The 57,671-nt window shown below is 55.6% G+C and carries 52 protein-coding genes and 1 other RNA gene (2 of these 53 only partly in view); 24 read left to right on the top strand and 29 right to left on the bottom strand.

Going from position 1 to position 57,671, the window contains the following annotated elements; genetic code table 11:
- Positions 1–3,369 carry the 5' portion of a glutamate synthase large subunit gene (gene gltB, locus KGP26_RS25000; RefSeq protein WP_021806947.1) on the bottom strand. It extends 1,092 nt beyond the left edge of the window, so only the first 3,369 of its 4,461 coding nucleotides appear in the window; it begins with the start codon at positions 3,367–3,369; its stop codon lies beyond the left edge, outside the window.
- A 695-nt stretch (positions 3,370–4,064) separates the two neighbouring features.
- Here gltB and KGP26_RS24995 point away from each other — a divergent pair.
- The 4 genes from KGP26_RS24995 to mtgA all read left to right on the top strand — a co-directional run bounded on the left by KGP26_RS24995 (position 4,065) and on the right by mtgA (position 9,064).
- Positions 4,065–4,991: a TIGR01212 family radical SAM protein gene (locus KGP26_RS24995; protein ID WP_021806946.1), complete on the top strand. Its 927-nt coding sequence runs from the start codon at positions 4,065–4,067 to the stop codon at positions 4,989–4,991.
- A gap of 114 nt (positions 4,992–5,105) precedes the next feature.
- A complete protein-coding gene (gene arcB, locus KGP26_RS24990) occupies positions 5,106–7,445 on the top strand; it encodes an aerobic respiration two-component sensor histidine kinase ArcB (protein ID WP_021806945.1) in 2,340 nt (779 codons plus the stop codon).
- Between the two features lie 237 nt (positions 7,446–7,682).
- Positions 7,683–8,336, top strand: a complete 654-nt coding sequence (gene elbB / locus KGP26_RS24985; protein ID WP_021806944.1) for an isoprenoid biosynthesis glyoxalase ElbB — start codon at positions 7,683–7,685, stop codon at positions 8,334–8,336.
- On the top strand, positions 8,333–9,064 hold the full coding sequence (gene mtgA, locus KGP26_RS24980) for a monofunctional biosynthetic peptidoglycan transglycosylase (RefSeq protein ID WP_059198977.1): 732 nt from the start codon (positions 8,333–8,335) through the stop codon (positions 9,062–9,064). The genes elbB and mtgA overlap by 4 nt, the downstream gene beginning before the upstream one ends.
- A gap of 55 nt (positions 9,065–9,119) precedes the next feature.
- Here the strand turns inward: mtgA and dolP are convergent, their stop codons facing one another.
- From dolP to KGP26_RS24960, 4 genes are read right to left on the bottom strand one after another with little or no spacing between them, the layout of a single operon-like run.
- The gene (dolP, locus tag KGP26_RS24975; RefSeq protein ID WP_021180667.1) at positions 9,120–9,695 is read right to left on the bottom strand and encodes a division/outer membrane stress-associated lipid-binding lipoprotein; all 576 of its coding nucleotides are present in this window, start codon (positions 9,693–9,695) and stop codon (positions 9,120–9,122) included.
- 10 nt (positions 9,696–9,705) lie between these two features.
- Complete coding sequence (diaA, locus tag KGP26_RS24970; protein ID WP_021806942.1) at positions 9,706–10,296, bottom strand: DnaA initiator-associating protein DiaA; 591 nt, start codon at positions 10,294–10,296, stop codon at positions 9,706–9,708.
- Between the two features lie 51 nt (positions 10,297–10,347).
- Positions 10,348–10,701: a YraN family protein gene (locus tag KGP26_RS24965; RefSeq protein WP_172414006.1), complete on the bottom strand. Its 354-nt coding sequence runs from the start codon at positions 10,699–10,701 to the stop codon at positions 10,348–10,350.
- Entirely contained in the window at positions 10,698–12,710 is a 2,013-nt protein-coding gene (locus tag KGP26_RS24960) for a penicillin-binding protein activator (protein ID WP_059198976.1), read from the bottom strand. The genes KGP26_RS24965 and KGP26_RS24960 overlap by 4 nt, the downstream gene beginning before the upstream one ends.
- A gap of 62 nt (positions 12,711–12,772) precedes the next feature.
- Between KGP26_RS24960 and rsmI the strand changes: the two genes are divergently transcribed.
- Positions 12,773–13,636, top strand: coding sequence for a 16S rRNA (cytidine(1402)-2'-O)-methyltransferase (gene rsmI / locus KGP26_RS24955; RefSeq protein ID WP_021180663.1), 864 nt, complete (start codon positions 12,773–12,775; stop codon positions 13,634–13,636).
- Positions 13,637–13,677: 41 nt separating this feature from the next.
- Positions 13,678–14,056: RNase P RNA component class A (gene rnpB / locus KGP26_RS24950), an RNA gene on the top strand.
- A 54-nt stretch (positions 14,057–14,110) separates the two neighbouring features.
- Here rnpB and KGP26_RS24945 read toward each other — a convergent pair.
- Positions 14,111–14,812: a pirin family protein gene (locus KGP26_RS24945; RefSeq protein WP_059198975.1), complete on the bottom strand. Its 702-nt coding sequence runs from the start codon at positions 14,810–14,812 to the stop codon at positions 14,111–14,113.
- A gap of 107 nt (positions 14,813–14,919) precedes the next feature.
- On the opposite strand from KGP26_RS24945, the gene KGP26_RS24940 reads away from it, so the two are divergent.
- Positions 14,920–15,825 carry a LysR family transcriptional regulator gene (locus KGP26_RS24940; RefSeq protein ID WP_021180661.1) on the top strand — a complete coding sequence of 302 codons (906 nt, stop codon included), beginning with the start codon at positions 14,920–14,922 and terminating at the stop codon, positions 15,823–15,825.
- 198 nt (positions 15,826–16,023) lie between these two features.
- Here the strand turns inward: KGP26_RS24940 and KGP26_RS24935 are convergent, their stop codons facing one another.
- The 12 genes from KGP26_RS24935 to KGP26_RS24880 all read right to left on the bottom strand — a co-directional run bounded on the left by KGP26_RS24935 (position 16,024) and on the right by KGP26_RS24880 (position 24,767).
- Positions 16,024–16,983 carry an IS110 family transposase gene (locus KGP26_RS24935; RefSeq protein WP_059199085.1) on the bottom strand — a complete coding sequence of 320 codons (960 nt, stop codon included), beginning with the start codon at positions 16,981–16,983 and terminating at the stop codon, positions 16,024–16,026.
- Positions 16,984–17,268: 285 nt separating this feature from the next.
- Entirely contained in the window at positions 17,269–18,255 is a 987-nt protein-coding gene (locus tag KGP26_RS24930; protein WP_223664719.1) for a glutathione S-transferase family protein, read from the bottom strand.
- A gap of 76 nt (positions 18,256–18,331) precedes the next feature.
- A complete protein-coding gene (locus tag KGP26_RS24925; protein ID WP_024528174.1) occupies positions 18,332–18,727 on the bottom strand; it encodes a DoxX family protein in 396 nt (131 codons plus the stop codon).
- Between the two features lie 278 nt (positions 18,728–19,005).
- Entirely contained in the window at positions 19,006–19,293 is a 288-nt protein-coding gene (locus KGP26_RS24920) for a YqjK-like family protein (protein WP_021180658.1), read from the bottom strand.
- Positions 19,271–19,690, bottom strand: coding sequence for a phage holin family protein (locus KGP26_RS24915; RefSeq protein ID WP_021180657.1), 420 nt, complete (start codon positions 19,688–19,690; stop codon positions 19,271–19,273). Before KGP26_RS24915 ends, KGP26_RS24920 begins: the two co-directional genes overlap by 23 nt.
- Before the next feature lie 2 nt (positions 19,691–19,692).
- Entirely contained in the window at positions 19,693–19,998 is a 306-nt protein-coding gene (locus KGP26_RS24910) for a YqjD family protein (protein ID WP_021180656.1), read from the bottom strand.
- Between the two features lie 164 nt (positions 19,999–20,162).
- Complete coding sequence (locus tag KGP26_RS24905; protein WP_021806937.1) at positions 20,163–20,534, bottom strand: DUF1090 domain-containing protein; 372 nt, start codon at positions 20,532–20,534, stop codon at positions 20,163–20,165.
- A gap of 227 nt (positions 20,535–20,761) precedes the next feature.
- Complete coding sequence (gene mzrA, locus KGP26_RS24900; protein ID WP_037376329.1) at positions 20,762–21,133, bottom strand: EnvZ/OmpR regulon moderator MzrA; 372 nt, start codon at positions 21,131–21,133, stop codon at positions 20,762–20,764.
- Positions 21,133–21,807: a DedA family protein gene (locus KGP26_RS24895; RefSeq protein ID WP_021180653.1), complete on the bottom strand. Its 675-nt coding sequence runs from the start codon at positions 21,805–21,807 to the stop codon at positions 21,133–21,135. Before KGP26_RS24895 ends, mzrA begins: the two co-directional genes overlap by 1 nt.
- Positions 21,808–21,937: 130 nt before the next feature.
- Positions 21,938–22,387, bottom strand: a complete 450-nt coding sequence (locus tag KGP26_RS24890) for a hypothetical protein (RefSeq protein ID WP_223664718.1) — start codon at positions 22,385–22,387, stop codon at positions 21,938–21,940.
- Positions 22,388–22,574: 187 nt separating this feature from the next.
- A complete protein-coding gene (gene exuR, locus KGP26_RS24885; protein WP_021806934.1) occupies positions 22,575–23,351 on the bottom strand; it encodes a transcriptional regulator ExuR in 777 nt (258 codons plus the stop codon).
- Between the two features lie 117 nt (positions 23,352–23,468).
- Positions 23,469–24,767 (bottom strand): MFS transporter, encoded by a 1,299-nt coding sequence (locus KGP26_RS24880; protein WP_021180651.1) that lies wholly within the window; start codon positions 24,765–24,767, stop codon positions 23,469–23,471.
- 399 nt (positions 24,768–25,166) lie between these two features.
- Here KGP26_RS24880 and uxaC point away from each other — a divergent pair, with 399 nt between their 5' ends.
- The 3 genes from uxaC to KGP26_RS24865 all read left to right on the top strand — a co-directional run bounded on the left by uxaC (position 25,167) and on the right by KGP26_RS24865 (position 28,775).
- Entirely contained in the window at positions 25,167–26,579 is a 1,413-nt protein-coding gene (gene uxaC, locus KGP26_RS24875) for a glucuronate isomerase (RefSeq protein ID WP_223664717.1), read from the top strand.
- Positions 26,580–26,599: 20 nt separating this feature from the next.
- Positions 26,600–28,090, top strand: a complete 1,491-nt coding sequence (locus KGP26_RS24870; RefSeq protein ID WP_223664716.1) for a UxaA family hydrolase — start codon at positions 26,600–26,602, stop codon at positions 28,088–28,090.
- Between the two features lie 76 nt (positions 28,091–28,166).
- Positions 28,167–28,775, top strand: coding sequence for a YgjV family protein (locus KGP26_RS24865; protein WP_223664715.1), 609 nt, complete (start codon positions 28,167–28,169; stop codon positions 28,773–28,775).
- Between the two features lie 111 nt (positions 28,776–28,886).
- Here the strand turns inward: KGP26_RS24865 and sstT are convergent, their stop codons facing one another.
- The 4 genes from sstT to KGP26_RS24845 all read right to left on the bottom strand — a co-directional run bounded on the left by sstT (position 28,887) and on the right by KGP26_RS24845 (position 32,731).
- Positions 28,887–30,122, bottom strand: a complete 1,236-nt coding sequence (sstT, locus tag KGP26_RS24860; protein ID WP_021806931.1) for a serine/threonine transporter SstT — start codon at positions 30,120–30,122, stop codon at positions 28,887–28,889.
- Positions 30,123–30,415: 293 nt separating this feature from the next.
- Positions 30,416–31,153: a glutamine amidotransferase gene (locus KGP26_RS24855; protein WP_209529531.1), complete on the bottom strand. Its 738-nt coding sequence runs from the start codon at positions 31,151–31,153 to the stop codon at positions 30,416–30,418.
- Between the two features lies 1 nt (position 31,154).
- Entirely contained in the window at positions 31,155–32,135 is a 981-nt protein-coding gene (locus tag KGP26_RS24850; RefSeq protein ID WP_021806930.1) for a Gfo/Idh/MocA family protein, read from the bottom strand.
- 89 nt (positions 32,136–32,224) lie between these two features.
- On the bottom strand, positions 32,225–32,731 hold the full coding sequence (locus KGP26_RS24845) for a M48 family metallopeptidase (protein WP_021806929.1): 507 nt from the start codon (positions 32,729–32,731) through the stop codon (positions 32,225–32,227).
- 149 nt (positions 32,732–32,880) lie between these two features.
- Between KGP26_RS24845 and rlmG the strand changes: the two genes are divergently transcribed.
- A complete protein-coding gene (rlmG, locus tag KGP26_RS24840) occupies positions 32,881–34,020 on the top strand; it encodes a 23S rRNA (guanine(1835)-N(2))-methyltransferase RlmG (RefSeq protein ID WP_179252920.1) in 1,140 nt (379 codons plus the stop codon).
- Positions 34,021–34,062: 42 nt separating this feature from the next.
- On the opposite strand, the gene KGP26_RS24835 is transcribed toward rlmG, so the two are convergent.
- Positions 34,063–36,084, bottom strand: coding sequence for an NADPH-dependent 2,4-dienoyl-CoA reductase (locus tag KGP26_RS24835; protein ID WP_223664714.1), 2,022 nt, complete (start codon positions 36,082–36,084; stop codon positions 34,063–34,065).
- Positions 36,085–36,369: 285 nt separating this feature from the next.
- Here KGP26_RS24835 and KGP26_RS24830 point away from each other — a divergent pair, with 285 nt between their 5' ends.
- The 3 genes from KGP26_RS24830 to KGP26_RS24820 all read left to right on the top strand — a co-directional run bounded on the left by KGP26_RS24830 (position 36,370) and on the right by KGP26_RS24820 (position 41,415).
- On the top strand, positions 36,370–37,989 hold the full coding sequence (locus KGP26_RS24830) for an ABC-F family ATP-binding cassette domain-containing protein (RefSeq protein ID WP_209523667.1): 1,620 nt from the start codon (positions 36,370–36,372) through the stop codon (positions 37,987–37,989).
- 74 nt (positions 37,990–38,063) lie between these two features.
- Positions 38,064–39,770, top strand: a complete 1,707-nt coding sequence (locus tag KGP26_RS24825; RefSeq protein ID WP_223665690.1) for an amidohydrolase — start codon at positions 38,064–38,066, stop codon at positions 39,768–39,770.
- 304 nt (positions 39,771–40,074) lie between these two features.
- Positions 40,075–41,415, top strand: a complete 1,341-nt coding sequence (locus KGP26_RS24820; protein ID WP_021806924.1) for an APC family permease — start codon at positions 40,075–40,077, stop codon at positions 41,413–41,415.
- 217 nt (positions 41,416–41,632) lie between these two features.
- Here the strand turns inward: KGP26_RS24820 and KGP26_RS24815 are convergent, their stop codons facing one another.
- Both KGP26_RS24815 and KGP26_RS24810 read right to left on the bottom strand, forming a co-directional pair.
- The gene (locus KGP26_RS24815) at positions 41,633–42,787 is read right to left on the bottom strand and encodes an IS481 family transposase (protein WP_371824926.1); all 1,155 of its coding nucleotides are present in this window, start codon (positions 42,785–42,787) and stop codon (positions 41,633–41,635) included.
- A gap of 31 nt (positions 42,788–42,818) precedes the next feature.
- Complete coding sequence (locus tag KGP26_RS24810; RefSeq protein ID WP_223664713.1) at positions 42,819–44,348, bottom strand: PLP-dependent aminotransferase family protein; 1,530 nt, start codon at positions 44,346–44,348, stop codon at positions 42,819–42,821.
- Positions 44,349–44,468: 120 nt separating this feature from the next.
- On the opposite strand from KGP26_RS24810, the gene KGP26_RS24805 reads away from it, so the two are divergent.
- Positions 44,469–45,734 carry a 4-aminobutyrate--2-oxoglutarate transaminase gene (locus KGP26_RS24805; protein WP_223664712.1) on the top strand — a complete coding sequence of 422 codons (1,266 nt, stop codon included), beginning with the start codon at positions 44,469–44,471 and terminating at the stop codon, positions 45,732–45,734.
- A gap of 12 nt (positions 45,735–45,746) precedes the next feature.
- The gene (locus KGP26_RS24800) at positions 45,747–47,201 is read left to right on the top strand and encodes an NAD-dependent succinate-semialdehyde dehydrogenase (protein WP_021180637.1); all 1,455 of its coding nucleotides are present in this window, start codon (positions 45,747–45,749) and stop codon (positions 47,199–47,201) included.
- A 110-nt stretch (positions 47,202–47,311) separates the two neighbouring features.
- Here the strand turns inward: KGP26_RS24800 and yfcF are convergent, their stop codons facing one another.
- The 4 genes from yfcF to KGP26_RS24780 form a co-directional block, all read right to left on the bottom strand.
- A complete protein-coding gene (gene yfcF / locus KGP26_RS24795) occupies positions 47,312–47,947 on the bottom strand; it encodes a glutathione transferase (protein ID WP_218520259.1) in 636 nt (211 codons plus the stop codon).
- Between the two features lie 168 nt (positions 47,948–48,115).
- On the bottom strand, positions 48,116–48,397 hold the full coding sequence (locus tag KGP26_RS24790; RefSeq protein WP_021806920.1) for a type II toxin-antitoxin system RelE/ParE family toxin: 282 nt from the start codon (positions 48,395–48,397) through the stop codon (positions 48,116–48,118).
- Positions 48,387–48,638, bottom strand: a complete 252-nt coding sequence (locus KGP26_RS24785) for a type II toxin-antitoxin system Phd/YefM family antitoxin (protein ID WP_021806919.1) — start codon at positions 48,636–48,638, stop codon at positions 48,387–48,389. Before KGP26_RS24785 ends, KGP26_RS24790 begins: the two co-directional genes overlap by 11 nt.
- A 64-nt stretch (positions 48,639–48,702) precedes the next feature.
- Positions 48,703–49,356, bottom strand: a complete 654-nt coding sequence (locus KGP26_RS24780) for a Qnr family pentapeptide repeat protein (protein WP_021806918.1) — start codon at positions 49,354–49,356, stop codon at positions 48,703–48,705.
- 193 nt (positions 49,357–49,549) lie between these two features.
- Here KGP26_RS24780 and KGP26_RS24775 point away from each other — a divergent pair, with 193 nt between their 5' ends.
- The 8 genes from KGP26_RS24775 to KGP26_RS24740 all read left to right on the top strand — a co-directional run.
- Positions 49,550–50,194: a thermostable hemolysin gene (locus tag KGP26_RS24775; RefSeq protein WP_021806917.1), complete on the top strand. Its 645-nt coding sequence runs from the start codon at positions 49,550–49,552 to the stop codon at positions 50,192–50,194.
- Positions 50,191–51,630 (top strand): AMP-dependent synthetase/ligase, encoded by a 1,440-nt coding sequence (locus tag KGP26_RS24770; RefSeq protein ID WP_094983167.1) that lies wholly within the window; start codon positions 50,191–50,193, stop codon positions 51,628–51,630. The genes KGP26_RS24775 and KGP26_RS24770 overlap by 4 nt, the downstream gene beginning before the upstream one ends.
- Positions 51,627–52,283, top strand: a complete 657-nt coding sequence (locus tag KGP26_RS24765) for a TenA family transcriptional regulator (protein WP_021180630.1) — start codon at positions 51,627–51,629, stop codon at positions 52,281–52,283. The genes KGP26_RS24770 and KGP26_RS24765 overlap by 4 nt, the downstream gene beginning before the upstream one ends.
- A complete protein-coding gene (locus KGP26_RS24760; RefSeq protein WP_059201891.1) occupies positions 52,280–53,089 on the top strand; it encodes an SDR family oxidoreductase in 810 nt (269 codons plus the stop codon). The genes KGP26_RS24765 and KGP26_RS24760 overlap by 4 nt, the downstream gene beginning before the upstream one ends.
- Complete coding sequence (locus KGP26_RS24755; RefSeq protein ID WP_021180628.1) at positions 53,086–53,697, top strand: hypothetical protein; 612 nt, start codon at positions 53,086–53,088, stop codon at positions 53,695–53,697. Before KGP26_RS24760 ends, KGP26_RS24755 begins: the two co-directional genes overlap by 4 nt.
- A gap of 27 nt (positions 53,698–53,724) precedes the next feature.
- Positions 53,725–54,414, top strand: coding sequence for a VIT family protein (locus KGP26_RS24750; RefSeq protein WP_037376223.1), 690 nt, complete (start codon positions 53,725–53,727; stop codon positions 54,412–54,414).
- 140 nt (positions 54,415–54,554) lie between these two features.
- A complete protein-coding gene (locus tag KGP26_RS24745) occupies positions 54,555–56,012 on the top strand; it encodes an EmmdR/YeeO family multidrug/toxin efflux MATE transporter (RefSeq protein WP_021806913.1) in 1,458 nt (485 codons plus the stop codon).
- 103 nt (positions 56,013–56,115) lie between these two features.
- Positions 56,116–57,671 carry the 5' portion of a DUF2339 domain-containing protein gene (locus tag KGP26_RS24740; RefSeq protein WP_223664711.1) on the top strand. The gene runs 1,216 nt beyond the window's last position, so 1,556 of the gene's 2,772 nt are visible here — the first part of the coding sequence; it begins with the start codon at positions 56,116–56,118; its stop codon lies beyond the right edge, outside the window.

Genomic DNA, 57,671 nt, shown 5'->3' with positions numbered 1-57,671 from the left:
CAGTTTTTCATCTTGAGTTGCTACGCCGGTCGCGCAGTTGTTCAAGTGGCAGATACGCAGGTATTTACAGCCCAGCGCCACCATCGGGCCGGTGCCGAAGCCAAAGCTCTCTGCACCCAGAATGGCTGCTTTGACAATGTCCACGCCGGTTTTCAGGCCACCATCCACCTGCAGGCGGATCTTGTGGCGCAGGCCGTTGGCCACCAGTGCCTGCTGGGTTTCTACCAGGCCAAGCTCCCATGGGCAGCCAGCATATTTAACTGAAGATAACGGGCTTGCACCGGTGCCACCGTCGTAACCGGCAATGGTGATCAGATCGGCATAGGCTTTCGCTACGCCGGTGGCAATGGTGCCCACGCCCGGCTCGGAAACCAGCTTCACCGAAATCATTGCCTTCGGGTTCACCTGTTTCAGATCGAAAATCAGCTGTGCCAAATCTTCAATCGAATAGATATCGTGATGCGGCGGAGGTGAGATCAGGGTCACGCCCGGCACCGAATAACGCAGTTTGGCGATATACGGTGTGACCTTATCGCCAGGCAACTGACCGCCTTCACCCGGCTTGGCACCTTGGGCGACCTTAATCTGGATCACGTCGGCGTTCACCAGATAGGCTGGCGTCACGCCGAAGCGGCCAGAGGCCACCTGCTTGATCCGGGACACCTTGTTGGTGCCGTAGCGCGCCGGATCTTCACCGCCTTCACCGGAGTTGGAGAAACCGCCCAGGCTGTTCATGGCAATCGCCAGCGACTCATGAGCCTCCGGGCTGAGTGCCCCGATGGACATGGCGGCGGTATCGAAGCGTTTGAACAGTGATTCGGCGGGCTCAACCTGATCGACCGGGATCGGCGCGCCTTTCGGGGTGATCGCCAGCAGGTCGCGCAATGTAGCAATCGGGCGCTCGTTCACCAGCTTGGCATAAGCCTGGTAATCGCTGTATTCACCGCTGTGCACCGCTTTTTGCAGCGAGTTCACCACGTCTGGGTTATACGCATGGTACTCGCCGTTGTGGACGAACTTCAGCAGGCCACCTTGATCCAGCGGCTTGCGTTTCAGCCAGGCGCGTTTGGACAGGTTTTGCAGATCCTGCTGGAAGTCGCTGAAGCTGGCACCGCCGATGCGGCTGACCACGCCCTGGAAGCAGAGATCGGACAGGTCACGGTGCAGGCCAACGGCTTCAAACAGTTTGGAACAGCGGTAAGAGGCGATAGTCGAGATGCCCATTTTGGACATGATCTTGTACAGCCCTTTATTGATGCCGTTACGGTAGTTCAGCATCACGTCGCGGTATTTCTTGTCGATCGCCTGGCTGTCGACCAGCTTGGCCAGCGTTTCGTAGGCCAGATACGGGTAGATGGCGGTGGCACCAAAGCCCAGCAACACGGCGAAGTGATGCGGGTCGCGGGCGCTGGCGGTTTCAACGATGATGTTGGCATCACAGCGCAGGTTTTTGTCCACCAGGCGGGTCTGGATTGCCCCCACCGCCATTGGCGCCGGCACCGGCAGGCGCTGGTTGCTGATGGCACGATCGGACAGTACCAGCAACACTGCGCCGTCACGGACTTTACGTTCCGCTTCGTTGCACAGGGCATGGATGGTCTGTTCCAGATCCTGCTCCGCCGGATCGAAGGTCAGATCGAGCGTGTCGGCACGATAATATTCGCCTTCCAGCGTAGTGAGCTGCTTGAAGTCTGAATACAGCAGGATCGGCGATTTGAAGCTCAGACGATGCGCCTGGCCTTCGGCTTCGCAGAATACGTTCATCTCGCGGCCGATGCTGGTGGCCAGAGACATGACGTGGGCTTCACGCAGCGGATCGATCGGCGGGTTGGTGACCTGAGCGAACTGCTGGCGGAAGTAGTCATAAATGATGCGTGGACGGCTGGAAAGCACGGCGAACGGGGTATCGTCACCCATCGAACCGGTGGCTTCCTGGCCGATCTCGCCCAGTACGCGGATCACCTGGTCCAGCTCTTCGCTACTGTAGCCGAACTGCTTCTGGTAGGTTTCCAGCGTGGCGTCATCCAGCTCGCGGCTGCCCACCTGATCTTCTGGCAGGTCTTCGAACGGTACCAGACGTTTGACGTTCTTCTCCATCCACTCTTTATACGGATGGCGACTTTTCAGATCGTTGTCGGTTTCGGCTGAGTGTAGGATCTTGCCGCTGCGGGTGTCGATCACCATCAGCTCGCCTGGCCCGACGCGGCCTTTTTCGATGACTTCATCCGGCTGGTAATCCCAGATGCCGACTTCTGAGGCACAGGTGATCAGCTTGTCTTTGGTGATGACGTAGCGCGCCGGACGCAGACCGTTACGGTCCAGGTTACAGGCGGCGTAGCGGCCATCGGACATCACGATGCCCGCCGGGCCGTCCCACGGCTCCATGTGCATCGAGTTGAAGTCAAAGAAAGCGCGCAGATCGGTGTCCATATCCGGGTTGTTCTGCCAGGCCGGTGGCACCAGCAAACGCATGGCACGGATCAGATCCATACCGCCTGCCAGCAACAGTTCCAGCATATTATCCAGTGAGCTGGAGTCGGAGCCGGTTTCGTTAACGAAAGGCGCAGCTGCTTGCAAATCCGGGATCAACGGGGTCTGGAACTTGTAGGTACGGGCACGTGCCCACTGGCGGTTACCGGTGATGGTATTGATCTCACCGTTGTGCGCCAGATAGCGGAACGGCTGTGCCAAAGGCCAGCGCGGCACGGTATTGGTTGAGAAGCGCTGGTGGAACAGGCAGATGGCCGATTCCAGCCGCAGGTCGGCCAGATCCAGATAGAAGCGTGGCAGATCGGCTGGCATGCACAGACCTTTGTAGATCGTCACCAGGTTGGAGAAACTGCACACATAGAAGCTGTCGTCCTGGACGCGCTTCTCGATACGGCGACGGGCTACAAACAGGCGGCGTTCCATATCACGTGGACGCCAGCCCGCAGGGGCGTTTACGAAAATCTGTTCAATACGCGGCAGGGAAGAGAGGGCGATCTCACCCAGAACGTCCGGGTTGGTAGGAACTTCGCGCCAGCCGACGATCGACAGCGTTTCGTTCTGCAGCTCTTCTTCAACAATGCGGCGGCTGGCACGGGCTTCCTCTTCGTTCTGGCTGAGGAACATCATGCCAACGGCGTAGTTCTTGGCTAAACGCCAGCCGCGCTCTTCCGCCACCATGCGGAAAAAGCGATCGGGCTTTTGCAATAACAGGCCGCAACCGTCGCCAGTCTTGCCGTCAGCAAGAATTGCACCACGGTGTTGCATGCGGGCCAGTGCGTGAATAGCGGTCCTCACCACTTTGTGGCTAGGTTCGCCTTCTATGTGGGCGATCAGGCCGAAACCACAGTTGTCCCTCTCATGGGATTTATCGTACAGCATATCAGTGAACCTCCCCAGGCTCTGTGTGACTCTTACAACCCACTGCGAAGGGCCTGCTCAATTTCAGGCAGAAGTCCAATCAGCAAGGTTAATATCGCCAATCTGCTTTTCCGCCCTCCATCAATGGCCTCTCGTGACGGTTCTCACAAGTGGTAAATGACTTGTTTTAAGAGGGAGTCTTAAATTACTGCATAATTATGACGAGACGTTTGCCCGTCCAGAAAGCTTCCAGCGGACCTCCAACTTAGCGAGAAAGAATACGCAGGTCAAATATGGGCTTAACAGGGATTTTGATGGCTTGCATGAGGTTTATGATGATGAAAAATAAGTTTTTTCAGACGGTTTTGGCTCGATGGAAAGGCAGGGGGAGTGCCGCAAAAATGTGAGCTGTCTCACTATAGTGCAATGCCTGAATCTCTGCACCATGCTAGTGCTGGCGGCAATGCCAGAGTTTTATTCTGGTAAATTTATATTTATTGTTGTTTATAACTATTTTTCACCGCTTTGTCATAAAGCTGTTAACAGTGCGCTGAGGATTAGAAACTTTCATCGAGATAAAAATGATTTTATTTGCACTAATAATGAATAGTTATGCCTACGGCGGCCTTTGGGGAAAAGCGTTGATCCCTGTCATCGCGGGAAAAGCCGTTTCTTATTAGCATAACGGCCTTCAAACACAGAGAGACACCAAGATTATGCAGTTGCCGCAATTAGTCAATATGTTTGGTAGCGATCTTCAGCGCCGTTATGGGGAGAAGATCCACAAACTCACGCTGCACGGTGGGTTTAGCTGCCCGAACCGCGACGGCACGCTGGGGCGCGGTGGCTGCACTTTCTGCAACGTGGCCTCTTTTGCCGATGAACAGATGCAGCAGCAAAGCATTGCGGAGCAACTGGCCATTCAGGCGCAGAAGGTTAACCGGGCCAAGCGCTATCTGGCCTATTTCCAGGCCTATACCAGCACTTATGCCGAAGTCGAACTGTTGGCCAACATGTATCGGCAGGCGCTGACGCAGGCCGAGATGGTGGGTATCTGTGTCGGCACCCGGCCAGACTGTGTGCCGGAAGCGGCGCTCGATCTGCTGGCAGGCTACCGTGAGCAGGGCTTCGAGGTGTGGCTGGAGCTGGGGCTGCAAACGGCGCACGATAAAACACTAAAGCGCATCAACCGTGGTCACAATTTCTCCTGTTACCAGCAGACCAGCCGCCTGGCGCGGGAACGCGGCCTGAAGGTATGCAGCCACCTGATCGTTGGCCTGCCCGGTGAGACTCATCAACATCATCTGGCTACGCTGCAAGCGGTGGCTGAGAGCGGGGTAGACGGCATCAAGCTGCACCCGCTGCATATTGTCACCGGTAGTACCATGGCGCGAGCCTGGCAGGCGGGGCGTTTGCCCGAGCTGTCGCTGGAAGATTACGCATTCAGCGCCGGGGAAATGATCCGCCATACGCCGAAGGAGATTATCTACCACCGCATCTCGGCCAGCGCCCGTCGGCCCACCCTGTTGGCACCATTATGGTGCGAAAACCGTTGGAACGGCATGCAGGCCGTCGGCGGCTATCTTCAGCGGCATGGTGGTCAGGGTTCGGCTTTGGCCGTAGGCCAGCAATACCAGCCTTAAAACCCTGTTCTCAGGTTGCGAATTGCAACCATTCCCACAGTTCACAGTAAGGTTTCTTATCTTGACCGCATTTTACGGTATGATTTGAGAGATTATGTCTGTTGGGAATGGCTCATGAAGCAAATCCGGGTGTTAGCCCAGTACTACGTTGATTTGATGGTAAAACTGGGGCTGGTGCGCTTTTCACTGTTGCTGGCTTCAGCGCTGGTGATACTGGCGATGGTGGTGCAGATGGCGGTCACCATGCTGTTGCGTGGTGAAGTGGAAAGCATCGACGTGGTGCGCTCCATCTTCTTCGGTCTACTGATCACGCCGTGGGCGGTTTATTTCCTTTCGGTGGTGGTAGAGCAACTGGAAGAGTCGCGCCAGCGCCTGGCTCGGCTGGTGGATAAGCTTGAGGAGATGCGCAATCGCGATCTCGCGCTGAACCAGCAGATGCAAGAGAACATCAGCCAGCTCAATCAGGAAATTGCCGACCGTATCAAGGCGGAGCAAGATCGCCAACAGGTGATGGATAAGCTGACCGAAGAGATGGAGCAGCGCGAACAGGCGCAGGTGGAGTTGGGCCAACAATCAGCATTGCTACGCTCTTTCCTCGATGCCTCCCCCGATCTGGTTTACTACCGCAACGAAGAAAAAGAGTTTTCCGGCTGCAACCGGGCGATGGAGCTGCTGACCGGCAAGAGTGAAAAACAGCTGATCGGCCTGACCCCCTTTGATGTCTACAGCAAAGAGATCGCCGAAAAAGTCATCGAAACCGATGAGAAAGTATTCCGCCATAACGTCTCCCTGACCTATGAACAATGGTTGGTGTACCCAGACGGTCGCAAGGCCTGTTTTGAATTGCGCAAGGTGCCGTTTTACGACCGCGTGGGCAAACGTCACGGGCTGATGGGCTTTGGCCGCGATATAACCGAGCGTAAGCGCTATCAGGACGCGCTGGAGAACGCCAGCAGGGAGAAGACTACCTTTATCTCAACGATCAGCCACGAGCTTCGTACGCCGCTTAATGGCATCGTCGGCCTGAGCCGTATTCTGCTCGATACCGAACTGAACGATGAGCAACTGAAGTATTTGAAAACCATCCACGTCAGTGCCATCACCCTGGGTAATATTTTCAACGACATCATCGAGATGGATAAACTCGAGCGGCGTAAGGTCCAGTTGGACAATCAGCCGGTCGACTTTACCGGCTTCCTGGCGGATCTGGAGAACCTCTCCGGCCTGCTGGTGCAGCCGAAAGGGCTGCAGTTCGTGATGGAGCCCGAGTTACCGCTACCGGAGAAAATCATTACGGACGGCACACGCCTGCGTCAGATCCTGTGGAACCTGATCGGCAACGCGGTGAAATTCACCCAGCAAGGCCAGATCGTGGTGCGCGTCAGGCGCGAAGAGCAGGAACAGATCGTGTTTGAGGTTGAAGACTCAGGCATGGGGATCCCGCAGGATGAGCAAGACAAGATTTTCGCCATGTATTATCAGGTCAAAGACCAGAACGGCGGGCGTCCGGCGACCGGCACCGGGATCGGTCTGGCGGTCTCCAAACGGCTGGCGCAGAGTATGGGCGGAGATATCACAGTAAACAGCGCACAAGGGCACGGTTCTTGCTTCACCTTGACCATCAAGGCGCCAGCGGTGGACGAAGTGGTCAATGAGGTCCAGGCGGTGGAAGAAATGCCGCTACCGGCGTTGCATATCCTGCTGGTGGAAGATATCGAACTGAACGTGATCGTGGCGCGTTCGGTGTTGGAGAAGCTGGGTAACAGCGTTGCGGTAGCCATGAACGGCAGCGATGCGTTAGCCATGTTCGACCCGGACGAGTTCGATCTGGCTCTGTTGGATATTCAATTGCCGGACATGAGCGGGCTGGATATCGCCCGTGAGCTGCGCGAGCGTTATGCGGGCCGCTCGTTGCCGCCGCTGATTGCGTTGACAGCTAATGTCCTGAAAGACAAGAAAGAGTATCTTGAAGCGGGCATGGACGATGTGCTGAGCAAGCCGTTGTCGGTACCGGCCTTGACCAAGATGATCAAACATTACTGGGATCATCAACCCCAACATACCACAAAGAAAACGGAGCAAAAGTCGATGCAGATTAATGAATCGTTATTGGATACCGCAATGCTGGAGCAGTACATGGATCTGGTGGGGCCGCAGCTGATCCATCAGAGCCTGGCGATGTTTGAACAGGTTATGCCGGGGTATCTGGCGGTGCTGGATTCCAACATGACCGCGAAGGACGAGAAAGGGATCACCGAAGAAGGGCACAAAATCAAGGGTGCCGCTGGCTCCGTCGGGCTAAAACATCTGCAACAGCTGGCCCAGCAGATCCAGACGCCAACGTTACCAGCCTGGCAAGACAACGTGCAAGAATGGGTCGATGAGCTGAAGCAGGAGTGGCGCAATGACGTGGCGGTGCTGCGAGCTTGGGTAGAGAACGCTGAAAAAAAATGACCCCAGCCGAGGCCGGGGTGCGCGAATATTGCGCCAACACCAGGGAAATCATTAACCTGCGTATTGGTTTTTAGCGTTCTGGTAGAGCAGGTGGTACGAAATTCGTATACATCATACAGCGAACAACATAGCAAATGTAAGCGCTCTTGTTAGAAGAATCATTAAAATATGTGATGTAGTTAGTATTTGTCGCCTCTGGGCCTGCCTTTGCCGGCGGTCCTGGCTGGGAGAATGTCGATGAAACAGGTCGCTGTAGTGCTGAGTGGTTGTGGTGTTTATGACGGGGCAGAAATCCATGAGGCGGTGCTCACCTTGCTGGCTCTGGATCGTGCCGGTGCGCAAGCGGTCTGCTTTGCACCGGATAAGGCACAACTACATGTTATTAATCATTTATCCGGCGAAGAAATGCCAGAGAGTCGCAACGTTTTGCTGGAGTCGGCGCGCATCGCTCGTGGCAAAATTCAGGCGCTTTCACAGGCCGATGCCGAGCAGTTGGATGCCCTGATTGTGCCCGGTGGATTTGGTGCGGCGAAGAATTTGAGCAGCTTTGCCACGCAAGGGGCGGAATGTTCAGTGGATCCCGATTTGTCTAAGCTTATTCTGGAAATGCATAAGAGAAACAAACCAATGGGTTTGATGTGCATTGCGCCCACGCTGTTGCCGAAAGTTCTCGATCAACCGTTGCGATTGACCATTGGTAACGATCCCGATCTGGGGGAAGTGATTGATGCCATGGGCGGTGAGCCGGTGATCTGCCCGGTAGATGACATCGTAGTTGATATTGAAAACAAGGTTGTCACGACCCCGGCCTACATGTTGGCCCAGTCGATCGGCGAGGCAGCGCAGGGAATTGATAAGCTGGTGTCACGAGTGCTGGATCTGGTGGAATGATAAGGTTTTCTCGTAAATCGTGGATTGTTCGCCTGTGGTTTTGGTTTAAACGAGGCGTTCTTGCGGTTATTGGCCTGTGGCTGGTGGGGATCATTCTATTCGCTTTTCTGCCGGTGCCGTTTTCTGCGGTGATGGTGGAGCGGCAGCTCGGTGCCTGGCTGAGTGGGGATTTCGGCTATGTGGCGCATTCCGACTGGGTAGCGATGGACGATATTGCCCCCTCGATGGCGCTGGCGGTGATGGCGGCAGAGGATCAGAAATTCCCCGATCACTGGGGGTTTGACGTGGCGGCTATTGAAAAGGCGATCAGCCATAATGAAAAACGGCCAACGCGCATCCGTGGTGCTTCTACCCTTTCCCAGCAAACGGCAAAGAACCTGTTTTTGTGGGATGGGCGCAGCTGGCTGCGCAAGGGGCTGGAGGTTGGGCTAACGGCAGGTATTGAGCTGGTATGGACCAAACGGCGTATTTTGACGGTGTACTTGAATATCGTCGAGTTTGGTGACGGTATCTTTGGCGTGGAAGCGGCGGCTCAGCACTTTTTCCACAAGCCGGCAAGCCGTCTGACGGCCTCGGAAGCGGCCCTGCTGGCGGCGGTGCTGCCTAATCCACATCGTTTCAAGGCCGGTGCCCCTTCGGGGTACGTGATCCAGCGCCAACAGTGGATTATGCGTCAGATGCGCCAGTTGGGTGGCGAAGGATTTCTCAAGGCGAACGATCTGAAGTGATCGTGATACAGGGTCTATGGGGTATCTGGATCACCCCAAGACCCGACTCACGAGATTATTTAACGTAGGTAAACGCCGTTGTCACGTGCTTCACGCCGCTAACCTGGCTGGCGATCTGCGCCGCAGACTGGCCTTCCTGCTGTGTCACCAAACCTAGCAAGAACACTTCGCCATTTTCGGTAGTGACCTTCACGTTTGAAGATTTGACGGTATCGCTGGTCAGGATCTGCGAACGCACCTTGGTGGTGATCCAGGTATCGGAAGAGGCGGTGCCCAGGCTGACCGGCGTGCCCTGGCGAATTTCGTTATACACCTCAGCGGCACCATCGACGCCAAGTGCGATCTGTTTCGCCCGGCTGGCGAGCTCGGTGGTAGGAGCCTGGCCGGTCAGCAGCACTTTGCCCTGATAGGCGGTGGCTACGACACGGGCTTCTTTCTTCAGTTGCTGATCTTTGCTGATGGCATTTTCGACCCGGGCTTCCAACGTGCCGTCATCGACCTGTGTGCCTACGGTGCGTGGATCGGTCGCCGTTTTGGTGGCAACCGCGGCGCTGCCAACGACAACGCCCGCGACGCAACCCTGCAACAGTAGGGCGCTGAACAGCACTGCAAATGTGGCTCTTAGCTTCATCTCAGTTCCTTTAATCGTCCTGGTGGGGGAACAATGTGTTATCAATCAGGTCGCATAGGCAATTGACGGTAAGCATATGCATCTCCTGAATGCGTGCACTGCGGTGAGAGGGGATACGTATCTCCACATCCTGCTGGCCGAGTAAACCCGCCAACTCTCCGCCATCGTAGCCGGTAAGCGCAACAATGGTCATATCACGCGTTACCGCAGCTTCGACCGCTTTTACAATATCACGGCTATTGCCGCGGGTGGAAATCGCCAGCAGTACGTCACCGGTGTGGCCGAGTGCCCGCACCTGTTTGGCATACATTTCATCATGCAGACGATCGTTGCCGATGGCGGTCAGCACCACGTTATCGGCGTTTAGCGCGATCGCGGGCAGGCTGGGGCGTTCGGTTTCAAAGCGGTTGATCATGCAGGCAGCAAAATGCTGAGCGTTAGCCGCCGAGGTGCCGTTGCCACAGCACAGGATCTTGTTGCCGTTCAATAACGATTGAACCAGGGTCATCGCGGCACGGGATATCGCGTCAGGTAAGGCTTCCGCTGCCGCAATCTGGGTTTGGATACTCTCGGTAAAACAGACTTTGATTCTATCCAGCACGTTGTTTTAATCCACTAGGTCAAAGGGCCGGCATACACCGGTCAACAGGGTTTAATCCGCATTGAAGGCATTGGGTATCCATTCTAACTGGCTACCGGTAATGGCTAAAACATCAAAACGGCAAGATGATGTGTCAAAACTGGCTCCTCGCCCTGCCAGCCAAACGGCGGCGGCATGCAGCAATCGCCGTTGCTTGCGGTAAGTCACGCTGGCCGCTGCGTCACCAAAGGCGGCGTTGCGGCGGTAGCGGACTTCGACGAATACCCAGGTTTGACCATCACGCATGATGAGATCGAGCTCACCCCCACGTACCACCACGTTGGCGGCGGTGAAGGTAAGCCCCGCGCGCTCCAGGTATTGGCGGGCCTGGAACTCATAGCCCGCCCCCTTGGCGCGTTGACTCAGGAGACCGGAACGACCGAGCCCTGGCGGTATTGCAGCCAAGTCAGTTTCCTGGTGATCACACAGTTAGGTGAAGATGTCAGCACACCGGTGGTGCCTGAAATCTGGAATCCTGGCAACTGGCGCATTTGAGCAAAGTGGTTGGCCAATGTCCAGGCATCCATCCCCATGGCGTAGAGGCGCACCAGGGAATAGTCGTTACGGAATTTGGCGGTGGCTTGCTGCTGCAACTGTGGATTGGCCCCTGCCAGCAGAGGAATATCACTGAATTGCAGGCCTTCCATTTCCAGACGGAAGTCCGGGCCAGCACCGGCCTGATAGCTGCGTGAACTGGCAAACATGGCAGGTTTGCTACGAGAGCTGGTGGTCATGTCGATCATCGGCTTGATCAGCGTCAGCTGGTCCTGCGTGGCGACAATATACACCGAGTCCACGCCACCGCCGGTAGAGGCCGGGATATCGCTTGGTGGCGCTGGAATAGTCAGACCAGCGATAGTCACCGACTGCTGCGCCGGAGCCTGTGAGGCCACCGGGGTGCCGCTCATGCGAATGCCGCCGCTGTTGACCATCTGGCGTAGCTCACCGGCAGAACCGATCCCTTGCTGCAGCACGGTCTGGCCGCCGAGTTTCTGCCACTCTTCGGTGAAGGCTTTGGCAATGCGATCGCCAAACGAGCCGCGTGGCAGCAGCAGTAACGGCTGGCGTTTTTGCTGTTCCCAGATATGGCGGGCGGCGTCACGGGCCTCATCTTCCGGTGACAGGGCGAAGTAACAGATATTCGGGCTGTCCTTCGGTTGCTCAGGCTGGTTGAGTGCCAACACGTTCAACGTCGTCGAGGTAGTGGCGAGTTGATCGACTTCGGCCTTCAATAGCGGGCCCACGACCAGGGTAGCGCCATCCTGCTGGGCTTGAGCCAACAACGCTGGCAGAGGCTGACTGGTGGTGTCGTAGACCTTCACCTGCCCGCCGGTTGCCGGGGCTGGAGTGACGGGTACCGGAGCAGGAGTAGCGGGTTGTACTGCGGCTACCTGAGTTGTATCCGCCGCAGGGGCTGAAGTGCTTACGGCACCGTTGGCATTGTCTGGCGTTGCTGCCGCGGTCTGGTCAGGGTTATTGGTCGGCTGCATTGCCTGAACGGGCGCAGTGAGTGCGATGCCACTTTGCGCAGCGTTAAAGCCCTGCTGGATCGCATCGGCAAACACCTTGGCCTGGCCGTTCAGCGGCAGCAGCAGGGCGATATGCGAAGTCGAAGCCTGGGTGAAATTCAGCACCTGATTCAACTGCGTTGGCAGGCTTTTCGCCGCCGGATTTTGCGGATAGCGGTTCTGCCAGTCTTTGATCCCGGCCTTCAGCAGATCGGGATCCTGACGGTTGTCCTGATAGACTCGTAACAGATCCAGCCAGCCTTGCAGCACGTTTTCGTTGGCGTTAATCACCAGGCTGTTCATGTCGGCCGGCTTCAGGCCAAGCAGCGTTTGCCAGGTTTTATCCAGGTTATCCTGATGAGCCTGGCCGCTTAGTAACGGTTCCTGGGCAATATAGGCACGGATCAGCGGCAGTGAGGCTTGGCCCTGATTTGCCGCGATCTGCGCCTGATACAGGCGAACCAGTTGATTCGGTGACAGCGCGCTGCTGTCGATGTTATTCAGTGCATCGCGGGCTGCGCTCAAATTCTTGTTGGCCACCTGCAGTTCTGCGCTTAATAGTTGGCGCTCAAGCTGCTGTGTACTCGTCAGGTTTTGCGGCAGGGTGCTCAGTTGCTCGTTGGCCTGTGGCAGTTTGCCTTCGCGAGTTAATGCGCGAATCGCAAGTAATTGCCAGTCAGCCTTGTTATCATCGCTGCTTTGCTGCAACTGTTGCAGATAGTAATCAGAGTTGGCACTGGCTTCGTCCTGGATATTTGAGGGCGGAGTTTGTGGAACCTGACTTGGACAACCAGCTAACAGCAAGGCTGCCAGTACAACAGGTACTAATCGCCCTGCTTTGGTACGAAGGAATGTTGAGGAAAGCATACTGTATCCAGTGATGTTTTTTTCAAGATGCTCAATATTAAATCGGCAATCCGGATGAAACAATGAATCAACACCAACAATCAGCTATTTCTGCATCGACACTGTACGTGGTGCCCACCCCCATCGGTAACCTGGGGGATATGACTCATCGGGCCATAGAGGTACTGAAAAGCGTCGATCTGATTGCGGCGGAAGATACGCGCCATACCGGGTTGCTGCTGCAACACTTTGCTATTAGCGCGCGGTTGTTTGCGCTGCACGACCATAACGAACAGCAGAAGGCGGACCAACTGCTGGCAAAACTGCAGGAAGGCCAAAGCATAGCATTGGTGAGTGACGCAGGCACGCCACTGATTAACGATCCGGGTTATCACCTGGTGCGCCGTTGCCGCGAAGCGGGGATCCGCGTCGTGCCGCTGCCGGGCGCCTGTGCTGCCACCACCGCGCTGTGTGCCGCCGGTGTGGCTTCCGATCGTTTCTGCTACGAAGGCTTCCTGCCAGCCAAAACCAAAGGCCGTAAGGATACCCTGCTGGCGCTGGCAGAGGAACCGCGAACGCTGATTTTCTACGAATCAACCCACCGTTTGCTGGAAAGTTTGCAGGACATGGTCACCGTGTGGGGGCCACAGCGCTACGTGGTGCTGGCGCGTGAACTGACCAAAACCTGGGAATCGATTCACGGTGCCCCGGTGGGGGAACTGCTGGCCTGGGTGCTGGAAGATGAGATGCGCCGCCGGGGGGAGATGGTGCTGATTGTGGAAGGGCACAAGGCGCAGGAGGACGATTTGCCGCTCGAAGCGCTGCGTACCCTGGCTCTGCTGCAAAAAGAGCTGCCGTTGAAAAAGGCGGCGGCGTTAACTGCAGAGATCCACGGCGTGAAGAAAAATGCGCTGTATAAACATGCGCTAGAGCAGCAGGAACAGTAAAGCGGTTGACCTGCTGGCGCAGCAACGCTACTATCCGCGCCGGAGTTGACTAGACAGTCGCCGCTTCATTGCCGTCCTCTTCGGGGGAGACAGATGGAGGGGAGGAAAGTCCGGGCTCCATAGGGCAGGGTGCCAGGTAACGCCTGGGAGGCGCAAGCCTACGACTAGTGCAACAGAGAGCAAACCGCCGATGGCCCGCGCAAGCGGGATCAGGTAAGGGTGAAAGGGTGCGGTAAGAGCGCACCGCGCGGCTGGCAACAGTCCGTGGCACGGTAAACTCCACCCGGAGCAAGGCCAAATAGGGGTTCACATGGTACGGCCCGTACTGAACCCGGGTAGGCTGCTTGAGCCAGTGAGCGATTGCTGGCCTAGAGGAATGACTGTCCACGACAGAACCCGGCTTACCGGTCAGCTCCCTCTATACAGATAACCCCGCGTGACGAGAGTCGCGCGGGGTTTTTCTTTATCTGTACCCTACACCGGCAAATCAATCAGCAGCGCACGTAGCGGCGCTTCGGCCTGGATGGTGAGGCGGTTTTCCTCGCGGATAAACGCACCGTCTCCACAGGTCAGGCGCTGGCTCTGGTGATGGTCGCCATTGACCTCAACGGTACCGTGGATCGATTGCAGGTAGGCTCGTGGCCCATGCAGAGTAAGCGTCTGCTGTGCTCCCGCCGGTAAGTTCAAATGATGTATCCAGACCTGTTGGCGCAGTTGCAGGCTGCCTTGGGCACCATCTGGTGAGGCCAGTAGCGTATAGGGCTGATCTGGCAGGCTCAAACGCTGCACACGTTCGTTACTGCGCTCCGGACAGGCATCCAGCCACAGCTGCATCCGGGTCAGTGGCGTGCTGCTGCTGACGTTCTGTTCGCTATAGCTAAGCCCCGGTTGCGTAGCCAGCAATAACGCCTCTCCTGCACCTGCGCGTACGGTATTGCCGTCGCTGTCCCGGTATTCGGCTTCACCTTGCAGGATCAGATTCAGGATATCTACGTTGGGATAGGTGCGTGGCTGGAAGGCGGCACCCGGTGCCAATACCTCTTGATTCAGTACCCGCAGCGACGCATAGCCCATCAGTTTGGGATCGAAGTAGTGGCCAAAGGAAAAGGTATAACGAGCCTGCAGCCAACCAAAGTCAGCTTGCCCGCATTGTTGTGCTGTTCTGCATGTGATCATGGCAATCGGCTCTCTAAATTCATTCTCTTGATGGTAAGCATCTGGACGGCGGATTGTTAGCCAGTTAATCTGGTCGGTATATTCAAATTTCCTGATAGAGAGTTTCGATGGCCAGAGATCGGGCGTTAACGCTTGAAGCGCTTAGGGTTATGGATGCGATCGACCGCCGTGGCAGCTTTGCCGCCGCCGCCGATGAACTGGGGCGAGTGCCTTCGGCGCTCAGCTACACCATGCAAAAATTGGAAGAAGAACTGGATGTGGTGCTGTTTGACCGATCTGGGCATCGCACCAAATTTACCAACGTTGGTCGCATGCTGCTTGAGCGTGGCCGCGTACTGCTCGAGGCGGCGGACAAGCTGACGACCGATGCAGAAGCATTGGCGCGGGGGTGGGAAACTCATCTCACCATCGTCAGCGAAGCGCTGTCCCCTGCCTACAAGCTGTTCCCTTTGGTCGATAAGCTGGCGCTGAAGGCCAATACTCAGGTTTCGATCTTTACCGAAGTGTTGGCTGGGGCATGGGAGCGGCTGGAGCAAGGGCGGGCCGATATCGTTATTGCGCCGGATATGCACTTTCGCGCCTCTTCTGAAATCAACACCCGCAAGCTGTATAAGGTGATGAGCGTGTACGTTGCCGCACCGGAACATCCGATCCACCTGGAGCCGGAGCCGCTGTCGGAGCTGACGCGGGTGAAATACCGTGGCATTGCGGTGGCGGATACCGCGCGGGAGCGGCCAGTGTTGACGGTGCAATTGCTGGATAAACAGCAGCGCCTGACGGTGAGCACCATCGAAGATAAGCGCCGCGCTTTGCTGGCCGGACTGGGAGTGGCCACCATGCCTTATCAGATGGTGGAGAAGGATATCGAGCAGGGGCGTTTACGTGTGGTGGGGCCGGAATATAGCCGTGAGGCAGACATTATCATGGCCTGGCGGCGCGACAGTATGGGCGAGGCTAAATCCTGGTTCCTACGCGAAATCCCGCGTCTGTTTGCACGCGAGGAGAATCAGTAACTTCTTCGCATTTTTGCATTGTGTAGACCCCTCACCCTAACCCTCTCCCACAGGGAGAGGGGACCGATCGAGTTCGTTAATTGCTTTGCGTAATACCTTGCCTTTCTTGTTTTTACTCCCGATTTTCCGAAGTTGTACGAGCCAACCAAGGTCACCGGGCAGCTCCCTCTCCCTGTGGGAGAGATACCGTCTTGTCGGCTATCCGGCAAGCGGTATTTCCGCATTAAATGTCTTTCCTGATTTCACCACACCATAGGCCAGTTGCAGCAACTTTCGCATCGCCGCACACACTCTTTCTTTGCCCGACTTCCCACGCAACTTTAGCCTTTCTGTTAAGTCTTTAACCACAACATTGTATTGGCCTGCCACTACCGCGGGCATGTATAACGCACTTCGCAGCTCACCGTGCCCCACTTTCGATAACCGGCTTTTCCCTTTAAACATCCCCGACTCACATCGCTGTGGATTCAGTCCTGCGTACGCTACCAGGGCCTTGCTGCTGGTGAACCGACGCAGGTTTCCTGCGAAGGCCAGCAGGCTGGAGCTCAGCATCTCTCCCACTCCAGGGATACTTTTTAGCAACTCGCTGTCCCGTTTCAGGTCAGGGTTATCATCGATGTGCTGACTGATTTTCTTTTTCGTTTCTCGTATCAGTTCATCCAACGTGGCGATGTGCTCATTGAGTGAAGGGACGATGACTGCTTCGGCCACCTCCAGGCGATTTTCTTCCATCTGACGCATCTCTTCCAGGTTCTTAAGATGCCTGACCAACGCGGTCAACTGGCGCTCGCTCAACGGGGCTGGGAACCACGGGGCAGGCTGATGCAGTGCGCAGTAGCGGGCTATCATCGCTGCATCGCTTTTGTCCGTTTTGTTCCGGGCCAGTTCTGTATTGCCGAAGGAATGGATACACGCCGGGTTCATCAGACTGACGTGGTAGTTGTTGTCTGCCAGATAAGTGGCCAGTTCCGTGCTGTAGCTCCCGGTGGCTTCCATACAGACATGACAGTCGCCAAAGCGGCTCAACCAGGCTGCGAACTCGCGGCATCCAGAAGGGGTATTGGCAAACTTTTTGGTTTTATACTTCTGATTGTCCAGCAGTACGGCGACATCAAATTTGTGTTTAGCGATATCAACGCCGACAGGGGTTCTACGCATTATGGCACTCCATAACCATGTCTGAAATTTATCGCCGGACCATCCTTATATGTAGGTGCTCATAGGCACAGGATACCGTTCGGTCTACAAGGCGACAGGGAAATAGACAGCCGGGGCACAATCTCTCCCACGGGCTCATAGGCACTAGGGTTAGGGGGAGCTCACCGGCTATCTCCCGATGATCAGTCGGGGATCTTCTCCGCTAAGGCGGAGAAGATCAAGACATAAGGGTTGGGGTGAGGGGAACCGCGATTGCCGGCTCCCCTGACTCGCAGCAATCTGCAATCAACCAAAACGTACATCGCGCCCGTGGGGTTCATCCAGATCCTGCGCGGGGCCGATCGAAATGATCCCGTGGGGGTTGATGGTGGCATGGCTGCGATAATAGTGGTTGCGGATATGCGCCATATCCACCGTTTCGGCAATCCCCGGCATCTGGTAGATATCGCGCAGGAAGCCGTACAGGTTGAGATAGTCGCTGATGCGGCGCTGGTCGCATTTGAAATGAGTGACGTAGACCGGATCGAAACGGATCAGTGTAGTCCACAGGCGGAGATCGGCCTCGGTAAGTCGATCACCGGTCAGATAACGGTGCTGGCTGAGGATCTGCTCCAACTGATCCAAAGAGGCAAACACGCCGTTCACCGCTTCGTCATAGGCCTCCTGGCTGGTAGCAAAACCGGCCTTGTACACCCCGTTGTTCACCGAATCGTAAATCCAGCCGTTGAGCGAATCGATCTTTTCACGCAGCTCTGCCGGATAGTAATCTCCAGCTCGTGCGCCGACGGCGTCGAAAGCGCTGTTCAACATGCGGATGATATCGGCAGACTCATTGCTGACGATGGTCTGTTGCTGTTTATCCCACAGCACTGGCACGGTAACGCGGCCACTGTACTGCGGATCGGCCCGTAGATAGAGCTGATAAAGAAAATCGGAGTGATACAGCGCATCACCGGTTGCAGCAGGGAAATCCTGGCCGAAGGTCCAGCCGTTTTCCAACATCAATGGATGTACCACGGAAATCGGAATGATTTGCTCCAGTCCCTTCAGCTTGCGCATCAGCAGAGTACGATGTGCCCAAGGGCAAGCCAGGGAAACGTACAGATGGTAGCGATCTTGCTCGGCTTTAAAACCGGCCTTGCCATATTCTCCCGCAGCGCCGTCCGGCGTGACCCAATTGCGAAACTGTGAGGTTGAACGTTTGAAACGGCCCCCGGTGGATTTGGTGTCATACCAGGTGTCTTGCCAAACGCCATCAACGAGTTGTCCCATGAGATCCTCCAATGTGTCTGAGAGAAAAAGTCAAAAGGCCCGGCGTTGAGCCGAGCCTTTCGTCGATACTATAAGCTTACCACTTTTTGTTCAAAATGCGGTCAATGCTGAAGCCGCCAGGGCCTGCAACCGCCAGCACGATGAAGCCACCGGCAATGGTCAGGTTTTTCATAAACATCAGCTGGTTCACGCCTTCGGCAAAGTTGGTGTGGAACAGCAGAGCGGTCAGAATGGTGAAACCGGCCGTGAACAGCGCCACGGTACGGGTCAGGAAGCCGAACAGGATTGCCAGGCCACCGCCGAACTCCAGCAGGATGGTCAGTGGCAACAAGAAGCCAGGTACGCCCATAGACTGCATGTATTGTTGGGTGCCAGCATAGGCGTCACCCATTTTGCCGTAACCTGCAACGATAAACAGGATTGGCATCAGAATACGAGCAACCAGCAAACCTGCATCTTCTAATTTCTTCATCATTAACTCCAAAAAGTGTTGTTGCTTGCCAATCTTGGCATTGGTACCGCCAGGGGGCCTGTAGCCGCCATGTCCGGTTGATGGAGTGAATGTTAGACGGGAATGCTGCGGGTTGTTAGCAAGTAAAACTGTCGTAATTTTTCAAAAAATCTGAATATTAAAAAATCGATAAAAGTAGTTATAAATCATTTAATTAACGATTGTTAAGGCATGCTTGGATAAAATCCACGTAAATAAAAGGGATTACCAACGGGATAATTGAACCTGTTACGGCGCGGTTATTTTTTGGGAAGGGTGTTACGGATCAGACGAACGGTGCCCCAGACGCTGAGCGCCCGCCGTGACCAGCGGATCAATTTGCTAGGATGGCGTATGCCGTACAGCGCAATCACGCTGGAGCCAATAGCCATATATTTACGCAGCCCATATAAGGTCTGCCAGCTGCGATCAAAGGATTCGGTCTTTTGCAGCCACTGGCTTTTGTTGGCGGCCAGATCCAGACGTTGTTGCTGGATCTGCCGGATGAGTTGCTCTTTTCTGCGTTCACGGTACTGGCGGCGATTCATGTTTCTCCTCCAGTTCAGCACGGTCGAGTTCCAATTGCTGACGTGTTGCCCCTAACAGTGTCGAACGGCGAGCCTTGGACAGTGTCCAGACAAGCCCCACAACGGCCAGGAACAGCAGAACGGCGGTAGTGGTGCCCAACGCCATCAGGCGATAAGCGGGGTCGATGGCCCAGAAGATGAGGATTAACAGGCTCATCAGGCCGAATGCGGTAAACAGCAGGGTAAGCCCCGCCATCATCAGCAACTGAATGAGGTTGGCTTTCTCCTCTTCCAGCTCGATAACGGCCAGACGCACCCGGGTTTCCACCATGCCGACCATAATGGTGACAATCCGTTGGGCGATATCCAGGACCCCTTTACCGGGGCCCTGAGCGCGCGTTTGCGGCTGCTCTGCCATAATCAGCGGCGCGCGAGCAGAACGCCTAACACCACGCCAACCGCGGCGCCGATACCGATACCGGTCCACGGGTTTTCACGCACGTAATCATCGGCCTGGCCGGCCATCTGCTTGGTTTGGTGAGCCAGTTTGTCACCAGCATCGCTCAGACGGGCACGGGTTTCTTTCAGTGCGCCTTCTGCTTTGGAGCGCAGTTTGTCCAGTTCAGCTTTAGGTTTATCGGTGGAAGAGTTCAGCACTTCTTCCAGCGTATCGGCCAGGGACTTCAGTTCAGCGCGTAAATTTTCTGCATGTGAATCATGTGCCATTTCGATAACTCCTTAACATTAACTTCGACAGACTTTTAACATAGCGGATTTATTCACTTAAGCAAAGGGCTTATCCCCGGTGGATATCACTAACCAATGTCATTATAGGCTGGTAAAATCCCGCCAGATGGGGCTCTTAGCGATAAATCCGCTAATATAAAAAATTATTCGGCCTGCGCGGCTTTCAGCTCAGCCTGAGCTTCTGCCAGCTTTCTCTGTTTGTTGGCGATTTTATCTGCCTTGCCGGTTTCCTGAGCCTCTTTCAGCTCCTGCTCACGCTCGGCCACTTTCTCCTGCTTATCAGCAATCTTCTTCTGGCGATCGGCTTGTAAACCGGACTCGGTGCAGTGGGTTTGTACTTCGCTCAGGGCTTTTTGCAGGCCTGCCACGCGGTGGCTGTTGCCGTGTTTAGTGGCATAATCGATCTGGGTCTGGATCTCCTGGGCTTTGCTGGCACAAGTCTCGGCCGCTGCCTGTGAAAGCGCAGAAAAAGTGAACAGGGGAATAGCCAGTAACAAAGTGTGGCGTAATTTCATGATTTCAATTCCTTAATGCTGGGAGATAACAAGGATGCTCCCGGTTTCCTGCTGCCCAAGGGGCAGTGCGATAGGCGGCCTACGCGGCTGACCCATGCAGACAAACAGCATAGTCATAAATTGCGTAGAACCCCAAAAGTTGAGACTGCCGGTATTTCTCATTCGGCTCAATGTGAAGGGGCGCTGTATGCTGCGCCCGCTAAGGCAATCCCTGCAATGTGAAGGGATTATCCCAGATCAAGTGGCGTACGTGCAAATTTACGCACCCAGCGGCCGGGGAAAGGAGACTCGTTCAGGGCAATGGTATAACCGGGGGGCAGGATGTTTTCCAGGGCTTCGCGGGCCAGCAACTGTTGCTCAGGGGAATCCAGACGGATCACAAGGCCATCGCCCTCAGGCGTAATGCTTTTGATGCGGATACCGCGTTCATCCAGGCGCTGATAGACGTAAAAACCATCTGGCAACGATAGACCCTGCTGAGCCGCATGAATACGCAGCTCGTTTTCCGTACGTAAAATGTATGGCGCCAGCACGGCGGCCAATGCCAGCAATAGCAATGAAAGCAGCAGTGCGTATTGCCAGCGGGGGCGTTTGGCTATCACGCGTCTTTCCCTGCACGGTCGGCGCGCTTTTTACGCCACAGTACCACCAGAGAACCGACCAGCCCGGCGACCAGTAGCACCAGTGGCAGCATCATCAGGCCGAACATCAACTGGTCTTCATACTTGCGGAACATCGGGGTTTTCCCGAGGGCAAAACCGACCGATACCAGGATCAGAACCCACAGCAGGCCGCTCATCCAGTTAAAGAACTGGAAGCGTGCGTTGCTCAAACCAGACAACCCGGCAATGGTAGGCAACAGCGTACGGACGAAAGCCAGGAAACGGCCAACCAGCAGGGCCGACAGGCCATGACGGTGGAACAACTGGTGGGCACGCTGATGGTAATGGGCCGGTAGATGAGCTAGCCAACCCTGTACCGTAGGCGTATTGCCTAGCCATCGGCCTTGTATGTAGCTAACCCAGCACCCCAGGCTGGCTGCGGTGGTCAGGATAAGAATGGTCACCGGGAAATTCATGGTGCCTTTGGCGACCAGGACGCCGACCAGGATCAGCAGGCTATCACCCGGCAGGAAGGCGGCGGGCAGCAGGCCATTTTCCAGAAATAAAATCATAAACAGCAAGACGTACAGCGTCCAGACCAACGAGGGGTTGGCCAGCGTTTCAAAGTCTTGCTGCCATAAGGCATCCAATAGTTGCTTAATGATATCCATCCGGTGTTCCTAAAAACGTCATTGTTATTTTCGTTCAGCAGCTGGGGGCGGTAAGCTCGCGGAGGCCCTGGCTGCTGAAGATGATGAACGGTGTTGCTTTATTCTTTGGTTCTAATGGGGCGACACCGGATCATGAGTGATACGTTAGCGAGCCACGGTAAAGTATGTTGCTTTCTTTCCAACCCCCGAGCCTGCTTTGCTGCTGCGGGAAGTTCAGCGTCCAATTGACCTGCCGCAACCGGTTAGGGGCTGGGTTATCTGCCTGCGGTTGAGGCCACAGGCGGTAGCCCAGATCCGTTGCTAAAGTATAGGCCGGAACCGACTGGGACGGGGCCTGCAACGAGCTGGGGTAGGAATGCATCTGGGGCAAAGACAGCAGTAGTTTGCTGAGGGGCTTGCGGCGGAGTTCACTGTGCGGACGGTAATCCTGATCGTAGGGGGAAACCACATGCTCATCAAGTAATGCCTGAGCATTTAACGCGGAGGCTAAGGCTGCGGTTTGTGCTGCATAGAGCTTTGGGCCGGAGACCGAAACGGTCCAGCAGGAAAGAGCAATAAGCATGGCAAACAACCAGCGCATGTATTCGCGTTCCACCCCAAAGTCAGTCGATAAAAAAGTGGGCTAACTCTACCAAAATAGCACGATTGGCAACAGGGAAATCTACGCGGTCGCTGGGGAAATATCGCGCAGTGGGCGGCTGTACCGGGATCGATTCAGCCGTTTTTACAATACCTGACATTCGGTACGATTTCTTGACGCCAAAATCCTATTTGGTGGGGGTGGCCATGTTATCCAAATGGATCACCGGATTCTCGGCAAACAGGTAGCGATCGGCGTTGTATTCGAAATCGTCGGTGGTGGCATTGAACAGCATCTGCTTGGTATTTTCCAGATGTTGCCACATGGCCAGTTTGGCACCGTGAGGATCTTTACGTATCAGCGCTTTAAGGATCTCATCGTGATCGTCGCACCAGCTGGCAATGGAACGCTCATCGATGTGTTCGTGCAGTTTGATCCAGTAAGGGTTGCTGACACGCTGAGCCCACATTTTTTCCACTATGGTGGCCATGGCGGTATTCTGGGTCGCCAGCGCGACCTGCACATGGAATTTGAGATCCCACTGCGAATCGCGGAAGCGATCCTCTTTGCGCGCTTGCTCCTGGATCTCCATCAGTTGGACGATATCCTGCTTGGTCACCTGGGTGGCGGCGAACTCGGCGATGTTACTTTCGATCAACTGGCGGGCCTGTAGCAGTTCAAAAGGCCCAGACGTAGCGAATTCGAGGCTTTCGCCCGGTACCACCAGGTGCTTCTGCTGGTTGGAGATCACATGGATGCCCGAGCCTTTGCGCACTTCTACGTAACCTTCTACCTCCAGCATGATGATCGCCTCACGCACCACGGTGCGGCTAACGTTCATCTCTTCTGCGATATAACGCTCGGCTGGCAGTTTCTCACCGACAGGGTAGACCCCGCCCTCAATGCGCCGTTTTAGTTCGGCGGCCAATTGCTGATAAAGGCGTCTGGTTTCAGTGAATTCCATAGTGAATACTCGGTGGTAGAAGGGCGTGATGCCATAGGACCTGTTATACCACTTATCCGTTGTGGCTGCTAGCGAGTCAGATGCGAAAAGCCCGGCACAAAGGCCGGGCTGTGGGGGTTAACTGCTGGCATTTGCCGTTTGTAATCGCTCCTGTTCCAGCTCGGAAACCGGCTTGTTTTGCAGCACGGTCCAGATCACGATGGCGGCCAGAATATCGAACACCGACAGGGCGGCGAACAGCGGACTGAAGCCTATGGTGTCAGCCAATGCGCCAACCACCAGAGCGAACATGGTGCTCGCCGTCCATGCAGCCATACCTGTCAGCCCGTTGGCGGTAGCGACTTCGTTGCGGCCAAAGACGTCCGACGACAGGGTGATCAGCGCGCCGGAAAGTGCCTGGTGGGCAAAGCCCCCGATGCACAGTAAGGCGATGGCGACATAAGGGCTGGTGAACAAGCCGATCATGCCTGGGCCAATCATTAGTACAGCGCCCAGGGTGACCACCAGTTTGCGTGAGACGATCAGGTTGACGCCGAAATGCTTTTGGAAGAATGGCGGCAGATAGCCACCCAGGATGCAGCCGAAATCGGCGAACAGCATCGGCATCCAGGCGAACATGGCAATTTCTTTCAGGTTAAAGCCGTAAGCCTTGAACATGAACAGCGGGATCCAGGCGTTGAAGGTCCCCCAGGCGGGCTCTGCCAGGAAACGCGGTAACGCAATACCCCAGAACTGGCGGTTACGCAGGATCTGCCAGGCGGACATCTTCTTGGCATTGCTGGTCTGGTGGTGCGCTTCCTGACCATCCAGAATGTAGCTACGTTCTTCGGAACTGAGTTTCTTCTGGTCTTTCGGGTGTTTATAGAAGATCAGCCAGCAGATGGCCCAGATCAGGCTCAGGACACCGGTAATGATAAACGCCATTTCCCAGCTATGTGCCACAATCGCCCAGACCACCAAGGGGGGAGCAAGCATCGCGCCCACCGAGGAGCCGACGTTAAAGTAACCCACCGCGATGGAGCGCTCTTTGGCCGGGAACCATTCGCTACTGGCTTTCAGCCCGGCAGGGATCATCGCCGCTTCGGCCATACCAACCGCACCACGGGCCATCGCCAGACCGACCCAGCTGTTGGCCAGCGCGGTGCCCATACAGAAGATGGCCCACAGGATGGCAAACATCGCATAGCCGATTTTAGTGCCTAGCACGTCGAGGATATAGCCTGCAACGGGCTGCATCAGGGTATAGCAGGCTGAATAGGCGGCAACAATATAGGAATACTGTTGGGTCGTGATCCCCAGTGAACCTTCCAGCGAGGGGGCGGCGACGGACATCGCATTGCGGGTCAGATAACCGAGCACGGTGCCGATAGTCACCAGGCCGATCATATACCAGCGTAAGCCTTTAATTTTACGCATCCCAAATCTCTCCCAGTCTTAATATTTCGGCCACCGGCAAGCCCGCGGCGGTCATGGTGGTGATTCCCTTTCATCTGGTTGCCGGTATTCCGCTTACCGACGCCGCCCTGCGCGTTGTCATCGAACCGTGGTTATAAACCAGTAGCAGGGTGGCGAGAAGATAACTTGTCATACAGATTTAAAGGTTGAGTGATATCACAAAAACCATTATTTTTTTAAGTGATAATGCTTGGCATCATATGGCATTGATTTAATAGGGGGTTGTTTGAATAGGCATTTGGAAGCCCTCATGATGGGTTAACCCAGGTGAAATTTAGCTAGACTCTACGATAAATTGGTGTGATAACTTTCAGAAAGTTGACAGCAAGGCTAGCCAGGACAAAAGGTGAGGAACCCACAATGGCCACGTTTTTGAGCGATGATTTCTTGTTAGACAGTGAATTTGCCCGCCGCCTATATCATGACTATGCAGCGGATCAGCCTATTTTCGACTATCACTGCCATTTGCCACCGCAACAGATTGCCGAAAACACTCGTTTTAAAAACATGTACGATATCTGGCTGAAGGGCGACCACTATAAGTGGCGCGCGATGCGCACCAACGGCGTGGCTGAACGCCTGTGCACCGGCGATGCCTCTGACCGTGAAAAATTTGATGCCTGGGCGGCAACGGTGCCGCATACCATCGGCAACCCGCTGTATCACTGGACGCACCTGGAACTGCGCCGCCCGTTTGGCATCACCGGCAAGCTGCTCTCCCCGACTACCGCAGATGAAATCTGGCAGCGCGGCAATGAACTGTTGTCGCAGGAGGCTTTCAGCGCTCGCGGCATCATGAAACAGATGAAGGTGAAAATGGTGGGCACCACTGACGATCCGATCGACGATCTGCGCCACCATCAAACCATCGCCGCCGACAGCAGCTTCGATATCAAAGTCTTGCCAAGCTGGCGCCCAGATAAGGCCTTCAATATTGAAGCCGCTGGGTTTAATGACTATATGCGACAGCTGGAAGCCGCCGCAGACACGTCCATCAGCCGCTTCAGCGATTTGTGCGATGCGTTGAAAAAACGCCTGGATCACTTTGCCGCTCACGGTTGCAAGGTTTCGGATCACGCGTTAGACGTGGTGATGTACGGCGAGGCCGATGAGGCAACCCTAGACAAGATCCTGGCCCAGCGCCTCAGCGGAGAGTTGCCAACGCCACAGCAGGTTGCCCAGTTCAAGACCGCCGTCCTGCTGTTCCTGGCTGCTGAATATCAGCGCCGCGAATGGGTGCAGCAATACCACATCGGCGCATTGCGTAATAACAATAGCCGGATGTTCACTACTATCGGCCCGGATATTGGCTTCGATTCCATCAACGATCAGCCGGTAGCCGAATCACTGTCGCGCCTGCTGGATGCTCAAGCCAAGCAGGGGGCGTTGCCGAAGACCATTCTTTACTGCCTGAACCCACGGGATAACGAAGTGATCGGCACCATGGTCGGCAACTTCCAGGGGGAAGGTACGCCGGGCAAGATCCAGTTTGGTTCAGGCTGGTGGTTTAACGATCAGAAAGACGGCATGCAGCGCCAGATGACGCAGTTGGCGCAGCTTGGGCTACTTAGCCGCTTTGTGGGCATGCTGACCGACAGCCGCAGCTTCCTTTCCTACACGCGTCACGAATACTTCCGCCGTATCCTGTGCCAGATGATTGGCCGCTGGGTGGAAGATGGCGAAGCACCGGCGGATATTGCGTTGCTGGGTGAGATGGTGAAAAACATCTGCTTCGATAATGCCAAACACTATTTTGCTATCGAATTAGCGTAGTTACAGCTCGAGGTTGGTTTATGCAAAGCATCATAAAAATCCATGCAAAAGATAATGTGGCGGTTGCACTGTGTGATTTGGCGGCTGGTGACCAGCCTGTCTGGGAAGGGCAGGCGATCACACTGGCGCAAGACGTTGCTCGGGGGCACAAGTTTGCCCTTGAACCGATCGCTGCCGGTGAGATGATCGTCAAGTATGGCTTGCCGATCGGTTATGCGCTGGAGGCCATTGCTGCGGGCGAACATATTCATTCGCAAAATGCCAAAACCAACCTGAGCGATCTCGATAGCTACCAGTATCAACCGGAGTTCCAGACCTTACCGGCGCAGGCGGCAGATCGTGACGTACAGATTTACCGCCGCAGCAACGGTGAGGTAGGGATCCGCAACGAACTGTGGATCATCCCGACCGTGGGCTGTGTAAACGGCATCGCCCGTCAGATCCTGCAGAGTTTTCTGAAGGAAACCGGGGAAGCAGAAGGGATCGACGGCGTGCATCTGTTCAGCCACCCCTTCGGCTGCTCACAGCTCGGGCAGGATCATGAAAATACCCGTACCATGCTGCAAAATATGGTGCGTCACCCCAATGCGGGTGCGGTTCTGGTGATTGGCCTGGGCTGTGAGAACAACCAGGTGGATGCCTTCCGCAGTACCCTGGGTGAGTTTGATGAGCAGCGCGTACGCTTTATGGTTTGCCAGCAACAGGATGATGAAGTTGCCGACGGATTGGCACATTTGCATGCGTTATACCAGATTATGCGCGACGATCGTCGCCAGCAGGGAAAACTCAGCGAGCTGAAGTTTGGCCTGGAATGTGGGGGATCGGACGGTTTATCGGGGATCACGGCAAACCCGTTATTGGGCTGCTTCTCGGATTATGTGATTGCCAACGGCGGCACCACGGTGCTGACCGAAGTACCGGAAATGTTTGGTGCCGAGCGCATTCTGATGAGCCGCTGCCGTGATGAAGAGACCTTTGAAAAAACCGTCAGCATGGTCAACGACTTCAAACAGTATTTTATTGCCCACAACCAACCGATTTACGAGAACCCTTCGCCGGGCAACAAGGCGGGTGGCATCACCACGTTAGAAGAGAAATCTCTGGGCTGTACCCAAAAAGCCGGGCAGAGCCAGGTGGTGGACGTGTTGAAATACGGTGAACGCCTGCGTCTGCCGGGGCTGAACCTGCTGAGTGCGCCGGGCAATGATGCGGTCGCTACCAGCGCGCTGGCGGGAGCCGGATGCCATATGGTGCTGTTCAGCACCGGGCGGGGGACGCCTTACGGTGGCTTTGTGCCAACGGTGAAGCTGGCGACCAACTCGGAGCTGGCAGCGAAGAAGCCGCACTGGATCGATTTTGACGCAGGCCGCCTGATCCACGGCTTGCCGATGGCGCAGATGCTGGAGCAGTTTGTCGATCTGATCGTGGACATTGCCGATGGGGCACCGGCGCGTAATGAAGTGAATGATTTCCGCGAGTTGGCGATCTTTAAAAGCGGTGTCACGTTGTAAAGCCTAGCCGGCGGGAGTAGCATAAAACGGCGTTTTGTTTTAAACGCCTTGCTACTACCGCCCCAGGATCTCCCTAATGACGTTTTATTGGTTTGCGCAGTCTGTTGGCGTGCTGGCTTTTTTGGTCGGTATCACCAGCTTTTTTAATCGCGATGACCAGCGTTTCAAACTGCAGCTGTCGGGCTACAGCCTGATTATCGGCATTCACTTTATCCTGATGGGGGCGAATGCCGCAGGGAGTAGCGCTCTGCTTAGCGCCTGCCGCAACCTGGTTTCGATGAAGACTCGCAGCCTATGGGTGATGTGGATCTTTATCTCCCTTACGCTGATCATTGGTTTATCCCGCTTCCACCACTGGATCGAACTGCTACCGATTTGCGGCACGACCGTCAGCACCTGGGCCTTGTTCCGCACCCGGGGTTTGACCACCCGCTGCGTAATGTGGTGCTCAACGGCCTGTTGGGTCACCCACAACATCTGGCTTGGCTCGATCGGGGGTTCGCTGATTGAAGGCAGTTTCCTGCTGATGAACGGTTTCAACATTATCCGCTTCCGCCGCCTGCAACTGCGCGGCATCGATCCTTTTGCGGTCGAAAAAAAGGCGTCTGATGAAGAGTGCCAGACCCCTCACCCTAACCCTCTCCCACAGGGAGAGGGGACCGATCGAGTGGATTTGAAATTGTAGTGACTCATTGGATGAGGGGGGATCGAGTTTGCTGAGATTGCCTTTCTACTTGCAAAAGAGCAGGGACTAACAGCTCCCTCTCCCTGTGGGAGAGGGTTGGGGTGAGGGGATTTAGCGAATTTTCAGCGGATCTTCATTGGCCAAACGCTGGTCTTCTGCCTGACAGGCTGCTGCGGTAAACAGCACGTCGGTGGAGGAGTTGAGCGCGGTTTCAGCCGAGTCCTGCAGTACGCCGATGATAAAGCCGACGGCAACGACCTGCATTGCAATTTCATTGGGAATACCGAACATGTTGCAAGCCAGCGGGATCAACAGCAGTGAACCACCGGCCACGCCGGAAGCCCCACAGGCGCAGATCGCCGCAACCACGCTCAGCAGCAGTGCAGTCGGCACATCTACAGGAATGCCCAGCGTATGAACCGCCGCCAGCGTCAACACGGTGATGGTGATCGCGGCACCGGCCATGTTGATGGTCGCCCCTAACGGAATAGAAACCGAATAGGTATCTTCGTTCAGATTCAGCTTTCTGCTCAGTTCCATATTCACCGGAATGTTGGCTGCGGAGCTGCGGGTAAAGAAGGCGGTAACGCCGCTTTCGCGCAGGCAGGTGAACACCAGTGGATAAGGATTACGGCGGATCTTCCAGTAAACGATCAGCGGGTTCAGCACCAACGCCACCAGCAGCATACAGCCGATCAGCACGAACAGTAGTTGAGCATAGCCCCACAGTGCGCTGAAGCCGGTATCGGCCAGGGTCGATGCCACCAGGCCAAAGATACCCAGCGGCGCAAAGCGGATCACCGCACGAACCACCATAGTCACGGCATGGGACATATCGGTGATTAACGATTTGGTGTTATCAGAGGCATGGCGCAGCGCCAGCCCCAGACCCACGGCCCAGGCCAGGATGCCGATATAGTTGGCGTTGATCAGCGCATGGAATGGGTTCGCCACCACGCTCATCAGCAAGCCTTTGAGCACTTCAACGATGCCACCCGGCGGATTGATGTCGGTGGTGCCCACGGCCAGCGCCAGCGTTGAGGGGAAAATAAAGCTGATCACCACGGCGGTCAGCGCGGCGGCAAAGGTACCCAGCAGGTAGAGGAACAGGATGGGGCGGATATTGGTTTTTTGGCCCTGCTTATGGTTGGCAATGGAGGCCATGACCAACACCAGTACCAGCAGCGGTGCCACCGCCTTCAGCGCGCCAACGAACAGCGAGCCGAGCAGGCCAACGGCTGCTGCTGCGGCTGGCGAAACCAGTGCCACCACAATGCCAGCTACCAGGCCGATCAATATTTGTTTAACCAGGCTGCCCTGAGTGATGCGTCGTAATAGTTTATTCATGATGCGCTTGCGTTTCCGCTCCCTGAGAATGTGATGTACAGATTGCTGCGCCTCGGCTGAAACGTGGCCGGGCAACTTATCGTCATATCTGTAACTAAGTATGTTTGCCATGCCAGTATTCAGTAAACGGGGGATCTTGGAAAGGGGAGAAGATGAAATTACCTGCATGGATCAATGATTGATAACATGCTGTTTACATTTGTGTGATCGTCATAACATTTGGCGTTTATGGCTATTTGCCAAATAATCGCGGGGCGTCTAGCGCCCCGGATAACAGATTATGGTGACTAACCTCAACCGAGCCCGGCCAACGGCTGCTGGGCCCCGAGGCTGGCGACAAAGTCCTGCAGCAACAGTTGGCTGAACGGGGTATCGCTAACCTGTTGTTGTTTAAGCTGATAAATTTGCTGTTTGGCCGGTTCCAACTCGCTGAGCCAGCTCAGGTAGCGCTGCATGATCGCCCCGTTAAACTCCGGGTGGAACTGGGTGGTCAGAGCGTTATCGCCGTAACGCAGGATTTGGCAGGCGTCCTGTTGCGAGCGGGCCAGCACTTCAGCCCCTGGCGGCGGCGTTAGTACGCTTTGCGCATGGATCAGGTTCACGTTGAAGCGCGCAGGCAGGGTGGCAAGACGTTTATCCGAGCGGGCAGCGGGTAATAATTCGATCTCGAGAGTGCCAACCTCCATGCCCTGCGGGTGGTAGCCCACCTCGCCGCCCAGCGCATAAGCCAGAAGCTGGTGGCCGTAGCACACGCCAAAGATCGGCAGATTGATTTGCATTGCCTGGCGCAACCATTCTGCCGCCCGTTCGCTCCAGGGAAGCCGTTCGGTCACCATCGCGGCTGAACCGGTGATCACCACGCCGCAGTAATCTTCCGGAGGCAATGGCGTCTCGCCGGCGAGAACGTGCACGATATGTACTCGATCTGCGGCGATATTCCCCTGTCGCAGGAACATCTGCTCAAAGTTGGCCTGCTCCTGCTGGATCATCTGCGGTGCATCACCGGTTTGCATCAACAACAGCGGTTTCATCTCATTCTCCGTCAGCGGGGAACACTACGCCGGTCTGGCGGCGGATCTCCGTCAGCAGGCTGGCGACGATCAGGGAATTTTCCAGGCCCTCATGCTCGACCTGCCGTTTTTCCACCAGTTCGGCAAACACTTGCGCTTCATACAGCATGGTATTGATGTGTTGTGGCTGGGTCAGCACCTGGCTATTTTCACCGCGCGGCGTCAGCACCACGCCTTGGGCTTCGGAGATTTTTTCGATCACCAGCGTACCTTCTTCGCCCTGGATCTCACTCGGAATGTCAGAGTTGCTGACCTTGGAATGGCTGATCACCACGTCAAAGTCACCATAGTTCAGGCACACGCTGCCGTGGGCATCGACCCCGGTATCGAGCAATGTTGCGCTAGCCAATACCGACTGCGGTGCACCAAACAGCGCCACGGTGCTGGCCACGCAGTAATAGCCAATGTCCATGATCGAGCCGTTGGAAAAGTGTGGATTGAAGGTGTTTGGATTTTCACCGGCCAGGTAACGGGGATAGCGAGAGGAGTATTGGCAATAGTTGATAAATGCCTTACGCAGTTTGCCAATCTTCGGCAATGCCTGTTGCAGGATAAGAAAATTGGGCAAGTGGGCGCTTTTGAACGCTTCAAACAGCACTACCTGATGTTCCCGTGCGCAGGCCACCAGTTGTTCCACTTCGCGCAGATTTGACGCCAGCGGCTTCTCGCAAATCACGTGTTTTTTATGGCTGAGGAATAGCAGAGATTGTTGGCAGTGCAGAGAGTTGGGGCTGGCAATATATACCGCATCAATCACGTCGGATTGCGCCAGCGCTTCCAGCGAGTCAAAGAAGTGTTCGACCGGATAGTTGGCGCCAAAGGCCTGCGCTTGTTCGAGCTTACGCGAATAGATGGCGGTCAGCCTCATCTTGCCGCTTTCGTGAGCCGCATCGATAAAACGTTCGGTGATCCAGTTGGTGCCGACAACAGCAAAGCGAATCATGGGTGACTCCAGTTTCCACAGGAAGATAGCTCAGGGGACCAGATTATCACGCCGCAAAGATTAGGCGAATATTTGCTTAAAAAGGCTGATTATTCATAGAGTTCACCAAACAAGGAGAGATGGGTCAGATACAGACGGGTATCAAACTCCAACTGGTGATAGCTGGGTTCCATATGGCAGCAAAGGCTGTAAAACGCCTTGTTGTGGTCTTTCTCTTTCAGGTGCGCTAATTCGTGGACCACGATCATGCGTAGGAAAGGTTCCGGGGCATTTTTAAACACCGTCGCCACGCGGATCTCGGCTTTGGCCTTCAGCTTGCCACCTTGCACCCGGGAAATGGCGGTATGCAGCCCCAAGGCGTGCTTCATCACCTGGATTTTGCTGTCGTAGGCCACCTTGCTCAGCGGTTGAGCATTACGCAGATACTGATTTTTCAGATCGACGGTAAACTGATAAAGCGATTTGTCGGTGGTGCAGCCATGAACCTGCGGATAGCGTTGCAACAAAACCTCGCCCAGACGCTGTTGCTGGATGAGTTGTTGCACCTGCATTTGCAGATGATCGGGGTAGCCTTGCAGGTAGCTCAGTTCAGACATGTTATTCAGTATTCAGTGGTAAACCGGGGTGAGCATTGTATGACGTTTTCTTGCTCAAATCCCTTAAAGGGTAATTAATCCCAAAAAACATTTTACTGCCGAGCGTTTTTAGGGGATAAACAGCCCAAATTTATCATTCAGGAGGGGCAATGAGCCAACTCGATCTGGGAACACAGCAACTTGAGCTGGAGCGTTATCCCCAACAGGAAGAAGCCACCCAGCTGCAGGCGTGGGAAGCGGCGGACGAATATCTGCTGCAACAGTTGGAAAATGTCGATATCGGTGAACGCCCGGTACTGATTTTCAACGACAACTTTGGCACGTTGGCTTGTGCTCTGCATGGTTATAAGCCTTACAGCATCAGCGATTCATACATGAGCCAGTTGGCGACGCGCCATAACCTCAAGCTCAATGAGCTCGATGTTGAGCAGGTCACCTTGCAAGACAGCCTGGCCGAACTGCCTGCCAACCCGGCGGTGGTATTGATCCGCATCCCGAAAGCGCTGGCGCTGCTGGAGCAGCAATTACGTGCCCTGCGTGACGTGGTGGCACCCGATACGCTGATCGTGGCGGGTGCCAAAGCGCGTGACGTGCATACCTCGACCATGCAAGTGTTTGAGCGGGTGCTAGGCCCAACCCGCACCAGCCTGGCCTGGAAAAAGGCCCGCCTGATTTATTGCCAGGTCGCTGACATCGTGCCACCGGCAGCGCCGGCAACCACCGACTGGCTGCTCGATGGCACGGACTGGCTGATCCACAACCATGCCAACGTGTTCTCACGCGGTAGCCTGGATATTGGCGCACGCCTGTTCCTGGAAAATCTGCCGAAGGATTTGCAGGGCCATATTGTCGATCTCGGCTGTGGCAACGGCATTATCGGGATGCGAGCTTTGGTGCAAAACCCGCAAGCGCAGATGACCTTCGTCGATGAGTCTTACATGGCGGTGGCTTCCAGCGAACTGAACGTGGAGCACAACCTGCCGCAGGAGATGGATCGCTGTCAGTTTGAAGTGAACAACTCGCTGGCGGGCATTGAGCGTGAAAGCCTGCAGGCGGTACTGTGCAACCCACCGTTCCATCAGCAGCATGCGATCACCGATCATACCGCCTGGCAGATGTTCTGCGACGCCAAGCGCTGCCTGCAAGTAGGTGGTGAGCTGTGGATCGTGGGCAACCGCCATCTGGATTACTACCAGAAGCTGAGGCGTTTATTCGGCAACTGCACCACCGTGGCCTCCAACCAGAAGTTCTTGATCCTCAAAGCGGTCAAGTCTGGCGCGCGCTATTGATGTAGGGGCGCAGCATTATACTGCGCCCGTCTAATCAATGGGTTACAGAGCCATTGCCAACCGCGTGCCCTGATCGATAGCGCGGCGGGCATCCAGCTCGGCAGCCACGTCGGCTCCGCCAATCAGATGCACCGTTTTCCCCATCTCCAGCAGCGGTTGCTGCAATTCACGGCGCGGTTCCTGCCCGGCACAAATTACCACCGTATCTACCGGCAAGCAGCTTTCCTGCTCGGCACGCAGGATATGCAGACCTTCGTCGTCAATGCGTTGATAGCTCACGCTATTGAGCATTTTCACGCCACGAAGCGCCAGGCTGGTGCGATGGATCCAACCGGTGGTTTTACCCAGGCCTTCACCCACCTTGCTGGTTTTGCGTTGCAACAGGAATATCTGGCGTGGTGAGGCTGGCACTTCCGGCCCTTGGGCGCTGAGGCCCCCGCGCTGCTCGAGCTGCGAATCGATCCCCCATTCGCGGTTAAACGCTGCCGGATCCAGGCTACTGGAGGTGCCGTGCTGGCTAAGGTATTCGGCGACGTCGAAGCCAATTCCCCCGGCCCCAATGATGGCGACCCGTTGCCCAACCGGCTTTTTATCACGTAAAACATCGAGATAGTTCACCACCTTGGCGTGCTCGATGCCCGCAATGGCTGGCATACGCGGCACGATGCCACAGGCCAGGATCACCTCATCGAAATCCGCCAGATCCTGCGGTTGCACCTGCTGCCCCAGCTTCAGCTCCACTTCATTGAGCGCCAACTGACGGCGGAAATAGCGCAACGTCTGGTGAAACTCCTCCTTGCCGGGGATTTGTTTGGCGATATTGAATTGGCCACCGATCTGCTCGGCGGCGTCAAACAGGGTTACCTGATGCCCACGGCTGGCGGCGGTGGTGGCAAACGCCAACCCGGCTGGCCCGGCCCCCACCACGGCCAATTTTTTAGGCGTTGCCGTGGCGATCAATGGCATTTCGGTTTCGCGACAGGCGCGAGGGTTGACCAGGCAGGAAGTGAGCTTGTGATCGAAAATCTGATCCAGACAGGCCTGATTGCAGCCGATGCAGGTGTTGATTTCGTCCGCACGGCCTTCTGCGGCTTTCTGCACGAACGCCGCATCCGCCAGGAACGGGCGTGCCATGGACACCATGTCGGCACAACCATCGGCCAACACCTGTTCCGCCACCGCAGGATCGTTGATGCGGTTGGTGGTGATCAGCGGGATCTTCACTTTGCCCATCAGCTTGCGCGTCACCCAACTGAACCCGGCGCGCGGCACCATGGTGGCGATGGTGGGAATACGTGCTTCGTGCCAGCCGATGCCGGTGTTGATCAGCGTTGCGCCAGCCTGTTCAATCGCCACGGCAAGCTGTTCGATCTCCTGCCAGCTGGAGCCATCCTCCACCAGATCGAGCATCGACAGGCGGTAGATCAGAATAAATTCTGGCCCGGTTGCCTCGCGCACGGCCCGCACAATTTCCACGGCGAAACGCATGCGGTTGCTGAAACTGCCGCCCCATTGGTCGATGCGCTGGTTGGTACGAGACACCAGGAACTGGTTAATCAGATAACCTTCAGACCCCATGACTTCCACGCCGTCATAGCCAGCCTGCTGAGCCAAAGCCGCGCAGTTGGCGAAGTCGGTAATAGTCTGTTCGACCTCTTGATGGGTGAGCGCTGCTGGGCTGAATGGGTTAATCGGTGCTTGCAGCGCAGAAGGAGCTACCGGCTGTGGCTGATAGCTATAGCGCCCGGTATGCAGGATTTGCAGGGCAATCTTGCCCCCAGCCTGATGGACTGCCTCAGTCACGATCCGGTGATGGGCAACCTGCTGTGGCTGGTTCAGAACCGATGCTCCACGATACACCACGCCTTTCTCATTAGGGGCAATACCGCCGGTCACGATCAGGGCGACACCGGCAGCGGCCCGCTCGGCATAGAATGCCGCCATACGCTCGGGGCCATCAGGCAGTTCTTCCAGGCCGGTGTGCATCGATCCCATCAGCACCCGGTTTTTCAGGGTAGTGAAGCCGAGATCCAGCGGCGCAAGCAGGTTGGGGTAAGCACGCATTGCAGTCTCCACAATATTTATCGTTATAGTTTTGACGACCACTCAAGTGGTCGGATGAGATAAATCTAGCCGTTGTTGGCGCACTTGGGAAACGCGGATGTGCTGAATGTGATAGACCTCATGTTTGCAATCGGTATAAAAGATCGGCTAACATCGGCTCGCTTTATCCCTTTTCTCTCTGCGGAGCCATTACCGAAAATGAACAACCACACCTGCTGATATCTGGCCCTATACCGAGCACGCCCGTGCCGTATGGGGATGTTTTGATTTCATACAGGAGTGTTTATGGCTCATTTTGCGCAGTCCCCTTATTTCGTTTTACATCAATTAACCTGTCAGTTTGCCAATGGCGAAACGCTGTTTGGCCCGCTTAATCTGGCCGTTGAACAGCAGCACTGTGGCCTGGTGGGGCGTAACGGCGTGGGAAAAACTCGCCTGCTACGTCTGATTGCCGGGCTGGATCAACCCGCCTCAGGCCATATTGAAACGCAGGCAACCTTTGCCTATGTGGCGCAGCAGCCGCACTTCACCGAACAGACAACCCTGGCAACGCTGCTGGGCTACGGCGAGGTGTTTGCCGCCCAGGCCCGTCTTGAGCAAGGTTGCCCACGGCTGGACGATATCGATCGTCTTGAGGGCCAGTGGGATCTGGGGGATCGCCTGAGCACGGTTTTTGCGGCGGCTAGATTGCCTGATTTTGACCCGCAACGGCCAGCCGGAGCGCTGAGTGGCGGCGAGCGTATGCGTGCGGCTTTGTGTGGTGCGTTAATGTCGGGGGCCGATTTCCTGTTGCTGGACGAACCGACCAATCACCTCGATAGCACGGGCCGCGAATGGCTGTATCAGCAATTGGCGCAGTGGCGTGGTGGCCTGTTGATTGCCAGCCACGATCGGCAACTGCTGGCACGGATGCAGCGGATCGTCGAACTGACTCCCGAAGCACTGCGCAGCTACGGCGGCAATTATCACGAATACCATCGGCTGCGGGAGCAAGAACAACAGGCGGCGCGTGCCCAACTGGAACATGCGGCGTTGGAAAGACGGCGCGTCCGCGCCCGCCAGCAGAAAGAACATGACAATTACCAGCGCCACTCCGCCCGTACGCTGAGAACCGTGGACTCGCTGAATATCGCCTCTTTTGAAAAAGCGGCCCTCAAAGGGGCTGCGCGCGACACGATGGGGACCCTGCGTAAACAGCATCAGGGGCAAAAGAACACACTGGATGAAGCAGTGCGCGAGGCGAGGGAACGGGTTGAAGAGGATAACCCGGTGATGCTGACCTTACCGGGCAGCACGGTGGCCGCAGGTAAGCAGGTGTTGGTACTGGAACAGTTACAGCTGCCGTTTGTCAGCTTGCCGCCGCTCGACTGGCGGATGGATGGCCCGATGCGCGTCGCCATCACCGGCCCGAACGGCTGTGGCAAATCCACGCTGTTGAAGGTGATCCTGGGGCAACTGGCTGCCAGCGCTGGTTACTGCCATTGCTCGGTATCGCTGGCCTATCTCGATCAAAACCTGTCCCAGCTCGATCTGACGCGTTCGGTGGTCGATCATCTGGGTTTACAGGATACCCCGCTGGCCGAAGGAGTATTGCGTAGCCAACTGGCGCAGCTGCAACTGAATGCCGACCGGGTCACGCTGCCGTTGGCGGCATTGAGTGGTGGAGAGCGGTTGAAAGCGGCGCTGGCCTGTGTGCTGTGGCGGCGTGAGCCTGCGCAACTCCTGCTGCTGGATGAACCGACCAACCATTTGGATCTGGCCTCATCGCAGGCAATTGAAGCGGCCTTGGCGGAGTTTCCTGGTGCGATGCTGGTGGTATCGCACGATGAGGACTTCTTACAGGCGCTGCGATTGACCCATCGTTTGTCTTGGTCGGCAGCGGGTTGGTGCTTTCAAGCAATGTAACCCCGCCTGAGGGGCCAAGCTGGGGAGTTTTTGGTATACTTAAGGTCATTTTGTGAGGTTTCGAGACAATGACTATGACTCCAGTGGCAACAGCAGCCGAGGTAATTTATTACAACGGCACTATCTTCACCGCAGATGCGGAAAATCGTGTTTGTAGTGCGTTGGCGATAGGGCAGGGATACATTCTTGCGGTAGGGACTGATGAGCAGGTGCTTGCGCTGGCGACCCCCACCACCGAACGCATCGATCTGCACGGTAAAATGATGATGCCGGGCCTGATCGACAGCCATATGCACCCATTCTGGGGGGGCAAACAGCTCAAGGGATGCAGCCTGCACTATGCGGCGCTGACGGTAGAGCAGACCTTGCAGCATATACAGGACCATCTGGATAAATATCCGGCTGGCGATGACGAATGGCTGACGGTGCGCGCCTGGCAGCGTCAGGCGATGATCCCGGTGGGGGCGGACATGAGCCGTGCGCTGCTGGACTCTCTGAACACCCGCCGCCCGGTAGCGTTGTTCGCTAACGATTGCCACACGCTGGCAGCTAACAGCCGTGCGCTGGAGGTGTTGGGCATTGATGAAAATACGCCAGTGCCGCCAGATGGCAAGATCGCCCGCGATGCCGATGGTCAACTGACCGGGATCCTGGAAGATGCTCCGGCCATGCGCGCCTTCGACAGCATTCCTTCCGGCACGGCGGAACAGAACGTGCAGGTGGCGGCTCATGTGCAGCAGGTACTGCATGAGCAGGGCGTAACCACGGTGATGGATACCCGCGTATTTGCGGAGCAACTGGAGGCTTTCGCCGTACTGCGCGATCGCGGTGAGCTGACCTTACGCGTGCTGGGGGCCAAAGAAGTCACGCCAGACAGCGTGCAAGGGCCGGAAGACGCTGCCCGTGCGGTGCAGGAAGTTGTCGCCTTTGCCGAACAGTGGAGCAGCCAGCCTTGGACGCCGCAGGCCGGGATCTCTGTTGACCATCTCAAGCTGTTCGTTGACGGCGTGTTGCAGCCACCGACCATGACGGCGGCGCTGCTGGAGCCTTACCGTGAACATCATGGGGAAGCCAAGAGTGAGCGTTATGGCGATCTCTACTTCACCACGCCGGTGCTGAACGCGCTGATCGTCGAGTGTGGCCGCGCTGGCCTGCATCCGCATACCCACACGGTAGGCGATGGCGCAATCGAGCAGGTGCTGGATGCGGTTGAGCTGATGCGAGCGGCCTGCCCGGGCAAGGATATCCGCCCAGGGTTGGCCCATAACGAACTGGTTGCGCCGCATCAGTATGCGCGTTTTGCCTCTTTGGCGGCAACGGCAGTGCTTTCGTTCCAGTGGGCCGGTTTACCGGGCGTACTGATCGATGAAGAGCGCGAGATGCTGGGTGAAGCCCGTTTCCCTCACCTGGAGCCCGCGGCACGCTTCCTGGATGCCGGTGCGCGGCTGGCCTATGGCAGCGACTGGCCAATCGATCGCCTGGATGAGTGGTATAACCTGCAGGTGGGGATGACCCGCCGCGCCTGGGATAGCGAAGGTAATCCTGCCGGGCCACGCCTGGACAACGATCGCGATCTGACCCTGATCGAAACGCTGCGCGCAGCCACCATCGATGCGGCCTATATGATCGCCAAAGAGCAGTATATTGGCTCGCTGGAAGTGGGCAAATTTGCTGATGCGATCGTCCTGCACCATAATCTGTTTGAGCAACCGGCAGAGAAACTGTACCAAACCCGCATCGAGCGGACGTTGGTGGGCGGGAAGATCAGCTATCAATCCTGATAGCAATGTGAATTAAGCGGTCATTTTTACCTGGAGGCGTTGCATGCAGCGCCTCGACAAATTCGGCAACATTGCCATGAAGGGTAATTTTTACCGCTTTTCCTCATCCTGCAAACAATAAATCAACGGGTTATGCCCCAGTTCTTTACCTATTGCCACCTGGTTTTCTGAAAGCGGATTGTTAGCTTCCCCGGCAGCCTAACTTGTGCCAGAATCCGTCCCCTTGTTTTTACCGCAGCGAATCAAATAGCCTATTGGGATTGGCCCTGAATAGCGCTGAGCTGCGCCAGGAGATGATACGGTAATGCCGCAAAACATTCGGTTGCAACGAGTTCTTAAAACCCCCGCCCTGGTTGCGTTTGGCCTTGCCTATATGGTGCCACTGGGCGTGTTTACCACCTACGGTCAGGTTACCGTGTTAAGCCAGGGCCACTTACCCATCGCTTATCTGGTTACCATCGTGACCATCCTGTTTACCGCCCTGAGCTATTGCCGGATGACCAACGCCATGCCGTTGGCAGGTTCGGCCTATTCCTACGTACAGCGCAGTTTTGGTGGTAAAACCGGTTTCCTGGTAGGTTGGGCGCAGATCCTCGATTATCTGTTCCTGCCGATGCTTAACTATCTGGTTTTAGGTATCTTCTTGCACGAGGCATTCCCGTCGATCCCTGCTTACGTGTTTATTCTTGGCTCCATTGCCAGCGTCAGCGCGCTGAATATTCTGGGCGTGCGCCTGCTTAGCTCGGTGAACTTCACGCTGATTGCCTTGCAGATGGTGTTCATCGTGCTGTTTATTGTACTGGCATTTAGCGAGGCCGATCTCAGCCCTGCGTCATTGATGAAACCGCTGTTGGTGGATGCTGGTGACTTCTCTGGTCTGATCGCCGGGGCTGCGGTGCTGTGCCTGGCCTTCCTGGGTTTTGACGCTATTGCCACCATGGCCGAAGAGGCCGCCGACGCCAAACGTACTCTGCCGCGCGCGATCCTGATCACCGTGATCTGTGCCGGTGGCATCTTTGTTGCCGTCTCCTACGCCGCGCATCTGGCCTATCCTGACTGGCAATCGCTGATCCCGCATCAGGACACCGCCAGCCTGATTATTTCGGAGCACGTGGGTGGCAAGTGGATGTACAACTTCTTTATGGCCACTTACCTCACTGGGGTGTATGCCTCCTCCATGTCTGCGCAAACCGGCGTCTCACGTATTTTCTACGCCATGGGGCGTGAAGGCGTATTGCCGCGCAAGGTGTTCTACCATCTGCACCCTCGTTTCCGCACCCCGTGGCGCGCGATCGTGTTTGTTGCCATCATCTCGCTGTTGGCGCTGTGGATGGATTTGAGCATGGTAGTGTCGATGATCAGCTTTGGCGCACTGGGGGCATTTACCTTCGTTAACCTCAGCGTGATCAAACACTTCCTGATTAACCAAAAACGCCGTGGGCTGAACGCGATGTTCAAATACGGCCTGCTGCCGCTGATTGGCTTCGGTATGTCGGTGTGGCTGTGGGTCAACCTGGATCCCGAAGCGCTGAAAGTGGGCTTCACCTGGCTGTTTGCCGGCTTTATTTATCTGCTGTGGCTGACCAAGGGGATGCGTCAGGATCCCCCATCCACCCAGGATGATATCAACCACCTGCTGGATTGATGGATTGCCCCTCACCCCAACCCTCTCCCACAGGGAGAGGGAGCTGTTAATCCCTGCACATTTGGTAGTTATTGAGGAACCTCAGCAAATTTTATCGCCCCCTCAGCCAAGGTGTGTCACTGAGTTTTCAGACTCACTCGATCGGTTCCCTCTCCCTGTGGGAGTGTACAGACCGGGGACATGGTAGACAGGTGTTCAAGGACATGGTGAACACTTTTTAACATCCTTTACCCATGATGATCGACCTATTTCTCAGGTCGATCATCCCCACTTTCGTGCTGTACCACCATACCTCGTAGTAGCCCTCTCTCTCACTTGCCTTCAGCCCGACATATTCACCGATAAAGGCCTTGCCCACTTTCAGGCTCATCCCTTTCAGGCTCAGTTTTCCACTGATATCCACTTTCCTGACCAAGACCCCCTCGTCATACTCGGCTGCCGCCGGATTGCCATTGTACTGTCGCGATGAAGGCTGATAACGGGACGCTGGCACCGCCATTGACAGGGCTTCGTGTGGGCGTTCCAGGTTGTAGGTATCTCGCCAGGCGTCGAACACCTCCTGCAACTGCGCGGCATGGGTAAACCACCGTCCCTGCAGGAGCTCTGCCTTCAGGCTGCGGTGGAAGCGCTCCAGCTTACCCTGAGTCTGAGGATGATAAGGCCGAGAGTGACCCACCCGGATACCCTGACGCATCAGCCACAGTTCCAGCGCGGTCCAACTGCCCGTCGTGTCGCCCCAGGGGGCACCATTATCCATGGTCATTCTCTCCGGCAAGCCATAACGTTCGAACACCGCTATCAACTGTGACTGCACGGTGACACGTCGCTCGTCCGGGCAGTGCGCCAGACAGAGCGAGAAGCGCGAATGGTCATCCAGCAAGGTCAGCGGATGACAACGCCCTTCGGCGAAGGGGAAGTGGCCTTTAAAGTCCATCTGCCAGAGTCGGTTCGGGGCGTCATGTTCAAAGCGTCCGACGGTGGGCGCCGGTGACGGACCGCCCGGTAGCAGGTCATGGCGGCGCATGAGGTTATGCACGGTGCTGGCGGCCGGTAACGTATGCCCCTGCATCTCGAGCCACCGCTTGAGCTTGCGTGCGCCCCACATCGGATGGGCCAGGTGTGCAGCGCGGAGATGTTGGACAACGGTGTCAGAGGTTCTGCTGGGGGAATGGTGTGGCGCTCGAGAACGTTCGTTCAGACCGGCGCGCCCATCAGAGTGCCAGCGATGTAACCACTTGTATGCGGTAGCAGGCGCTATGCCGAACTGACGGCATAGCGCACGGATATTAGCGCCTTCTTGCGAGGCGAAAAGCACAAACTCGGTACGTAATGACATGGCAGATCTCTCATCCCACGGCATAAGCAACTCCACTCAGAAGTACTCATACCTATGTTGTAAGTGTCTACCATGTCCCCGAACAAGTGTTCATGATGTCCCCGGTCTGTACAGGGAGAGGGTTAGGGTGAGGGGAACCTATACACTCCAACAACACGTCAAACGCCGCCGCCATCTGCTCTTCGGGCACGCAGGCAAAGCCCATCAACAGCCCGCGTCGCGCATTTGGTAGCATGTAATATCGTGACAACGCTCTTACCAGCACTCCACGTTCATTGGCTGCCGCAGCGATGGCGACATCGTCGGCATCATTTGGCAGGTTGAGCACCAGATGCAGCCCAGCGTTGCTGTTGAACTCGCTCAACGCCTGCTTACCCAGATGCTGTTCAATCAACGCGGTAAGGAACCCGCGCCGTTTGGCATACAATAACCGCATGCGGCGGATATGTGCCGTATAGTGGCCTTCCTGAATAAACTGCGCCAGCGCGGCCTGGATGAGCAAATGGCCACCACGATAAAGCTCGGCGTGAGCCGTTTTTAACTCGTCCATCAATGGCTTGGGAAGCACTACATAACCTAGCCGCAGGGCCGGATAGAGCGTTTTGCTGAAGGTGCCGATGTAGATCACCGGCGCATCGGCTTCCAACCCCTGCAGGGCCGGGATCGGTTGGCCGGAGAAGCGGAATTCGCTGTCATAATCATCTTCCACGATCCAGCCGCCAGCCGCACGGGCCAAAGCCAGCAGCCGTTGCCGACGTGCCAGGCTCATCACCGATCCCAACGGGTATTGATGCGAAGGAGTGACAAAAATCAGCCGTGGCAAGGCTGCCGGTTGTTCTGGTGGTACCATCCCGGCTTCATCCACCGCCCAAGGGCAGATATTGACGCCGTTCATGCGCAGGATATTGCGGATCCCCCAATAACCGGGTTCCTCGATCCAGGCGTCATCTCCTGGATTACACAGCATGCGAGTGACCAGATCGATCGCCTGATGAATGCCTTCGGTGATCAGGATCTGTTCCGGCGAGCAGCGCACCGAACGTGACACCCGCAGATAGTCCACCAGCGCATGCCGCAGCTCCGGGCTGCCGCCCTGGTTGCTGTAAGTCAAACGCTGTGAGGTTGGGCGGCGGCTGATACGAGCCTGGAGTTTGCTGAAGATGTGATGCGGGAATGCATTCACGTCGGGGACGCCGGGGAGAAAGGCTCCCCACTGTTTAGGGCTGGCGCTGGCGTGTTGCAGTAGCGTGGTGCCACGTTGTGACAGCTCGGCACGCCGTGGCTCGCCGTCACCGCCAATCGGCTGGCTGGCGGTGGATAAACAGCTGTCGGGTACCGTTTCTGCGACGAAGGTTCCACTTCCCTGGCGCGAAAACACATATCCTTCCGCCAGCAATTGTTCATAAACGGTTAAAACCGTATTACGTGAGAGACCCAGCTCTTGTGCCAGATCGCGTGAGGCCAGCAGGCGGCTGGAAGGGGGCAGGCTACCGTCCAGAATACTGGTACGAATGGCATTGTATAACCGCTTGTGCAGTTTATCATCGGGCTGCTCGCCGAGGCGTTGCAGCAGCAGATCACCACTCAATGAGCGCAATTGGATCCCTCAATTAATCGTAACTGGCACTCGATTATAGGGCCACATCAGGTGTAAATAAACGCAATGTTTCACGTTTGTGAACAAAACCGATAACTGGTCCCGCCCGGAGAGAACAGCATGAAAAACGCAGAACTGAATCAACGTCGTCTGGCCGCTACCCCAAGAGGGATTGGCGTGATGTGTGGTTTTTACGCCGAGCGTGCAGAAAATGCCACCCTGTGGGATGTAGAAGGCAATGAGGTGATCGACTTTGCCTCAGGCATTGCGGTGCTCAATACCGGCCACCGTCATCCCAAGGTGATCGCCGCCATTGAAAAGCAACTGCAGGCGTTTACCCATACGGCATACCAGATCGTGCCTTATGAGAGCTATATTTCGCTGGCAGAGCGTATCAACCAACGTGCTCCAATCGAAGGCACCTGTAAAACCGCCTTCTTCACCACCGGTGCAGAAGCGGTAGAAAATGCGGTGAAGATCGCCCGCGCATACACCGGGCGTCCAGGCCTGATCACCTTCGGCGGCGGATTCCATGGCCGTACCTATATGACCATGGCGCTGACGGGCAAAGTGGCCCCTTACAAGCTGGGCTTTGGCCCGTTCCCTGGCTCCGTGTTCCATGGCCAGTATCCGAATGCGTTATATGGCATCAGCACCGAAGATGCCATGAACAGCCTGGAGCGCATCTTTAAAGCCGATATCGATCCCAAGCAGGTTGCCGCGATAGTGCTGGAGCCGGTGCAGGGGGAAGGGGGCTTTAACGTGGCTCCGGCAGAATTCATGCAGGCGCTGCGTACGCTGTGTGACCAACACGGTATCCTGCTGATCGCCGATGAAGTGCAAACCGGCTTTGCCCGTACCGGCAAGCTGTTTGCAATGGACCACTATGCGGTGAAACCGGACCTGATCACCATGGCGAAGAGCCTGGCTGGCGGTATGCCGTTGTCTGCCGTGGCGGGCCGTGCTGACGTGATGGATGCCCCCGCACCTGGTGGCCTTGGCGGTACCTACGCCGGTAACCCATTAGCCGTTGCTGCCGCGCTGGCGGTCTTGGACGTGATTGAAGAAGAACAGCTGTGCCAACGCTCCCAGCGTTTGGGGCAACATTTGGTGGAAGTGCTGCAACAGGCACGCAGCCACTGCCCGGCGATTGTGGATATTCGCGTGCTGGGTTCCATGGTGGCAGTAGAATTCAACGACCCGGCAACCGGTAAACCGTCGCCGGAGTTTACCCGTCAGGTACAGCAAAAAGCCCAGGAAGAAGGACTGTTGCTACTCAGCTGTGGGGTGAACGGTAACGTGATCCGTTTCCTGTACCCGCTGACCATTCCTGATGCCCAGTTTAACCAGGCGCTGGCAATCCTTTCCCGCGCGCTGGCCCAATAAGGAGCAATATCCATGAAACTGCAAAATCCCGATCTGCTGCGTAGCCAATGCCTGATTAACGGTGAGTGGTGCGATGCCCGCAGCGGCAAACGTGAAGCCGTGATCAACCCGGCCAACGGTGTGGAGCTGACAACGGTGCCTCTGGTGAGCGCAGAGGAAACCCAGCAGGCAATTAACGCCGCACAGCAGGCACAAATCGGCTGGAAGCAACAGACCGCCAAGCAGCGTTCCGTATTGCTGCTGGCCTGGGCTGATAAAATCATGGCGGCTCAGGAAGATCTGGCGCAGCTGATGACCGCTGAGCAGGGTAAATCGCTGGCGGAAGCGCGTGGCGAAGTGGCCTATGCCGCCTCATTTATTACCTGGTTCGCCGAAGAGGCCAAGCGTGTCGACGGTGCCGTATTACAGGCCCCACAGGCTTCGCAACGTCTGGTGGTGGTGAAACAGCCGATCGGCGTCTGCGCGGCGATCACGCCGTGGAACTTCCCGGCAGCGATGATCACCCGTAAGGCGGCTCCTGCGCTGGCCGCAGGCTGCACTATGATCGTCAAACCGGCTGAGCAAACGCCGTTGACCGCATTGGCACTGGCCAAACTGGCGCAGGATGCCGGTATTCCAGCAGGCGTATTGCAGGTGGTAACCGGCGAAGCCGCACAGGTGGGTAAAGTGCTGTGTGACAGCCCGGTAGTGCGCAAGCTGAGTTTTACCGGCTCGACCGAGGTTGGGCGCATCCTGATGGCCCAATGTGCGCCAACCATTAAAAAGCTTTCGCTGGAACTGGGCGGCAACGCTCCGGTGATCGTGTTTGACGATGCCAATCTGGACGCGGCCGTTGCCGGTATTATGGCCTCCAAGTTCCGCAACAGCGGGCAGACCTGCGTTTGCGCCAACCGTATTTACGTGCAGGACGGCATCTACGATCGCCTGGTGGACAAGCTGGTGGCCGCAGTTGAGCAACTGAAAGTCGGTGATGGCACACAGGAAGGGACGACGCAGGGGCCGCTGATCGATGAGGCCGCAATAGAGAAAGTGCAGAGCCACATTGATGACGCACTGATCAAAGGGGCACAGATCGCCACCGGCGGGCAGCCGCATGCGTTGGGCCGTACTTTCTTCCAGCCGACGGTGGTTACCGGTGTGACCCAGCAGATGCGCTTTGCCAAAGAAGAAACCTTTGGCCCGGTTGCGCCGCTGTTCCGTTTCCATGACGAAGCGGAAGCTATCGCGATGGCCAACGATACCGAATTTGGCCTGGCCGCTTACCTGTTTACGCAAAACGCCGCTCGTCAATGGCGGGTGCCAGAGGCGTTGGAATACGGCATGGTGGGTATCAATACCGGTTTGATCTCCAACGAGGTAGCGCCTTTCGGCGGTATCAAACAGTCTGGGCTGGGGCGCGAAGGCTCTCGCTACGGTATTGAAGAATATCTGGAACTGAAATATCTGTGCATTGACGTGAGCTGTTAACCCTCAAGACTTGAACGCTCCCCGGTGGCCTACGCTGGGGAGCGCTTCCTCCGAGCAAGAAGTGATGTTTCTCACCGTTGAGAACGGCGGCGTCGTGGCCGCCGGTTTTTTTAGCTCCGCATTTTCTCTGGTAATGCCAACCACGCCTGCACCGATGGGCGCTGCCACTGTTTTTGTGCATAGTGGCGCAGCGGTTCCGGTACCTGATCGCCATGCATCACCAGCCGGTTGAGCATCAGGGCCAGGTCGGTATCGGCGATGCACCATTCCTGGAACAGATGATCCTGGCCATGGCTCAGTAACTTTTCCGCCGCAGTCAGCAGTTTGTTGGTTGCCCGTTGGGCATCTGCACTCAATGGGGCAAATTTGACCGCGCTGAAAATCACCTCGGTTGGGCGTTCGGCCCGCAGCGGTAAAAGATCGCTACGTAACCATGCCTGGATCTCACGGGCTTTGGCGCGCTGTTTGATGTCACGCGGGTAGAGCGGATGGGCTGGGTGGAGTTCTTCCAAATATTCCTCAATGGCGGAAGACTCGGAAAGCTGGAAGCTGCCCATCACCAACGTCGGCACCCGCAGCGTTAACGACAGGCTGCCGTAGGCCTGGCTTTGCTGTTCTCCCAGTGAGAGATCTACCGGCTTGACGGTAAACGGCATGCCTTTCTCCGTGAGCGCCACAAAGGTCGACATGGCATAGGGGCTGAAAAAGTTGCTATCAGTGTAGAGAACAGTGGCCGATGAGTTCATACGGATCCTTGGGGATGGGAAAGGTATTTGGGATCATTGGCGAACGGCGTAATAAAATCAAGGCGATGGCCAATGATTAAGCGTAATGGCGTATTAGGCCTAGTAATACCTTAATTGGCTTTCAAGCCGGTTTTGTTGATTTGTGAAGGGGATACTCAGTGATTAATTCTATCGCTTATCGGCAGCAAAATAGACTTCCTCCCCAGCTCGTTTTCCAACGGCGATCACCAATAGAACAATTTCATTATCACGTACTTCATAAACCAACCGATAGCCTGATGAGCGCAGTTTGATTTTGTAACGGTTCGGGCGGCCACTTAGGCGGGATGCCGGCACATGCGGGTTTTCTAAACGCTCGGCCAGCTTCTTTTTCAGTTGTTCCCGAACGGGATAACCTAGCTTTTCCCATTCCTTCAGTGCGCGCTTTTCAAATTTGAGCTTATAAGTCATTAAGATCTACGCTCACAAACTCCGCATCTTCCATGCGTTCATCTGCAATACGGTTTAATTCTGCATCTTCGGCAAGCTCCCGATAGTATGCATACAGCTCAGGGGGCACGCAGTAGAAAGCCGGTTCGTTACGATTCAGGATGGCAACCGCTTCACCTTCTCCGTCTGCAACGGTTCCCATCGGGTTCTTTTTCAGGTCGGTGATGCTGGCAGCGATAGTGGTTAAAATTTGAAAGGCCATGGTGATCTCCTGTTTGGAATATCGACAATAGCACCTTTAAAAGTGCTATTCAATGACCTATTCGTCAATCATCACTGACCAGGATTATCCCCAGCCGATCGATTAGCCCAACGACCTGCTGACTATCCAGCTGTACCCCCTCCAGATCAACCTGGCGGATATCCATCTCCCCCAGCTCTGCGCCGGTCAGATTGCAGTGGTTGAAGGTGGCGGCCCGCCAGTCAAACTGGTTGAACTCCCCGCCGGACAGATCGGAGCCAATAAAGCTGGCACCCAGCACGTTAGCGCCACTCCAGCGATTTTCCCACAGCTCACATTTCTCCAGTACCACCTTGGAGAAATTGCTGTAGCTCAGATTGCTTTTGATGATAAAGGCGCTGCAAAAATAGCTGCGCTGAGAAATCATGTTCATGAAGCTGGCGCCACGAAAATCGGCCCCCTGTGCCTTGCATTCGCGGATCTCCAGGCCGAGGGCCTGGGCATTTCTGAAATCGGCCAGCGAGAGATCGCAGCTTTTAAAGCTGGCATCTTTCAACACCGCGCGGCTGAAGTTGCAGCCGAGTTGGGTCTCTTCGTCATAGAAAACGCAGCCGATAAACTGGGTATCGGTCAAATCGGCGCCGGAGAAATCGCAGTTCAGAAACTTGCCATTGGTGATGGTTTCACCGCGGAATTGATCATGGGCAATTTTGACGGATTGCAGCAGTAAAGGTTGCATATAATTACCTGTTTTTTTATACAGCTCATGGTGATACTACCTGAGGAAGACAGGGAAGGGAAATAGCGTGTAAGACAGCCATGTTGCTTGATGGCCACGGGCTTTTTAAATAGCGGTCTGTGCTCTCATTGCCTTAACTCTTTCTTAAGCTTATATCGCTACACTGCTCATTATCAGTCAAAGGGGCGCGATTATGAGTATACATATCCAGGCACCGTACCAGCTGTCGTTTGCTGAGGATCATGACCATAGGGCCTTATTGCAGGCTTATATACAGCACGAATACGGTCGGCAGTTTAATGCGCTCATTCCTCACTTTCTGCCTTACCTGTTAGGTATGTACCGCGCTGACGGCGTTCTGGTTGGTGCCTGCGGTCTGAACCGTGCTGATAATGCGCCGCTGTACCTTGAGCGTTATCTGGATGCGCCGATTGAAGAGGTGGTCGCCACTCAGACGGGAACAATCTTGCCACGTAACCGCCTGGTTGAAATAGGAAACTTTGCCTGCTCTGAATCTGGAAATGCCCGGATCATGTTTGCGGCAATTTGTCGGCTACTCTGCGAAAACCAACTCGACTATGTGGCATTTACCGGGACCAAAAAGTTGAGAAATATCTTCCACCGGTTGCACCTGACCCCTCTGGAACTGGCCCCTGCATTGCCGGATCGAATGGGTGAGGATGCTCAGGCCTGGGGAGAATATTATCAGGGGCAGCCCTGCGTCATGGTTGGCGATCTTAAACAAGGCCGCCAAATTCTGAGTGAAACCAGCTTATTGCTTTCATTGTTTGGCCCCATGCCGGATATATTTCCCGTGCAAATGAGCGTGCAGCTATGATCCTTTTTGAGCGTATTGAACACATTGCGGTGACAGATGGCTCTCGCCCTGCGTTATGTGATAGTCAGCACAGCATCAGTTACGCTGATTTATTGCGGCAAACCACCTCTCTGGCTGAGCAACTCAGTAATGAGAAAATATCGCGGCTGGCCCTGTTTTTGAATAATGGCCTGGAGTGGGCCATGATCGATCTGGCTTGCCTGTTAGCCAATATTGTCATTATACCGGTGCCCGTTTTTTTCAGTGCTGAACAGCAAGACTGGTTGCTGGAAAGTAGCGGTGCCGATGCCTTGATTGGGCCTGCCCGGCAAGGGTGGATAACGATCCCTTTCCTTGATTACCCTTTGCAACGTCGGCAGCCACTCTCTGTTGCTGAATTACCCGCTAATACGGCCAAAATCACCTATACATCAGGGACAACCGGGCATCCCAAAGGGGTATGTCTGAGTCAGGAGCATTTGATGCAGGTCAGCCTGGCGCTTGCCGAGCGGGTTGCTGCGGCAAACATACAGCAGCATCTGACCTTGCTGCCACTGTCGACCTTGCTTGAAAACATTACCGGGCTCTATGTTCCGTTGCTCAGTGGCGTATGCAGCCGTATCCCCTCGCTGGCTGAAGTGGGACTGACAGGATCTAGCCAGTTCTCCGCTCAGATCCTGGCCCAAGCCATTGCACAATGGCGGCCGCACAGCCTGGTATTGGTGCCTGAATTGCTGCGTCTATTCGTCATGTTATGCACCCAGAACCCAGGGCTTGCGGAGAGCCTGCGTTTTGTCGCCGTCGGCGGGGGAAAAGTTGCTGCGGATATAGTGGTTAAATCGCACCAGTTGGGTTTGCCGGTTTTTGAAGGGTATGGCTTATCAGAATGCGGCTCGGTTGTTGCTCTCAATGCGCCGGGGCGCGCTTTGCCTGGCTCGGTGGGTGAACCACTACCGCACTGCCAGATAGCCATCGCACCGGATGGGGAGATCTTGATTTCTGGCGCGACAATGCTGGGATATCTGGGGGAACCCGCTGCAAAACCCCCGGTGGCAACCGGCGATCTCGGTCATTTTGATGCCCAAGGCTTCCTTCATATCACTGGCCGCAAAAAGAATATTCAGATCACCGCCTTTGGCCGCAATTTTTCACCGGAATGGATTGAGGCGGAAGCGCAGCTTTTTCCGGCAATATCCCGGATGGTCATCTTTGGTGATGGATTACCCGTAAATGTTGCGCTGATCCAAGTGACACCCGGTTATGAAAGTAGCCTTGCCGATCAGCTATGCCAACTTAATGGGAGGCTACCTGATTATGCACGGATCCATCATTATTTTTTGGCACAGTTAACGGTTGAAAACGGTTTATTAACCACTAATGGACGTCCGAAAAGACAGCAGATTCTGTCCACCTATCATACACGTATTCATCAGTTAATCGCGGGAGATACCCTATGAGTTTTTATCAATTATTACAGCGAGAGACGGCGGTGGACAGAGAGAAGCTCCTTTCCGCCCCGGTCATAGAGGCTTGCCGCTGCGGAAATATTAATGCTGAAATGTATATCGCCTTTTTGACACAGGCTTTTTATCACGTCAGCCATACCGTGCCTTTATTGATGACTGCGGGGGGCCGGATGAACTCAGAGTATGAATGGGTTCGCGGAGCCATTGCCGAATATATTGATGAAGAGTATGGCCATCAGGAATGGATATTAAATGATATCAGAACGTGCGGCGGAGATGCCGAGGCGGTTCGTCATGGTCAGCCGGTATTGGCAATCGAGTTGATGATTGCATTCCTCTACGACCACGTCTCTCGCCTCAACCCGATGGGTATTTTCGGTATGGTACATGTCCTTGAGGGCACCAGCGTCGCCATTGCTACCACCGTTGCCGAGCAGCTCAAGCAGGGCCTGGGATTACCGGAGAAAGCCATGAGCTATCTCAGCTCGCATGGTGAACTGGACAAAGAACATCTGGCCTTTTTTGCTTCATTAATGGACCAGGTGGAAAAAAGTGAAGATCGTGCCGCGATTATCCATACTGCCAAAGTGGTCTACCAACTTTATGGCGACATGCTGCGTGGGCTGATGGAGCCAGCGCAATGAGGCTCAACAACAGCCGTATTTTGCTTACCGGTGCCAGCGGTGGTATTGGCCAGGCACTGGCTCATGCTTTGGCAAAGCAGGGGGCTTGTCTGATATTACATGGGCGTAATGAAACGGCGCTCACCACGCTGGTTAATACATTACCCCACCCGGAAAATCATCAGGTTTGGATCGCCGATCTTGGCGATTTTACGCAATTGACAAAGCAAGCTGAGCTACTTTTCCAACAGCAGAATATTGATATCCTGATCAATAATGCCGGCGCCAATCATTTTGCCTGGCTTGAGGATCAAAGCGAACAACAAATAATACAGCAGTTAGCCATAAATATTCAGGCTCCAATATTACTGACCCGGGTTTTGCTACCTTATATAGACCGACCCGGCATCATTATGAATATCGGTTCCAGCTTTGGCAGTATTGGTTATGCTGGCTATAGCGTGTATTGCGCTAGCAAGTTTGCTCTGCGTGGTTTCAGTGAAGCTCTCGGCAGGGAACTTGCCGGCTCATCGATAAACGTGCTCTATTTTGCCCCCCGGGCGACACAAACCACGCTTAACTCTGCGGCTGTTAATGCCATGAATGCTGAATTAGGCACCAAAAGTGACAGCGCAGAAAGGGTCGCTGATGAGGTGATTGTTGCGCTGAACAAACAGATAAAACGACGATGGCTGGGATGGCCAGAGCGGTTCTTTGTCAAACTGAATGCACTGTTCCCCGCAGTGGTCGATAAAGCGCTGGCTAAACAGTGGCATATTATTGCCCGCCATGCCAAAGCTGCCCTTGAGAAGAAGGACTCACGATGAAAAAGTTATTGTTGGTGTTGACGCTCTTTGGTAGTACAACCGCTATTGCCCAGAGTGATTTGGCCGATATTCAGAACCAATGGGCGGTTTGCCAGTATCAGGTGGCGGCGAAACAGAAAGAAAGCTGTCTGGAGCAACTTAGCGCCGTTGCGGATAAAGCCAGTTCAGCTAACGGTTCACGCGCAGATCTGCTGATCTGGTCTGCGATCGTCAAGAGTAGTTGGGCCGGTGAGAAGGGGGGGCTGGGGGCTTTGGAACTGGCCAAACAGGCGAAAATGAAGCTGGAACTGGCAATAAAGTTGGATGCCAAGGCGCTGGACGGCTCCGCCTATACCAGTCTAGGCGCCCTCTATTATCAGGTTCCTGGCTGGCCGATTGGTTTTGGTGATGACAAGCAGGCTGAGTTGTTGTTGAAACAGGCTTTACAGATTAATCCAACGGGTATCGATCCCAACTATTTCTACGGTGACTTTCTTATAGATCAAGGGCATAAGGCACAGGGCAAGCTCTACTTACAGAAAGCACTGGCGGCTCCGGCCCGTCCAGGCAGAGAATTAGCCGATAAAGGCCGCCATCAGGACATTCAACAACGACTCGATAAACTTTGAGACTACGGGTCCATAAAGGGAAACAAAATGCACCGGGAACGACACAGCATGGAAAAAATAGGCTGGCTGCGGGCTGCCGTTCTCGGGGCTAATGACGGGATAGTGTCTACCGCCAGTCTGCTGTTGGGCGTAGCGTCGGCTAACGTCACTCAGCAAAGTTTGCTCTTGACCGGGGTGGCGGGTTTGGTGGCTGGTGCGATGTCGATGGCAACCGGTGAGTATGTTTCAGTGTCTTCCCAGGCTGATACTGAAAAGGCCGCGCTGGCTGAAGAGCAAGCTGAGCTGAATAGCGATTTTCAGGGGGAACACCGCGAGTTAACCTCGATTTATGTCCATCGGGGGCTTGATTTGGCTCTGGCTAAACAAGTGGCAGAAAAACTGATGCACCATGATGCGCTAGGCGCCCATGCGCGTGATGAACTGGGGATCTCAGAAATCACCACCGCGCGTCCTTTACAGGCCGCGTGGGCTTCAGCGTTGAGTTTTGCTGCCGGGGCAATATTACCGCTATGTGTAGCGGCCATCGCGACAACGGAATGGGCCATCCCCGCCATTGCCTGCTCAGCATTGATCTCACTGGCAGTACTTGGGGGTGTTTCGGCCAAAGTGGGCGGTGCACCAATCGGCCCTGGAGTGATGCGTATTACTTTCTGGAGTGCACTGGCCATGGGGATGTCCTCGGGGATTGGGGCGTTATTTGGTTTGGTTACGGGATAAGTGTTAAACCAATAGCAGGATGTTTTTCTCTGAGTCGCAGTCATCTTTGGCAACGTATAGTGAGAAGAAAACGCTTGCAGAGTAAGCGTTGATAACCCATCATTTGAAACGACGTTTCACTTCCTTGCTACAGGCCAATCTTGAACTTACACGGGCTACTGCCCCAGCACGTTGCCAAGACGCATTGGTATGCCAAGCGAAAAAGCTATCGGGTGCTTTTTTGGCGGGAGATCACGCCACTGGCAGTTCCGATCTTTCTAGAGAACACCTGCGTACTGCTGATGGGGGTGCTCAGCACCTTCCTGGTGAGCTGGCTCGGCAAAGAGTCGATGGCGGGTGTTGGCCTGGCAGACAGTTTCAACATGGTCATCATGGCCTTTTTCGCGGCGGTGGATCTGGGTACCACGGTGGTGGTGGCCTTTAGCCTTGGCACTCGCGATCGTAAACGAGCGCGGGCGGCGGCACGCCAGTCGCTGGTATTAATGACCGTGCTGGCGGTGCTGCTGGCGGTTGGGATCCATTTGGCCGGGCAACAGATCATTAACGTGATCGCCGGTGAAGCCACGCCCGAAGTCAAATCGCTGGCGCTCTCTTATTTGCAAACCACCGTCTGGAGCTACCCGGCAGCCGCCATTGCCCTGATTGGTAGTGGTGCCCTGCGTGGGGCGGGCAACACCAAGATCCCGCTGCTGATCAATGGCGGCATGAATATCCTCAACATCCTCATCAGCAGTACGCTGATTTATGGGGTATTTAGTTGGCAAGGGCTGGGTTTTGTTGGCGCGGGGCTGGGGCTGACCATTGCCCGCTATATTGGCGCGATCGCCATTATTGCGGTTCTGGCGGTGGGCTTTAATCCGGCGCTGCGTATTACGCTCAAAAGCTATTTTACGCCACTCAACAGCAGCATCCTGCGTGAGGTGCTGGGGATTGGTATTCCCGCCAGTATCGAATCGGTACTGTTCAACGCTGGCAAACTGCTGACACAAATGTTTGTCGCCGGGATGGGGACCAACGTCATCGCCGGTAACTTTATCGCTTTCTCTATCGCGGCCCTGATTAACCTGCCGGGGAATGCCTTGGGATCGGCTTCGACCATTATCGTCGGCAGGCGTCTGGGGAAAGGGCAAATTGCTCAGGCCGAGCGGCAGATGAAGCACGTCTTTTGGCTGGCAACGATTGGCCTGACGGTGATTGCCTGGGGAACCGCTCCCTTTGCCGGGCTGTTTGCCTCATTTTATACCCAGGAAGACGATGTTAAAGAGGTGGTCAAAATCCTGATTTGGCTCAATGCCGCGTTTATGCCGATCTGGGCCGCGTCCTGGGTGTTACCCGCCGGGTTGAAGGGCGCGCGTGATGTCCGATTTGCCATGTGGGTGACGATGTTGGGTATGTGGGGCTGCCGAGTAGTCGCCGGTTATATCCTGGGCATCGTGCTGGGCATGGGCGTAGTGGGGGTCTGGCTGGGGATGTTCTTGGACTGGGCCGTTCGCGGAGTCTTCTTCTATTGGCGTATGGTCAGCGGGCGCTGGCTATGGAAATATCCACGGCTCAGAAAAAACCAGCCTGAATCAGCCGAAGAACAGTCGCCAAGCTAACGGTATTTTATTGGACTGAGCCGGGTTGGCAGTATCAATCCATTGTCGGCGGTTATGTTTTGGTGTAAGACTGATGCCACGATAAATGATCTAAAGGTGCACCATGGATGGATTGATATTTATCGCTGGTTTGGCGTTGTTCCTGTGCCTGGTGGTATTACCTATTTCTGTGGTGGTATCGCTCGGCCGTGGCAACCGCAACCAGCGGGAAATTACCCAACTGACACTGACCATCACCCAGTTGCAAAAACAGGTGGATGATCTCCGCTTCGAGGAAACCGGGAGATCGCGGCCGCCGCCAACGCCAACTCCCCAGGTGCCACCTGTGGCTGCGAAGACAACGCATGACTTTGCTGCGAACGCGGCACAACAGTCAGCCGTTAAACCCGCCGCTGACATGGCCGTTACCCCTTCGGTTATATCACCATGGGAACCCACAGCTCCAAAACCAGTTGCACCAGTAGCAAGCATTCCTCGCCCACCTATTGCTGATAGACCTGCCATTGATAAACCACAGCAACCGAAAAACGACCTGCTCAGCGGGCTGGTGGGCTGGTTTATGCAAGGTAATCCGCTGGCGAAGCTGGGTGTCTTGCTGCTGTTCTTCGGTTTGGCCTACCTGATGAAATACACTGTTGAACGTGACATGCTGCCTATTGAGTTCAGGTTAATGGGCGCGGCGGCGGCTAGCGGCGTTTTACTGTGGTTTGGCTGGCGTCTGCGTGTTAAACAGACGATGTATGCCCTGATCCTGCAAGGGGGCGCGGTTGGCGCGCTCTATATCACCGTATTTGGTGCCTTCCGGCTTTATCAACTGTTGCCACATATGCTGGCATTTGGCCTGATGCTGGTGATCTGCGCCGCCAGCGTGGGCTTGGCCGTATTGCAGCGTGCCCTCAGCCTGGCGATGCTTGCCAGCATTGGCGGCTATCTTTCACCTTTGCTGTTGTCCACCGGTGGCGGCAGTTATATCGCGCTATTCTCCTATTATCTGCTGCTCTCGCTGGGCATTCTGGCGATCAGCGTCTGGCAGCCATGGCGGCCACTTAACCTGCTGGGCTTTGTTTTTTCTTTTGGCGTCGCTGGGCTGTGGGGAGTAAACAACTACCTGCCGGAATACTACCTGGGCTGCCAGCTGTTCCTGATTGCCAATATCGTGATTTTTGGCGTGCTATGCCTGGCGTTGACTCTACGTGCACAGTTGCCTGGCGAGAAGATTATCGATGGCGCGCTGCTGTTTGGCCCACCGTTAATCGGTTTCGGCATGCAGTATCTGATCGTTCGCCAGTGGGAGTTTGGCCCGGCGTTCTCGGCGCTGGGCTTCGGTTTGGCTTACCTGTTACTGGCCTGGGCCGCATTGAAGCGCTACCCATCCCTGGGCCGCATGTTGGCGGTTTCCGGTTTGGCACTAGGCGGGGTGTTCACTACGCTGGCTATCCCATTGGCACTGTCTGCTGAGTGGACATCCATGGCTTGGGCGCTGGAAGGGCTGGGCATTCTGTGGCTTGGTCGTGAGCAAAAGCAAATCCGCATGAGCCTCAGCGGTTCTGGTCTGTTGGTGCTGGCCTTGGCTTCCGCCCTGGTGGCTCTTGGCGCTGGAATGACGACGCTCTCCTTCACGCTGGTGTTCGCCGTACTGGCATTAACTTGGCTAGCGGT

This window comes from Serratia sp. JSRIV002 (assembly GCF_019968725.1).
GTDB lineage: Bacteria > Pseudomonadota > Gammaproteobacteria > Enterobacterales > Enterobacteriaceae > Chania > Chania fonticola_B.
Note: the sequence above shows the minus strand (reverse complement) of the source record. Positions and strands in the feature narration are given on the sequence as shown.

Bases quoted from the DNA above. Each gene is read 5' to 3' on its own strand.
- KGP26_RS24995 (WP_021806946.1), top strand. From the start codon at position 4,065: ATGCAGTTGCCGCAATTAGTCAATATGTTTGGTAGCGATCTTCAGCGC.
- arcB (WP_021806945.1), top strand. From the start codon at position 5,106: ATGAAGCAAATCCGGGTGTTAGCCCAGTACTACGTTGATTTGATGGTA.
- elbB (WP_021806944.1), top strand. From the start codon at position 7,683: ATGAAACAGGTCGCTGTAGTGCTGAGTGGTTGTGGTGTTTATGACGGG.
- mtgA (WP_059198977.1), top strand. From the start codon at position 8,333: ATGATAAGGTTTTCTCGTAAATCGTGGATTGTTCGCCTGTGGTTTTGG.
- dolP (WP_021180667.1), bottom strand. From the start codon at position 9,695: ATGAAGCTAAGAGCCACATTTGCAGTGCTGTTCAGCGCCCTACTGTTG.
- KGP26_RS24960 (WP_059198976.1), bottom strand. From the start codon at position 12,710: ATGCTTTCCTCAACATTCCTTCGTACCAAAGCAGGGCGATTAGTACCT.
- rsmI (WP_021180663.1), top strand. From the start codon at position 12,773: ATGAATCAACACCAACAATCAGCTATTTCTGCATCGACACTGTACGTG.
- KGP26_RS24945 (WP_059198975.1), bottom strand. From the start codon at position 14,812: ATGATCACATGCAGAACAGCACAACAATGCGGGCAAGCTGACTTTGGT.
- KGP26_RS24940 (WP_021180661.1), top strand. From the start codon at position 14,920: ATGGCCAGAGATCGGGCGTTAACGCTTGAAGCGCTTAGGGTTATGGAT.
- KGP26_RS24935 (WP_059199085.1), bottom strand. From the start codon at position 16,983: ATGCGTAGAACCCCTGTCGGCGTTGATATCGCTAAACACAAATTTGAT.
- KGP26_RS24930 (WP_223664719.1), bottom strand. From the start codon at position 18,255: ATGGGACAACTCGTTGATGGCGTTTGGCAAGACACCTGGTATGACACC.
- KGP26_RS24925 (WP_024528174.1), bottom strand. From the start codon at position 18,727: ATGAAGAAATTAGAAGATGCAGGTTTGCTGGTTGCTCGTATTCTGATG.
- KGP26_RS24920 (WP_021180658.1), bottom strand. From the start codon at position 19,293: ATGAATCGCCGCCAGTACCGTGAACGCAGAAAAGAGCAACTCATCCGG.
- KGP26_RS24915 (WP_021180657.1), bottom strand. From the start codon at position 19,690: ATGGCAGAGCAGCCGCAAACGCGCGCTCAGGGCCCCGGTAAAGGGGTC.
- KGP26_RS24910 (WP_021180656.1), bottom strand. From the start codon at position 19,998: ATGGCACATGATTCACATGCAGAAAATTTACGCGCTGAACTGAAGTCC.
- KGP26_RS24905 (WP_021806937.1), bottom strand. From the start codon at position 20,534: ATGAAATTACGCCACACTTTGTTACTGGCTATTCCCCTGTTCACTTTT.
- KGP26_RS24895 (WP_021180653.1), bottom strand. From the start codon at position 21,807: ATGGATATCATTAAGCAACTATTGGATGCCTTATGGCAGCAAGACTTT.
- KGP26_RS24890 (WP_223664718.1), bottom strand. From the start codon at position 22,387: ATGCGCTGGTTGTTTGCCATGCTTATTGCTCTTTCCTGCTGGACCGTT.
- exuR (WP_021806934.1), bottom strand. From the start codon at position 23,351: ATGGAATTCACTGAAACCAGACGCCTTTATCAGCAATTGGCCGCCGAA.
- KGP26_RS24880 (WP_021180651.1), bottom strand. From the start codon at position 24,767: ATGCGTAAAATTAAAGGCTTACGCTGGTATATGATCGGCCTGGTGACT.
- uxaC (WP_223664717.1), top strand. From the start codon at position 25,167: ATGGCCACGTTTTTGAGCGATGATTTCTTGTTAGACAGTGAATTTGCC.
- KGP26_RS24870 (WP_223664716.1), top strand. From the start codon at position 26,600: ATGCAAAGCATCATAAAAATCCATGCAAAAGATAATGTGGCGGTTGCA.
- KGP26_RS24865 (WP_223664715.1), top strand. From the start codon at position 28,167: ATGACGTTTTATTGGTTTGCGCAGTCTGTTGGCGTGCTGGCTTTTTTG.
- sstT (WP_021806931.1), bottom strand. From the start codon at position 30,122: ATGAATAAACTATTACGACGCATCACTCAGGGCAGCCTGGTTAAACAA.
- KGP26_RS24855 (WP_209529531.1), bottom strand. From the start codon at position 31,153: ATGAAACCGCTGTTGTTGATGCAAACCGGTGATGCACCGCAGATGATC.
- KGP26_RS24850 (WP_021806930.1), bottom strand. From the start codon at position 32,135: ATGATTCGCTTTGCTGTTGTCGGCACCAACTGGATCACCGAACGTTTT.
- KGP26_RS24845 (WP_021806929.1), bottom strand. From the start codon at position 32,731: ATGTCTGAACTGAGCTACCTGCAAGGCTACCCCGATCATCTGCAAATG.
- rlmG (WP_179252920.1), top strand. From the start codon at position 32,881: ATGAGCCAACTCGATCTGGGAACACAGCAACTTGAGCTGGAGCGTTAT.
- KGP26_RS24835 (WP_223664714.1), bottom strand. From the start codon at position 36,084: ATGCGTGCTTACCCCAACCTGCTTGCGCCGCTGGATCTCGGCTTCACT.
- KGP26_RS24830 (WP_209523667.1), top strand. From the start codon at position 36,370: ATGGCTCATTTTGCGCAGTCCCCTTATTTCGTTTTACATCAATTAACC.
- KGP26_RS24825 (WP_223665690.1), top strand. From the start codon at position 38,064: ATGACTCCAGTGGCAACAGCAGCCGAGGTAATTTATTACAACGGCACT.
- KGP26_RS24820 (WP_021806924.1), top strand. From the start codon at position 40,075: ATGCCGCAAAACATTCGGTTGCAACGAGTTCTTAAAACCCCCGCCCTG.
- KGP26_RS24805 (WP_223664712.1), top strand. From the start codon at position 44,469: ATGAAAAACGCAGAACTGAATCAACGTCGTCTGGCCGCTACCCCAAGA.
- KGP26_RS24800 (WP_021180637.1), top strand. From the start codon at position 45,747: ATGAAACTGCAAAATCCCGATCTGCTGCGTAGCCAATGCCTGATTAAC.
- yfcF (WP_218520259.1), bottom strand. From the start codon at position 47,947: ATGAACTCATCGGCCACTGTTCTCTACACTGATAGCAACTTTTTCAGC.
- KGP26_RS24790 (WP_021806920.1), bottom strand. From the start codon at position 48,397: ATGACTTATAAGCTCAAATTTGAAAAGCGCGCACTGAAGGAATGGGAA.
- KGP26_RS24785 (WP_021806919.1), bottom strand. From the start codon at position 48,638: ATGGCCTTTCAAATTTTAACCACTATCGCTGCCAGCATCACCGACCTG.
- KGP26_RS24780 (WP_021806918.1), bottom strand. From the start codon at position 49,356: ATGCAACCTTTACTGCTGCAATCCGTCAAAATTGCCCATGATCAATTC.
- KGP26_RS24775 (WP_021806917.1), top strand. From the start codon at position 49,550: ATGAGTATACATATCCAGGCACCGTACCAGCTGTCGTTTGCTGAGGAT.
- KGP26_RS24770 (WP_094983167.1), top strand. From the start codon at position 50,191: ATGATCCTTTTTGAGCGTATTGAACACATTGCGGTGACAGATGGCTCT.
- KGP26_RS24765 (WP_021180630.1), top strand. From the start codon at position 51,627: ATGAGTTTTTATCAATTATTACAGCGAGAGACGGCGGTGGACAGAGAG.
- KGP26_RS24760 (WP_059201891.1), top strand. From the start codon at position 52,280: ATGAGGCTCAACAACAGCCGTATTTTGCTTACCGGTGCCAGCGGTGGT.
- KGP26_RS24755 (WP_021180628.1), top strand. From the start codon at position 53,086: ATGAAAAAGTTATTGTTGGTGTTGACGCTCTTTGGTAGTACAACCGCT.
- KGP26_RS24750 (WP_037376223.1), top strand. From the start codon at position 53,725: ATGCACCGGGAACGACACAGCATGGAAAAAATAGGCTGGCTGCGGGCT.